The organism is Arthrobacter cavernae (assembly GCF_017368795.1).
In the GTDB taxonomy this organism is placed as follows: Bacteria; Actinomycetota; Actinomycetes; order Actinomycetales; family Micrococcaceae; genus Arthrobacter; species Arthrobacter cavernae.
The window spans coordinates 56,425-108,547 of record NZ_JAFNLL010000028.1 but is presented as its reverse complement, the minus strand read 5'-3'; the positions used below and the strand labels follow the sequence as shown (position 1 = coordinate 108,547).

The 52,123-nt window shown below is 66.2% G+C and carries 46 protein-coding genes, 5 tRNA genes, 1 pseudogene and 1 riboswitch; of the genes and pseudogenes, 38 read left to right on the top strand and 14 right to left on the bottom strand.

Features of this window, described 5'->3' with window-relative positions; translation table 11 throughout:
- From J1902_RS12415 to J1902_RS12405, 3 genes and pseudogenes are all read left to right on the top strand, one after another.
- Positions 1-444, top strand: a pseudogene (locus J1902_RS12415) (glyceraldehyde-3-phosphate dehydrogenase); the annotation flags it as partial.
- A 77-nt stretch (positions 445-521) separates the two neighbouring features.
- Positions 522-731: a hypothetical protein gene (locus J1902_RS12410; protein ID WP_207616557.1), complete on the top strand. Its 210-nt coding sequence runs from the start codon at positions 522-524 to the stop codon at positions 729-731.
- Positions 732-870: 139 nt separating this feature from the next.
- Positions 871-1,668, top strand: a complete 798-nt coding sequence (locus tag J1902_RS12405; RefSeq protein WP_207616556.1) for an HNH endonuclease family protein — start codon at positions 871-873, stop codon at positions 1,666-1,668.
- Between the two features lie 19 nt (positions 1,669-1,687).
- Here J1902_RS12405 and J1902_RS12400 read toward each other — a convergent pair whose 3' ends face one another.
- The 4 genes from J1902_RS12400 to orn all read right to left on the bottom strand — a co-directional run bounded on the left by J1902_RS12400 (position 1,688) and on the right by orn (position 4,064).
- Positions 1,688-2,521, bottom strand: a complete 834-nt coding sequence (locus J1902_RS12400; RefSeq protein ID WP_207616555.1) for an acyltransferase domain-containing protein — start codon at positions 2,519-2,521, stop codon at positions 1,688-1,690.
- Position 2,522: 1 nt separating this feature from the next.
- Entirely contained in the window at positions 2,523-3,101 is a 579-nt protein-coding gene (gene def / locus J1902_RS12395; protein WP_207616554.1) for a peptide deformylase, read from the bottom strand.
- A gap of 122 nt (positions 3,102-3,223) precedes the next feature.
- Positions 3,224-3,296, bottom strand: a tRNA-His gene (locus tag J1902_RS12390).
- A 132-nt stretch (positions 3,297-3,428) separates the two neighbouring features.
- Positions 3,429-4,064, bottom strand: a complete 636-nt coding sequence (orn, locus tag J1902_RS12385) for an oligoribonuclease (protein ID WP_207616553.1) — start codon at positions 4,062-4,064, stop codon at positions 3,429-3,431.
- 152 nt (positions 4,065-4,216) lie between these two features.
- Here orn and mptB point away from each other — a divergent pair, with 152 nt between their 5' ends.
- Positions 4,217-5,773, top strand: a complete 1,557-nt coding sequence (gene mptB / locus J1902_RS12380) for a polyprenol phosphomannose-dependent alpha 1,6 mannosyltransferase MptB (protein WP_207616552.1) — start codon at positions 4,217-4,219, stop codon at positions 5,771-5,773.
- A gap of 126 nt (positions 5,774-5,899) precedes the next feature.
- On the opposite strand, the gene J1902_RS12375 is transcribed toward mptB, so the two are convergent.
- Positions 5,900-5,972 (bottom strand) — tRNA-Arg (locus J1902_RS12375).
- 220 nt (positions 5,973-6,192) lie between these two features.
- Between J1902_RS12375 and J1902_RS12370 the strand changes: the two genes are divergently transcribed.
- The 3 genes from J1902_RS12370 to ettA all read left to right on the top strand — a co-directional run bounded on the left by J1902_RS12370 (position 6,193) and on the right by ettA (position 9,227).
- Positions 6,193-6,753 carry a single-stranded DNA-binding protein gene (locus J1902_RS12370; protein WP_207616551.1) on the top strand — a complete coding sequence of 187 codons (561 nt, stop codon included), beginning with the start codon at positions 6,193-6,195 and terminating at the stop codon, positions 6,751-6,753.
- Between the two features lie 175 nt (positions 6,754-6,928).
- Positions 6,929-7,486, top strand: coding sequence for a DUF6993 domain-containing protein (locus J1902_RS19365; RefSeq protein WP_242701939.1), 558 nt, complete (start codon positions 6,929-6,931; stop codon positions 7,484-7,486).
- A 58-nt stretch (positions 7,487-7,544) separates the two neighbouring features.
- Positions 7,545-9,227, top strand: a complete 1,683-nt coding sequence (gene ettA / locus J1902_RS12360; RefSeq protein WP_207616550.1) for an energy-dependent translational throttle protein EttA — start codon at positions 7,545-7,547, stop codon at positions 9,225-9,227.
- Positions 9,228-9,364: 137 nt separating this feature from the next.
- Here ettA and J1902_RS12355 read toward each other — a convergent pair whose 3' ends face one another.
- Positions 9,365-10,303, bottom strand: coding sequence for an acyl-CoA thioesterase (locus J1902_RS12355; protein WP_207616549.1), 939 nt, complete (start codon positions 10,301-10,303; stop codon positions 9,365-9,367).
- Between the two features lie 63 nt (positions 10,304-10,366).
- Between J1902_RS12355 and J1902_RS12350 the strand changes: the two genes are divergently transcribed.
- On the top strand, positions 10,367-11,038 hold the full coding sequence (locus J1902_RS12350; protein ID WP_207616548.1) for a DUF8185 domain-containing protein: 672 nt from the start codon (positions 10,367-10,369) through the stop codon (positions 11,036-11,038).
- 42 nt (positions 11,039-11,080) lie between these two features.
- Here J1902_RS12350 and J1902_RS12345 read toward each other — a convergent pair whose 3' ends face one another.
- Entirely contained in the window at positions 11,081-11,548 is a 468-nt protein-coding gene (locus J1902_RS12345; protein ID WP_278253635.1) for a globin, read from the bottom strand.
- A gap of 1 nt (position 11,549) precedes the next feature.
- On the bottom strand, positions 11,550-12,245 hold the full coding sequence (locus tag J1902_RS12340) for a mechanosensitive ion channel family protein (RefSeq protein WP_207616547.1): 696 nt from the start codon (positions 12,243-12,245) through the stop codon (positions 11,550-11,552).
- A gap of 118 nt (positions 12,246-12,363) precedes the next feature.
- On the opposite strand from J1902_RS12340, the gene J1902_RS12335 reads away from it, so the two are divergent.
- Positions 12,364-13,353, top strand: a complete 990-nt coding sequence (locus tag J1902_RS12335; protein ID WP_207616546.1) for an NAD-dependent epimerase/dehydratase family protein — start codon at positions 12,364-12,366, stop codon at positions 13,351-13,353.
- Here J1902_RS12335 and J1902_RS12330 read toward each other — a convergent pair.
- Both J1902_RS12330 and pepN read right to left on the bottom strand, forming a co-directional pair.
- Entirely contained in the window at positions 13,350-13,829 is a 480-nt protein-coding gene (locus tag J1902_RS12330) for an OsmC family protein (protein WP_207616545.1), read from the bottom strand. The two genes, J1902_RS12335 and J1902_RS12330, sit on opposite strands and share 4 nt — an antisense overlap.
- Before the next feature lie 67 nt (positions 13,830-13,896).
- Positions 13,897-16,458: an aminopeptidase N gene (gene pepN, locus J1902_RS12325; RefSeq protein ID WP_207616544.1), complete on the bottom strand. Its 2,562-nt coding sequence runs from the start codon at positions 16,456-16,458 to the stop codon at positions 13,897-13,899.
- 134 nt (positions 16,459-16,592) lie between these two features.
- Between pepN and J1902_RS12320 the strand changes: the two genes are divergently transcribed.
- From J1902_RS12320 to J1902_RS12310, 3 genes are all read left to right on the top strand, one after another.
- Positions 16,593-17,585 (top strand): hypothetical protein, encoded by a 993-nt coding sequence (locus J1902_RS12320; RefSeq protein WP_207616543.1) that lies wholly within the window; start codon positions 16,593-16,595, stop codon positions 17,583-17,585.
- 76 nt (positions 17,586-17,661) lie between these two features.
- Positions 17,662-18,144, top strand: coding sequence for a ribose-5-phosphate isomerase (locus J1902_RS12315; RefSeq protein WP_207616542.1), 483 nt, complete (start codon positions 17,662-17,664; stop codon positions 18,142-18,144).
- Positions 18,144-19,070 carry an Fpg/Nei family DNA glycosylase gene (locus J1902_RS12310; protein ID WP_207616541.1) on the top strand — a complete coding sequence of 309 codons (927 nt, stop codon included), beginning with the start codon at positions 18,144-18,146 and terminating at the stop codon, positions 19,068-19,070. The genes J1902_RS12315 and J1902_RS12310 overlap by 1 nt, the downstream gene beginning before the upstream one ends.
- Here the strand turns inward: J1902_RS12310 and J1902_RS12305 are convergent.
- Entirely contained in the window at positions 19,039-19,902 is an 864-nt protein-coding gene (locus J1902_RS12305; protein ID WP_207616540.1) for a proline iminopeptidase-family hydrolase, read from the bottom strand. The two genes, J1902_RS12310 and J1902_RS12305, sit on opposite strands and share 32 nt — an antisense overlap.
- 335 nt (positions 19,903-20,237) lie before the next feature.
- Positions 20,238-20,311: transfer RNA gene (locus J1902_RS12300), tRNA-Gly, on the bottom strand.
- A gap of 143 nt (positions 20,312-20,454) precedes the next feature.
- On the opposite strand from J1902_RS12300, the gene J1902_RS12295 reads away from it, so the two are divergent.
- The 6 genes from J1902_RS12295 (at position 20,455) to J1902_RS12270 (ending at position 25,687) form a co-directional block, all read left to right on the top strand.
- A tRNA-Pro gene (locus tag J1902_RS12295) sits at positions 20,455-20,529 on the top strand.
- A gap of 69 nt (positions 20,530-20,598) precedes the next feature.
- Positions 20,599-21,978, top strand: a complete 1,380-nt coding sequence (tig, locus tag J1902_RS12290) for a trigger factor (protein ID WP_207616539.1) — start codon at positions 20,599-20,601, stop codon at positions 21,976-21,978.
- Between the two features lie 229 nt (positions 21,979-22,207).
- Positions 22,208-22,819 carry an ATP-dependent Clp protease proteolytic subunit gene (locus J1902_RS12285; protein ID WP_207616562.1) on the top strand — a complete coding sequence of 204 codons (612 nt, stop codon included), beginning with the start codon at positions 22,208-22,210 and terminating at the stop codon, positions 22,817-22,819.
- Between the two features lie 37 nt (positions 22,820-22,856).
- Entirely contained in the window at positions 22,857-23,516 is a 660-nt protein-coding gene (locus J1902_RS12280) for an ATP-dependent Clp protease proteolytic subunit (RefSeq protein WP_207616538.1), read from the top strand.
- 182 nt (positions 23,517-23,698) lie between these two features.
- Positions 23,699-24,988 (top strand): ATP-dependent Clp protease ATP-binding subunit ClpX, encoded by a 1,290-nt coding sequence (clpX, locus tag J1902_RS12275; protein WP_207616537.1) that lies wholly within the window; start codon positions 23,699-23,701, stop codon positions 24,986-24,988.
- Positions 24,989-25,072: 84 nt separating this feature from the next.
- Positions 25,073-25,687, top strand: a complete 615-nt coding sequence (locus J1902_RS12270) for a mycothiol-dependent nitroreductase Rv2466c family protein (protein WP_207616536.1) — start codon at positions 25,073-25,075, stop codon at positions 25,685-25,687.
- A gap of 334 nt (positions 25,688-26,021) precedes the next feature.
- Here J1902_RS12270 and valS read toward each other — a convergent pair whose 3' ends face one another.
- The gene (valS, locus tag J1902_RS12265; RefSeq protein WP_207616535.1) at positions 26,022-28,643 is read right to left on the bottom strand and encodes a valine--tRNA ligase; all 2,622 of its coding nucleotides are present in this window, start codon (positions 28,641-28,643) and stop codon (positions 26,022-26,024) included.
- Between the two features lie 62 nt (positions 28,644-28,705).
- Between valS and J1902_RS12260 the strand changes: the two genes are divergently transcribed.
- The 8 genes from J1902_RS12260 (at position 28,706) to ndk (ending at position 37,611) form a co-directional block, all read left to right on the top strand.
- On the top strand, positions 28,706-29,095 hold the full coding sequence (locus J1902_RS12260) for a DUF488 domain-containing protein (RefSeq protein WP_207616534.1): 390 nt from the start codon (positions 28,706-28,708) through the stop codon (positions 29,093-29,095).
- The gene (locus J1902_RS12255; RefSeq protein ID WP_207616533.1) at positions 29,092-29,796 is read left to right on the top strand and encodes a hypothetical protein; all 705 of its coding nucleotides are present in this window, start codon (positions 29,092-29,094) and stop codon (positions 29,794-29,796) included. Before J1902_RS12260 ends, J1902_RS12255 begins: the two co-directional genes overlap by 4 nt.
- A 75-nt stretch (positions 29,797-29,871) precedes the next feature.
- Entirely contained in the window at positions 29,872-30,816 is a 945-nt protein-coding gene (locus J1902_RS12250) for a 2-hydroxyacid dehydrogenase (protein ID WP_207616532.1), read from the top strand.
- 112 nt (positions 30,817-30,928) lie between these two features.
- Positions 30,929-31,693: an SDR family oxidoreductase gene (locus J1902_RS12245; protein ID WP_207616531.1), complete on the top strand. Its 765-nt coding sequence runs from the start codon at positions 30,929-30,931 to the stop codon at positions 31,691-31,693.
- Positions 31,694-32,023: 330 nt separating this feature from the next.
- Positions 32,024-35,338 carry an isoleucine--tRNA ligase gene (ileS, locus tag J1902_RS12240; protein WP_207616530.1) on the top strand — a complete coding sequence of 1,105 codons (3,315 nt, stop codon included), beginning with the start codon at positions 32,024-32,026 and terminating at the stop codon, positions 35,336-35,338.
- Between the two features lie 3 nt (positions 35,339-35,341).
- On the top strand, positions 35,342-36,703 hold the full coding sequence (locus tag J1902_RS12235) for a bifunctional folylpolyglutamate synthase/dihydrofolate synthase (RefSeq protein ID WP_207616529.1): 1,362 nt from the start codon (positions 35,342-35,344) through the stop codon (positions 36,701-36,703).
- 1 nt (position 36,704) lies between these two features.
- A complete protein-coding gene (locus tag J1902_RS12230) occupies positions 36,705-37,157 on the top strand; it encodes a DUF4233 domain-containing protein (RefSeq protein WP_207616528.1) in 453 nt (150 codons plus the stop codon).
- Positions 37,158-37,194: 37 nt separating this feature from the next.
- Entirely contained in the window at positions 37,195-37,611 is a 417-nt protein-coding gene (gene ndk, locus J1902_RS12225; protein WP_207616527.1) for a nucleoside-diphosphate kinase, read from the top strand.
- 136 nt (positions 37,612-37,747) lie between these two features.
- On the opposite strand, the gene J1902_RS12220 is transcribed toward ndk, so the two are convergent.
- The gene (locus tag J1902_RS12220) at positions 37,748-38,419 is read right to left on the bottom strand and encodes a vitamin K epoxide reductase family protein (RefSeq protein WP_207616526.1); all 672 of its coding nucleotides are present in this window, start codon (positions 38,417-38,419) and stop codon (positions 37,748-37,750) included.
- A 480-nt stretch (positions 38,420-38,899) separates the two neighbouring features.
- Here J1902_RS12220 and J1902_RS12215 point away from each other — a divergent pair, with 480 nt between their 5' ends.
- The 12 genes from J1902_RS12215 to J1902_RS12160 all read left to right on the top strand — a co-directional run bounded on the left by J1902_RS12215 (position 38,900) and on the right by J1902_RS12160 (position 52,031).
- The gene (locus J1902_RS12215; RefSeq protein WP_207616525.1) at positions 38,900-42,016 is read left to right on the top strand and encodes an Rne/Rng family ribonuclease; all 3,117 of its coding nucleotides are present in this window, start codon (positions 38,900-38,902) and stop codon (positions 42,014-42,016) included.
- 226 nt (positions 42,017-42,242) lie between these two features.
- Positions 42,243-42,341: riboswitch (TPP riboswitch) on the top strand.
- Positions 42,333-43,853: a bifunctional hydroxymethylpyrimidine kinase/phosphomethylpyrimidine kinase gene (gene thiD / locus J1902_RS12210; RefSeq protein WP_207616524.1), complete on the top strand. Its 1,521-nt coding sequence runs from the start codon at positions 42,333-42,335 to the stop codon at positions 43,851-43,853. (Overlaps the previous riboswitch by 9 nt.)
- 388 nt (positions 43,854-44,241) lie before the next feature.
- On the top strand, positions 44,242-44,550 hold the full coding sequence (rplU, locus tag J1902_RS12205; RefSeq protein WP_207616561.1) for a 50S ribosomal protein L21: 309 nt from the start codon (positions 44,242-44,244) through the stop codon (positions 44,548-44,550).
- A 59-nt stretch (positions 44,551-44,609) separates the two neighbouring features.
- On the top strand, positions 44,610-44,873 hold the full coding sequence (gene rpmA, locus J1902_RS12200; RefSeq protein WP_003803426.1) for a 50S ribosomal protein L27: 264 nt from the start codon (positions 44,610-44,612) through the stop codon (positions 44,871-44,873).
- A gap of 117 nt (positions 44,874-44,990) precedes the next feature.
- On the top strand, positions 44,991-46,586 hold the full coding sequence (gene obgE / locus J1902_RS12195; RefSeq protein WP_207616523.1) for a GTPase ObgE: 1,596 nt from the start codon (positions 44,991-44,993) through the stop codon (positions 46,584-46,586).
- Entirely contained in the window at positions 46,576-47,727 is a 1,152-nt protein-coding gene (proB, locus tag J1902_RS12190; RefSeq protein ID WP_207616522.1) for a glutamate 5-kinase, read from the top strand. The genes obgE and proB overlap by 11 nt, the downstream gene beginning before the upstream one ends.
- A gap of 26 nt (positions 47,728-47,753) precedes the next feature.
- Positions 47,754-49,124 (top strand): glutamate-5-semialdehyde dehydrogenase, encoded by a 1,371-nt coding sequence (locus J1902_RS12185; protein WP_207616521.1) that lies wholly within the window; start codon positions 47,754-47,756, stop codon positions 49,122-49,124.
- An 83-nt stretch (positions 49,125-49,207) separates the two neighbouring features.
- On the top strand, positions 49,208-49,444 hold the full coding sequence (locus tag J1902_RS12180) for a hypothetical protein (RefSeq protein ID WP_207616520.1): 237 nt from the start codon (positions 49,208-49,210) through the stop codon (positions 49,442-49,444).
- A gap of 4 nt (positions 49,445-49,448) precedes the next feature.
- Positions 49,449-50,120 carry a nicotinate-nucleotide adenylyltransferase gene (gene nadD / locus J1902_RS12175; protein ID WP_307794440.1) on the top strand — a complete coding sequence of 224 codons (672 nt, stop codon included), beginning with the start codon at positions 49,449-49,451 and terminating at the stop codon, positions 50,118-50,120.
- A gap of 7 nt (positions 50,121-50,127) precedes the next feature.
- Positions 50,128-51,363: a hypothetical protein gene (locus tag J1902_RS12170; RefSeq protein WP_207616518.1), complete on the top strand. Its 1,236-nt coding sequence runs from the start codon at positions 50,128-50,130 to the stop codon at positions 51,361-51,363.
- Between the two features lie 50 nt (positions 51,364-51,413).
- Positions 51,414-51,815 carry a ribosome silencing factor gene (gene rsfS / locus J1902_RS12165; RefSeq protein WP_207616517.1) on the top strand — a complete coding sequence of 134 codons (402 nt, stop codon included), beginning with the start codon at positions 51,414-51,416 and terminating at the stop codon, positions 51,813-51,815.
- Between the two features lie 140 nt (positions 51,816-51,955).
- Positions 51,956-52,031, top strand: a tRNA-Ala gene (locus J1902_RS12160).
- Positions 52,032-52,123 lie beyond the last annotated feature (92 nt).

Sequence of the window (52,123 nt, the reverse complement as noted above, 5' to 3'; positions counted from 1 at the left end):
GCGGCCAAGGCAGTAGCGAAGGCACTGCCGGAACTGCTGGGCAAGCTCACCGGCAACGCCATCCGCGTCCCCACCCCGGATGTCTCCATGGCCATCCTGAACCTCAGCCTGGAGAACGGCACCACGCGGGACGAAGTCAACGACTACCTGCGTGAAATGTCGCTGCACTCCGATCTCCGCAAGCAGATCGACTACATCGATTCGCCCGACGTCGTCTCCACCGACTTTGTGGGCTCCCGCCGTGCGGGCATCGTGGACGGCCTGGCCACGATCTCCAACGACAAGAACCTCGTGCTGTACGTCTGGTACGACAACGAGTTCGGCTATTCCTGCCAGGTGGTCCGCGTCATGGAAGAGATGGCCGGTGTCAACCCGCCGTCGTTCCCGGCACGCGACGCCGTCGCCGCGCCCGCCGCTGCGACGCGCGAGACGGTCTCCGTCTAACGGACCGTCCGAAAGGACACCGGGGTTTCCCGGCTGAATTGCTGGAATCAGCCGGGAAACCTGACCAGAATGGAGTCATGGAAAGCGAAACGACTCTGGAACACGAAACCACGCTCGAACGCGCCCTCGACCTGGCCCGCGCCAATCACAAGGAAGCGAAGCGTCTGTATGATGAAGCGGTGGCCGGGCTCGGGTCGGGTTACGTGGGCGAGGACCGCGTGGCCCAGTTGAAAGGGCTCCTTGAGGTTGCCGCGGAAGACGTCCAGCGGGTCATGAAGGAGCAATAACCCACGGGGAACAGCCACAGCGGAGCGCGGTGGCTCAACCGCAGTGTGACTTCTCCTACACACTGTGGATATCGGCTTTGACTGTCGGGGCCCTCACCTAGGCTCAGGGGGAACGTTTTTCCCGATTGGACGGAGCCTCTTGAGTACAACCTGGACCGCATACCGGCGCGCACGGCGCCAATCCCGCCAGGCCTGGGCGCTCCTCCTCTTATTGGCCGTCGGGGCGGCCGCAGGCCTTGCCTGGTTCTTCACCAGCGGTCAGTTCGCGACGGCCGGGCCAACAGGCACCGGACCGAGTGAAGTCCGGGTCTACGATCCGGCCTGGATGAAACCGGTCCGCCCGGTCCTGCCCGTGCCGGCAGGGACGGCGGCCGAGGCCCTGGAAAATCTCCCCGTCAAGGGCCGTGCCGCCAAGGACAACTACGAGCGCACTGAATTCGGGCAGGCCTGGCTGGACGTGGACCGCAACGGCTGCGATACGCGCAACGACGTTCTCCGGCGCGACCTCTCCGACGTTAGCTTCACCGAAGGCTCAAAATGCCGGGTGGCGGCCGGCCAGTTCCAGGAACCCTACACCGGGCAGCACGTCGCGTTCCGCCGCGGCCCCGAGACCAGCGCCGCCGTCCAGATCGACCATGTTGTTGCCCTGGCCGATTCCTGGCAGAAGGGGGCGCAGCAGCTGACGGCGGCACAGCGGCAGAGCCTGGCCAACGATCCCCTGAACCTTGTGGCCGCCGATGGGCCTGAGAACGGCAAGAAGGGCGCTGGCGACGCCGCCACCTGGCTGCCGGCCAACAAGAACATCCGCTGCCACTATGTGGCGCGCCAGATCTCCGTCAAGGCGGCCTACCGGCTTTGGGTCACCCAGGCCGAGAAGGACGCCATGAAGCGGGTGCTGTCAGCATGCCCCGGGCAGGAGACCATCCGCACCGACTGAACGGCGGGTTTGCTTGCCGTCACAGGCTGAGGCGGCCGTGGCCGACTTGCCACGAACCGCCGTCGTCGATCCGCTCCAGCACCACCCGCTGCAGGGACGTCTCACGCGGAAGTTTGTCCAGATCGGCCAGGCCGCGCTGGCGGAAGGTGAAGTACACGGCGTCCGTGGGCTCATCCGTGCAGCGCTCCACGGTGAAGCGCCGTGCGAAGGAGGCGATGTTGCTCTCCGGCAGCTTCGCGGCGAGGTAGGGGTCAAGCATCCACGAATCGCAGGTCGCGGCGGCAACGGGCTTGTCCGGGAAGAAGCGGGCGAAGAACTCCTTCGCCATCGCGAGGCTCTCGTCCACCAGGGCAGGGGACAGTCCGCCGTCCTCGGGGATGTGCACGCCCAGGGTCCAGCGCCCGCCGGCGCCCTGGTCCCAGGTCTTTGCGCCGGCCTCGCGGATCAGATGGTACTGGAGCCGGCCGAGTCGGAACATGTTTCCCGCCATGTGCAGGGTGAGCCAGCCCCAGGTGTCCAGTCCGAAGGCTCCGTGCACGCGGCGGTTGATGCGCAGCTGCAGGCCCATGTCGGCCAGGATCGCCGCGGTCAGGTCCGGCGCGATGCCATGGGCGGAGTGGAACTCGCGGACCTCGGGCGCGAAGCGCAGCAGGGTTTCGATCCAGTCCAGCTCCGTGGTGTCCTCGGCCTTGGCGTTCCCGGACGGGAAAGTGCCAAGGCGCTTCCGGAGCGCCGCCATGGCGCGGACCACGCCCGGGCCGGCCGGGGAGTCCAGGAGCGCAGCGCACTGCGCGGTGTCCTCGCCTGTGATGTCGAGGAGCGCGAACAGTTCGGAATGCCGGGGTGCAGTCATGTCAGTGATCGTGTCCGAAGGGATCGGGGTCGACGCCGGGCATCCAGGTCAGCCCCGGAACGCCCCAGCCCTGCTTCTTGGCCTGCTTCATGGCCTTCTTCGCATAGCGGTCCACCAGGCGGTTGATGTAGAGCTTGCCGTCGAGGTGGTCGTATTCGTGCTGCATGACACGGGCGAACCAGCCGGTGGCCTCGAAGTCAATGGGGTTGCCGTGGCCGTCGAAGCCCTGCACCCGGGCCCATTCGGCGCGCTGCAGGGGGTAGTGCTCGCCCGGGAAGGACAGGCAGCCTTCAACGTCTTCGTCGGGGTCGGGCAAGGCGCCGGAGATCTTGGAGAGAGTCAGCACGGGGTTGACCAGGACTCCCTGCTCGGGGACGCCGTCGTCGTTCGGGTACTTGTACACGAAGATGCGCTTGCCGACGCCGATCTGGGGGGCCGCGAGGCCCACGGCGTTGGCGGCGTCGTTGGTTTCAAACATGTCCGCGATGAGGGTACGGAGTTCGTCGTCGAAGACCTCGACTTCGCTGGCCCGGCGGTGCAGAACAGGTTCGCCCCAGATGGTGACTGGCAGGACGGTCATGTCAGGTTCTTCCTCAGTAGTTGTGCCAAACGGCAGTGACAGGGCCAAACAAAACAAAGGCCGCACCGGATAACCGGTGCGGCCTTTGAGTGGAAACCGGCTCAAGAGCCAATCTCGGTGAGGGTGAGCTACGGGGGTTGAACCCGCGACCTCCTGGACCACAACCAGGCGCTCTGCCAACTGAGCTAAGCCCACCATGTGCCTTTGGCGTTCAGGCCGTTTGACCGGCTTTCCGTGAAGGCAACGACAAATAGCTTACCTGCTGATTGGGGGTGCTTTTGCCAATTTCGTGCTTTTCGGCAAAAAAACCTCTAAACATGGCGCAGATCACACCTCGCCGTTGGTTTCCAGGGTCTCGGCGGTGGCCATGATCTCCTTGGAAATCCGCTGCGCGGTAGCCGTATCGGGTCCGGGGGCGGGCACGAAGACGGCCTCGCGGTAGTAGCGGAGTTCGTCGATGGAATCTTTGATATCGCCCAGGGCCCGGTGTCCGCCGTGCTTGGCCGGCGACTGGAAGTAGGCGCGCGGGAACCAGCGGCGCGAGAGTTCCTTGATGGTGCTGACGTCGATCACGCGGTAATGCAGGTGCTCCACGATGTTGGGCATGTCGCGGGCCAGGAACATCCGGTCGGTGCCCACCGAGTTGCCGCCCAGCGGCGCCTTGCGGGGGTCCGGCACCCACTTCTCGATGTATTCCAGGACGGCGGCCTCGGCTTCGGCCATGGTCTTGCCGTGGGGGAGTTCATCGAGCAGCTTGGACCGGGTGTGCATGTCCCGGACGAAGTCGTTCATCTGCGCCAGGGCGGCATCGTCCGGCTTGATGACGACGTCCACGCCGTCGCCGAGGATGTTCAGTTCAGAGTCGGTAACCAAAGCGGCGACCTCGATGAGGGCATCGTTCTTGAGGTCCAGGCCGGTCATTTCGCAGTCGATCCAGACGATGCGTTCATTTGTAATAGGCACCCGCCAAGCCTATCGTTCAGCCGCTTCCACGTGCCCCGATGATAAGATTCTGGAGCGTGGCAGTGTCTTGATTCCTGCCGCAGACTTCCCCGCACCGGTGCATTTAGCCCCGCGTGGGGTCTATGCCCGGCAACAGATTGGACGACTCTGAGATGACGGTGCCTGTTTCCGCGACCCTCAAGGCCGAAGACGGATCGTCGGGCGCGGCAGCAGCAATCGGCGAAGTGGACAATGCCCGCTCACCGCTGATCGCAGGCTTCATCGGCTCGGTGTTCATGGTCGTCGGTTCACTCGGCGTGGGCTGGCTGGCACCCGTCTCGGAATTGCGCCGCCTGCCGTTGTTCATCTGGATGCGCACGGAAGGTGTCGGCGTCGGGCTGTCCATCGTCCTGCTCGCCATCGGCGGCATGCTGCTCGTCAGGGCCTGGCTCCGGCTCGGCCAGCGGGTCCGTGTCTGGGGGCTGCAGGCCCGCAAGGCCACGCTGCAGGCCGTGCTCGCGTGGGGTCTGCCGATGATGTTCACCGTCCCGCTCTTCAGCCGCGACGTTTACGCCTACATCGGCCAGGGCCGGCTCATGGTGGAGGGGATCAACCCCTACGAGCAGGGGATCTCGGCACTGCCCAACTACTTCCAGTTGGGCGCCGACAAGATGTGGACCGAGGCCCCCGTGCCCTACGGCCAGTTCTTCCTGTGGATCGAGCAGTTCGTCGTCTGGGTCACCAACGTCCAGCCCGAGGCGAGCATCATGCTCTTCCGCCTGGTGGCCGCCGTCGGGATCCTGCTGTGCATCATCTACGTGCCCAAGCTGGCCGAACTCCACGGCGTCAACCCGCACCGGGCGCTGTGGCTGACCGCAGCAAATCCGCTGTTCCTCACCAACTTCATCGCGAGCGTCCACAACGACGCCCTCATGATCGGCCTGGCCCTCGCCGGACTCTACTACTGCGCCACCAGGCGCGTGGTGCTGGGCATCGTGTTGGTCACGCTCTCCATCTCCGTCAAACCGATCACCATCGTGTTCCTGCCGTTCATCGGACTCCTCTGGGCAGGCAAGAACGCGAGCTGGCCCCGCAAGATTCTCTTCTGGTGCCTGACGGCGGCGCTGACGCTGGGGCTGCTGTATGCCATGAGCCTGGTCAACGGCTACGGATTTGGATGGGTCAAGGGCCTGTCCGCCCCCGGAAGCATCTGGATCTGGTACGCGCCGATCGGGCTGATCGGCCTGGTAGTCGCCTCGATCTTCAACGCCTTCGGGCTGGACGGCTGGGGCATGGCGAAATGGGCGTACGACGCCGGGAAGGTGCTGATGCTCGTGGCCATCGCCTGGCAGGTCTTCCGCGGCGAGCACGACCGCCTCATGCGCCGGCTCACCCTGGCATTCGCCGCGATCGTGTTCCTGGCGCCCATGATCCAGTCCTGGTACGTGGTGTGGCTGATCCCGCTCTTCGCCGTCACAGGCATCCGCAACGACTGGCAGGTCAAGGCCCTGTACTTCATGGTGTCCTTCTTTATGGTGTACGCCATCTCGGACCAGTTGGACGTGTTCCCGTACCTGCAGAGCGAAGACCTCGGGCTCGCGCTGACGCTGGCCCGCAACGCGGCCGCGGTCATCGCGCTCCTGTTTGCCGTCTACCTGATCTTCGTAGACCCCAAGACAAAAAGCCTGTTCCGCAAGCGTGACGAGCCGGGTCTCCGCCCGATCATCTGAGGCTCAGCGGGATCTGGGGCTTGGCCGGTGGGAAGGCGCCTGGTGCTCAGCATTGCCCGGCAACCGCGCCCAGCAAATGGAAGAGGCTCTGAGCTGCGTTTCCGCAGTTCAGAGCCTCTTCATGCGTGCCCCAGGAGGGAATCGAACCCCCGACCGGCGGATTAGAAGGCCGCTGCTCTATCCCCTGAGCTACTGGGGCGCACGGGCGCTGCACCCAGTCTGTGCTGGGGCGCCACAAAGAGTTTACATTGCAGCAGGCGCCGGTGTGAGCAGGCCCGGCCAGATGGTCCACTCCTCCTCCACAGAGGCGATCCGGACCGGGATGTCCACATACGGGAAGAGGGGTCTGCCGCGCTCCTCTGCGCCGCGTGAAGCTGAAGACGCCGGGTAGGCATTTCATCTGACGTAAGGACAGCACGATGAACGACATCATTACGGTCCGCGGCTTTGTAGCCTCGGAGATCAGGAGTTCCACCACGCCGGGCGGCATTGCCACCGCTTCGTTCCGCATTGGCTCCACCGACCGGCGGTTCGACCGCGCAAACAACATATGGGTGGACGGCAACACGAACTGGTTCACGGTGCAGTCCTTCCGGCACCTGGCTGGCCACATCGGCTGCAGCGTGAAGAAGGGGCAGCGCATCATCGTGGTGGGAAAGCTCAAACTGCGCCAGTGGGAGCGCGAAGGGAAGATCTACCACGTTGCCGAGATCGACGCCGAAACCGTGGGCCATGACCTGATGTGGGGGTCGGCAAACTTCACCCGGATGGCAAGCACTGCCACACCGGCGGCCGCTGCGGCAGGGTCCCCGGAAAACAATGCCTGGACGCCGGGGGAGAACGGAGAACAGGCGCCCCCCGAGAACGACGATGACACAGAGCCGGCCACGGGCTCGCTTGAGCTTCTGTCCGACGACGAGGACGGGGAATCGCTGCTGGTCGACACCGGAACGGGTGAGCTGGTGGAGACCGACGCTTGAATCCGCCGCGCCCAGGGCGGGCACGGCGGACAGAGCGTCTGTGGTGCGGCACGTTCCCCCGTGGCGGTGCCGCACCACACGACGGACCGCACCACACCGCGGGCTGCACTGTGCAACAGGCCGTCAGACCCCGCAGCGCCGTCTGGCACGCCTCCAATGGCACAATGGCAAGGTGATGAGCCGGGCACCCCACCAAGCAAAGACGAAGCCGTCGGTCAAAGGCCGTTCCGCCGGATACCTCGCGCTCGCGGCCGCGGCGGTAGCCCTGGCATTGTCGGCCTGCACGGCTCCGGCACCCCAGCCTGCCGTTGCGACGCCCGCCACGCAGGGTTCCGCGTCCAGCAATGCGGGGAGCGCCACCGCCCAGCCAGCCACCGCGTCAGGCGCCACAGCGCCCGGCACCGGGACTCCGGCACCATCCCAGGCTGGTCTGGATCCGGCAACTGCCCAACTGAGGGCAACGCTGGAATCAACGCTGGTGTCTGTGGCTGCAGCCAGCCCCAAGCCAGGCCAGGAGCAGCTGCGGGCCGACCTGGTCGCCGCCGGCATTCCGGCCGGGACCCTTGAAGTGTCCGTCAGCCGGACGCCCACGGGGCTGGACGTGGACGCGATCGAGGCCGCTGCGCCTTCCGGCCGGAATTGCGTGGTGGGGCAGGTGCGCGACGGCGCCGTGGCTGTGACCGTTCTTCCGGTCCTGGCGAGCGGCAAATGCTTCGTCGGGGATTCGCGCTAAGGTCCCGGACAGGGGCCCGAATGTGAGTTATGCACGCCTACCCATTAGATTTAACGGCATGGCGGAATTCATTTACACGATGACCAAGGCTCGCAAGGCCGTTGGCGACAAACTTATTTTGGACGATGTCAGCATGTCGTTCTTCCCCGGCGCGAAGATCGGCGTTGTTGGCCCCAATGGTGCCGGCAAGTCCACGATCCTGAAGATCATGGCCGGGCTCGACACCCCGTCCAACGGTGAGGCCCGCCTCAGCGCCGGCTACACCGTGGGCATCCTGTTGCAGGAGCCCCCGCTGAACGAGGAAAAGACCGTCCTGGGCAACGTCCAGGAAGGCGTCGGCGAGATCTACGGCAAGATCCAGCGCTTCAACGAAATCTCCGAGGAAATGGCCAGCCCGGATGCCGACTACGACGTCCTCCTCGAGGAAATGGGCAAGCTGCAGGAAGCCATCGACGCTGCCGATGCCTGGGATCTCGATTCCCAGCTCGAACAGGCCATGGACGCCCTCCGCTGCCCGCCGGCCGACTCCGAAGTCACCATGCTTTCCGGTGGTGAGCGCCGCCGCGTCGCGCTCTGCAAGCTCCTGCTCCAGAAGCCGGACCTGCTGCTCCTCGACGAACCCACCAACCACCTCGACGCCGAAAGCGTCCTGTGGCTGGAACAGCACCTCTCCAGCTACCCGGGCGCCGTCCTGGCCGTCACCCACGACCGCTACTTCCTCGACCACGTTGCCGAGTGGATCGCCGAAGTGGACCGCGGACACCTGTACCCCTACGAAGGCAACTACTCCACGTACCTGGAGAAGAAGCGTGCCCGTCTCGAGGTCCAGGGTAAGAAGGACGCCAAGCAGGCCAAGCGCCTCACCGAGGAACTCGAGTGGGTGCGCTCCAACGCCAAGGGCCGCCAGACCAAGTCCAAGGCCCGTCTGGCCCGCTACGAGGAAATGGCTGCCGAGGCGGACCGTACCCGGAAGCTTGACTTCGAGGAAATCCAGATCCCGCCGGGACCGCGCCTGGGCGGGCTCGTCCTGGAAGCGAAGAACCTGCAGAAGGGCTTCGACGACCGCGTCCTGATCGACGGACTCTCCTTCTCCCTGCCCCGCAACGGCATCGTCGGCGTCATCGGCCCCAACGGCGTCGGCAAGTCCACGCTCTTCAAGACCATTGTTGGCCTTGAACCCCTCGACGGCGGCGAACTGAAGATCGGTGACTCCGTCAAGATCTCCTACGCGGACCAGAGCCGCGGCGGCATCGATCCGGAGAAGACCCTGTGGGAGGTCGTCTCGGACGGCCTCGACTACATCCAGGTCGGCCACGTCGAAATGCCTTCCCGTGCCTACGTTGCGGCCTTCGGCTTCAAGGGCCCGGACCAGCAGAAGAAAGCCGGTGTACTCTCCGGTGGTGAGCGCAACCGCCTGAACCTGGCACTGACCCTCAAGCAGGGCGGCAACTTGCTGCTCCTTGACGAACCGACCAACGACCTCGACGTCGAAACCCTGAGCAGCCTCGAAAACGCGCTGCTCGAATTCCCCGGCTGCGCCGTGGTGGTTTCGCACGACCGCTGGTTCCTGGACCGGGTGGCCACGCACATCCTGGCCTACGAAGGCGACGACGAGAACCCGTCCAAGTGGTACTGGTTCGAGGGCAACTTCGATTCCTACGAAGAGAACAAGGTAGCGCGCCTCGGCCCGGATGCGGCCAAGCCGCACCGCGTCACGCACCGCCGCCTCACCCGCGACTAATCGCCACTCGCGGACGGCCCGCCAGGCATTCGCCAGCCCCGTCAGCAACAGAGAAACCCCGCCCGGATCATTTCCGGGCGGGGTTCTCTGCACCCAAGGATGCTTTTGCATAGTGCCGTGGGGTGCGCCGGATGTGTTCAGACCTGCGCCGCAAACCTGCTCTGCAGTTCCTCCGGCACCCGCAGCATGCCCTCCTGCGCCACCGTGGCAACATGCACGCCGCTGCGGTCGAAGATCTTGCCGGTGGCCAGGCCGCGTGCGCCCTGGGCGCTCGGGGATTCCTGCACGTACAGCAGCCAGTCATCCACGCGGACGGGGCGATGCCACCACATCGCGTGGTCCAGGCTGGCGACGCTCATGCCCGGGGTCATCCAGGCCAGGCCGTGCTTGCGCAGGATGGGCTCCAGCAAGGTGTAGTCGCTGGCGTAGGCCAGGGCCGCCCGGTGCAGATTGGGATCATCGGGCAGCGGGCCGAGTGTCTTCATCCAGACGGCGTTGGTGGCCACCTTCTCCGTGGGGGCGGAGACGTACAGGGCGGGGTCGATGTGCCGCACGTCGAAGGGCCGTTCGGAGGACATGTGGCGGGCCACGGGGTGGTCATACCGGGCCAGCAGATCGGCCGTGCTCGGCAGCGACTCGGGATCAGGGATGCTTGCGGGCATGGTGGACTGGTGGTCCAGCCCGTCATCCTCGTGCTGGAAGGACGCGATCATGGACAGGATCGGGACCCCGTCCTGGTACGCGTGCACGCGGCGGGCCGAGAACGAGCGGCCGTCGCGCAGCCGCTGCACGCCGAAGGTGATGGGCTTGTTGGCGTCGCCGGGCCGGAGGAAGTAGCCGTGCATCGAGTGGGCCACGCGGTCGGGTTCCACGGTCCGCATTCCGGCCATCATTGACTGGGCCAGCACCTGGCCGCCGAAGACCCGGTGCCGCGGCTGCCTCTGGGAGGGCCCAAGGAAAATGTCTTCATCTGTCCGGGCGCCGTCGAGGCTGCCCAGATCGAGCAGTCCGATCAGCGTATCCATGGGGTCATCGATGGCGGCCTCTTCGTCAAGGCCGATGTACGCGTCAGTCATGGTTCGACTCTAGACGGCGCCCCAACACCGCTCAACCGCCGACATGCCGGTAGAGTCGGTGACGTGTCCGATCTCCTGACCCAGCCCCTTCGTTTCGCCGATCCCCGCGATCTTGCAGACCTCCGCACCTTCGTCACGCGTGCCAAGAGCATCGATGACGGCGCCATCCGCCTGCAGGCCGCAGGCCCGGTTCTTGCCGCGTATGTGTGCGTCCTGAGGCCGCGGATTCTCGGGGAGTCCACCCCCACGGTCCTGGGACTGCGTACCATTGGCCTGGCCGAGCCGGCACAGCTTGATGTCACCGTGACGCTCGCGTCCATCACCGACCGCCTGGCGCGTGCGGAGGCGGACGACGTCGAGCTGCCGATTCCGCCGTCGACCGTCACCGAATCCTGGGCGGGTGTGGGGGCGCCGCGCGGCGGCTGGGAGCCGATTGGAGCTGTGCCCGACGCCGAACTCAAGGCGGCGGCGGAGGCCGGGATCGCGGAGGTGGCCGGGATCGTTCCGGAACAGCCGGGTGCCGCGATCGTCAACAATGCGCGGGCGGCGGTTTGGGGCCGGGACCTCCCGGGACTGGCCGGCGTGCCTGCGGGCGCCGCCTTTGCTGCCTTTGCGCTGGGGTTCCTCGGCGACGGCGAGCACCGTCTATTCCGCAATGGCCGTTGGTTCCGCCTCAGCGGCAGCCGCGGCCACATCCTGGTCCGGACCGGTGCCGGGCTGGGACTGGTCCGCTAACCACAGCCAAAGAACCGGCCCAGGAGTCAGCCGGAACGCGGATCAGACGGCCGAGGGGCTGTTGACCATGGTCAGGGCCGCCCGTTCCATGTAGTCCCACAGCGTGCCCTCGTGCAGCGGGGACAGCTCCAGGGCATCAACGGCTGTGCGCATGTGGAAAAGCCAGCGGTCCTTGGCTTCAGGCGTGACCCGGAAGGGCATGTGGCGCATGCGCAGGCGCGGGTGGCCGCGTTCCTCGCCGTACGTGGTGGGGCCGCCCCAATACTGTTCCAGGAACATCAGGAAGCGCCGCTTGGCCGGTTCCAGATCCTCCTCCGGATACATCGGCCGCAGCAGCGGATCCCCGGCCACGCCGTCGTAGAACACGTCGATGAGCTTCACGAAAGTGTCGTGCCCGCCGATCGCCGCATAGAAGCTGTCCGTGTACGCGGGCTGGCTGAAGGGATCGTTCTGCATCAGCTGGCGGCGCTGCTCCGGCCGGGGTGCTGCGGATTCCTGCTGGCTGGTCATGTCATTCACTTGCTTTCTCGTCTTGATCCGTGGCGGGGCGCTTCGGTGCCGCAACAGCGGTCCCCGAGCCGCCGTCGTCGTCCGCTGCGGGCGGCTCCTCCGGCACATAGTCACCCTGCGAGCGGTTGCCTACCCGCAGGATCTCGCCGTTGCGCAGGTACCAGATGGCACCGTCTTCCGCGCGGACCCGCGTGATCCGCAAGCCCACCGATTCAACGGTACCAACCACCTCGCCGGTCACGATCACGTCGCCGATCCCGTACTGGTCCTCGATGGTGATGAAGATGCCGGCCAGGAAATCCCTGATCAGCTGCTGGGCGCCGAAACCGATGGCCACGCCGAGGATGCCTACACTGGTCAGCAACGGTGCGATGTCCACGTTGAGGAACTTGAGCACGTAGATGATCACGATGACCACCACGGCCACGCTGATCACACTCGTCAGCAGCGAACCAATCGTGTGCGCGCGCTGGACCCGCCGCTCGTGGTCCAGGGCGCGGATGGCCGGCTGGACCCACTTGAAATGCGGTTTCTTGAAGAAGGTGCTGCCCTCGGCCACGCGCCGCGTGATCCGCAGGATGGTGAACCGGGCCAGAAGCCACACAACCAGCCCGATGCCGAGGGTGATCAGGATTGCCCAGACGTCGATCCCGCGTGCAGCCGTTTCCGTGCCCAGGGTCAATGGCGTGCCGCTCATCTACGGGGCCGCTCCTCACTGTTTCCGTTGCTTAAGTGCAGTTTGCTTGGGCAGGCCCGTGTTCGCCGGGCGCTGAACCCTCTGTCCCCAGCCAACACTATCGCCGTAGCGTGGCCCCATGCGCATCCTGGTTCTCGGCGGCACGGCTTTCCTCTCAGCAGAAATCGCCCGGCAGGCGGTCGCGTCCGGGCATGAGGTCACCTGCCTGGCGCGCGGCAGCTCCGGCGGACCGCCCGACGGCGTGGCCTGGGTCCGTGCCGATCGTTCCGTGGGTGCCGCAGCCTATGCCGGGCTGGCCGGTGGCTGGGACGCCGTGGTGGAGGTAGCGCGTGATCCGCGCCAGGCCCGTCAAGCCCTGGAGGCTCTGGCCTCGCGGGCCGCCCACTGGACGTTTGTGTCCAGCTGCTCCGTGTATGCCGGGCATTCCGTCCCGGGGGCAAACGAGGACGCAGAGCTGCTGCCGCCCCTGCCCGTGGATGAGGATTCAAGCCCTGAAAGGTACGGGGAGTCCAAGTCCGCCATCGAACAGCTGACCGTGGAGCTGGCGGGGGAGAAGGCGCACATTGTCCGGGCCGGGCTGATCGGCGGACCGGGGGACAGCTCCGACCGCTACGGCTACTGGCCGGCCCGCTTCGCCGACAGCCGGGATCCCGTCCTGGTGCCCGATATCCCGGACCACGCCACGCAGGTCATCGACGTCCGTGACCTGGCGTCCTGGATTCTGTACGCCGCGGAACACCACGTCACGGGCACGTTCAACGCCCTGGGCGATGTGGTGCCGTTCGGCGAATACATCGACGAGTCGCGCCGCATGGCCGGCCCCCTCGGGGAAACGGTGGTGGCCGGCGAGGACTGGCTGGTGGAGCACAACGTCCAATACTGGGCGGGAGCGGAATCGCTCCCGCTCTGGCTGCCGCCGGGCCACGAGGGCTTCTCGGCACGGTCCAATGCGGCCGCCCGGGCGCTGGGCCTGGCGTTGCGGCCCTGGCGGGAAACCCTGCAGGACACGCTGGAGGACGAGCGGGCGCGCGGCCTGCACCGGGACCGGAAGGCAGGGCTGGGTGCCGCCACGGAGCAGCGGCTTATCGCGGAATTTCTGGCGGGCTAGGCCGCGGCCGCCGTCGTACGTGGCTCGTGCAGGACCGGGAAGTTCACACTCCGGGCGATGAAACATATAGCGTTGGCCTCGTGATGGAGCCCGGCCATGAGGGAAACGTGGGCGGGATCGGCCACCGTGACCTGCGGCTTCAGCGTGACGCTCTCGAACTGGCCGCTGCCGTCGCGGTTCAGGCGCATCAGGCCCTCGGCGTTGTCCACATAGTCCGTCACCACCACGCCGTGCTTCACGGCGACGTGCAGGAAGGACAGCATGTGGCACTGCGACAGGGCCGCGAGCAGGAGCTGTTCGGGGTTGTAGCGGCTGCGGTCGCCGTGGAACGTCGGATCAGAGGAGCCCTTGAGGACGGGCAAGCCTGGGATCTCGACGTCGTGGTCGCGCGTGTAGCCCCGGTACGACGATGTGCCCTCGCCGAGGTTTCCGGTCCAGCGCACGGTCAGCGAATAGTGGTGTTCGGCCAGGCTCATGCAGACAGTCTAATGGGGGCACACAGCTGGCCCCGGTCCCTTGGCGGAACCGGGGCCAGGGCGTGGTTTAGACGTCCGCAGCGCGGGCCTTCAGAGCGCGGTCCACGCCGTCGCGGTTTTCCAGCATCATGCGGCGCAGGGCGGCGCTTTCCTCCGGAAGACCGGCAAGGAATTCGTCCGTGCGGTCCACGGTGGCCTGCGTGGTCAGCTGGGCAGGGTAGAGCCCGACGACGATCTGCTGGGCCAGCGCGTGGGTGCGGTCCTTCACGATCCCGGGCACGGCGTCGAAGTACTTCTCCGCGTAGGGTTCCAGGAGGGCCGTGTCTGCGACGCGCATGAAGCCGGTGACGGCGGAACCCTGCAGGGCGTTGGACAGCTCGCCCTTGACCACGACCGACTCCCAGGCCGCGGCCTTGGCCTCCGGCGTGGGGATGGCAGCCTTGGCCAGCGCGGCGGCGTTCTGCCCATTGGCGGTGTTGTCCCGCTCCAGTTCGGCGTCGATCCGCTCCTGCCCTTCACGTCCGCCGGCAACCAGGGCTGCGAGCAGCTCCCAGCGCATGTCCTGGTCCACGGTGAGGCCTTCGAGCGTGGCAGTGCCGTCCAACAGGGACTGGATGGTGTCCAGCTGCTGGCTGCTGCGGGCGAGCAGCGCGAAGGACTTGGCGAACTGCAGCTGTGCGTCGGAGCCGGCTTCCACCGTGGACGCGAGTTCCCAGAGCTTGTCCGCCGCGGCAACGGTGGCGGCGTCCTTGTGCTCCGCGGCCACGTAGTACGTCAGCGCAGTGGCGAGCTGGCGAAGCTGGACCAGGATCACTGAAGAATCGCTCTCGTGGGCAATGTTGGCCAGGATCAGCTCCGCGTAGCCGCGGGCCGGGGTTTCGCCGTCGCGGGCCGCATCCCAGGCCGAACCCCACACGAGGGTGCGGGGCAGGCTGGCGGCGAAGTCCTTCAGGTGCTCCTTGGCCGTGGTCAGGGATGCGGGGTCGAGCCGGACCTTGGCGTAGGCGAGGTCGTCGTCGTTGAGCAGGATCAGCTCCGGGCGCTTCATCCCCGCCAGCGCAGGCACCTCGGTGCGGGCGCCGTCGACGTCGAGCTCTTCGCGGTGCACGCGCTCGAGCTTGCCGTTCGCGGAGACGTTGTAGAAGCCCACCGCCAGGCGGTGCGGGCGCAGGGTGGGCTGGTCCTCGATGGCGGACTGCAGGATCGTGAACGAGGCGATGGTGCCGTCGTCGTCCACTGAGATCTCCGGGGTCAGAGTGTTGACGCCGGCCGTTTCGAGCCAGAGCTTGCCCCAGACACCCAGGTCGCGGCCGCTGGCAGCTTCGAGCTCCACCATCAGGTCGGTGAGCTCGGTGTTCCGCCAAGCATGCTTCTGGAAGTAGGCACGCACGCCGGACATGAACTCTTCGGGGCCCACCCAGGCCACCAGCTGCCGCAGCACGGAGGCGCCCTTGGCGTAGGTGATGCCGTCGAAGTTGACCTCGACGTCTTCGAGGTTATTGATTTCGGCGAAGATCGGGTGGGTGGTGGGCAGCTGGTCCTGGCGGTAGGCCCAGGACTTCTCCACGGAGGCGAAGGTGGTCCAGGCGCGGTCGAAGGCGGTGTTCTCCACGGCGGCCAGATGGGACATGTATTCGGCAAAAGACTCGTTGAGCCACAGATCGTTCCACCAGCGCATGGTCACCAGGTCCCCGAACCACATGTGGGCGAGTTCGTGCAGCACGGTGATGGCTCGGCGTTCCACCTGGGCTCCGGTGACCTTGCCGCGGAAGACGTAGCCTTCCAGGATGGTCACGGCGCCCGCGTTTTCCATGGCGCCCGCGTTGAATTCGGGCACGAAGAGCTGGTCGTACTTTTCGAACGGGTAAGGGCAGTCGAATTGCGCCTCGAAGAACGCAAAGCCCTGCCGCGTGAGCTCGAAGATGTTCTCGGCGTCGAGGTACTGCATGAGGGACTTGCGCGCGAACACGCCAAGGGGGACCACCCGGCCGTCGGCGCTGGTGACCTCGCTGCGGACGGCCTGGTACGGGCCCGCGATCAGCGCGGTGACATAGGAGGACAACCGCGGCGTGGGCGTGAATTCCCAGACAGAACGGGCACCACCGTCGTCCCCGGGAGTGGTTTCCACCGGGGCCGGGGTGGGGGAGTTGGAGATGACATCCCAGTGCGAGGGCGCGGTGACCCGGAACGTGAATGCCGCCTTGAGGTCGGGCTGTTCGAACACGGCGAACATGCGCCGCGCATCCGGCACTTCGAACTGCGTGTAGAGATAGACCTCGCCGTCCACGGGGTCCACGAAGCGGTGCAGGCCCTCGCCGGTGTTCATGTACGGGGCGTCGGCGACGACCGTCAGCTCGTTCACGGCGGCAAGCTCCGGGAGGTGGATGCGGATGCCGTCAGACACCTCGGCAGGGTCCAGTTCGGTGCCGTTCAGCGTGACGCTGTGGACAGTATCGGTGACGGCGTCGATGAAGCTGGACGATCCGGGCACAGCGGAGAACTTGACGACGGTGGTGGAGCCGAAGACCGTCGCGCCCTTCGTGAGATCAAGGGTGACATCGTAGGACTCGACGTTGAGCAGTTCCGCACGCTGGGCGGCTTCGGCGCGCGTCAGATTAAGGCCTGGCAAGTGGTGCCTCCAGTGGGTTCGGTGTGCCGGCAGGCGGTGGCCCTCGCCGGTGGTGTGAAGTCATTCTTTCACTAGTACGGCCGTTGGCAAGGTGGGTGGATCACAGTGTCGCAACTCGGGGGTAGCGTTGAATCATGGGAACATTCCGAGACTCGTTGGACCTCCGGGCGCTGCGTTTCGCCGTGGGGTTTCCACTGCTGCTGGCGCTGGGCTTCGTGGTGTCTGCCCTGATGATCCGCCGTGACCTTCCGGATCCGGTGGCCGTCATGTGGAACGCCGACGGCGGCAGTTCCTTCGCCCCCTTCGGTGCCTATGTGGCCGGAGCGGGAAGCCTGATCGCCGTGGTGGGCTGGCTCGTCTTCCTCCAGGCCGTCCCGCTCGCTCGGCCCGTGGCAATGCGCCGCATCATGATGGGGTTGGGCCTGATGATGAGCCTGTTTGTCACCTCGGTGGCGGCCGCCGGCCTCGTGGGACAGTCGGGCTTGCCGGATGCGCGCCTGTCCCATGTGGACGCCACGGTGCTGGCACTGGGCAGTGGCGCGGCACTCTCCCTGGGCGTGGTCATGGCCTTCGCCTTCAAGCCGGATGAGCACTGGACCGCGGAAGACGACCTCGCCCTGGAAGCCGAGCGGATCCTCCGCGAGGACCCCGCCCTGGCCGGGGATTCCCTGCGGCTGTGGGTGCATGCCCGCAGTTCGGTGTTCGTGATGATTGTGGTGGCCGGGCTGTTCCCGGCCGTGCTGATCGCTGTCGCGGTGCCGTGGCTGGGCGGGCTGGTGGCCCTGGCTGCACTTCTCGGCGCCGGTTTTCTCTTCGCCAGGGTGCGCGCGGACCGGGGCGGGCTGGAGGTTTTCGCCGGTGGCGTGCTGAAGGTGCTGACGGTTCCCGCGGTGGACATCGCCGGCGCGGCGGCGGCGGATGTCAAGGCTGCCGACTTCGGTGGCTGGGGCTGGCGGCACCACGACGACGCCACGGCCATGCTCGTCAGCAGCGGCCCCGCCGTCGTCGTCCGCAAACTCAACGGACGCCGCGTCGCCCTGAGTGCCGGAGACCCTGCCACGGCCGATGAACTTGCCGGCATCCTGAACAGGGCCGCCGCGCGGGCGCACGGCCCCGGGCTAGCCTAGTAACCTAGGAAACGCATCCCACACCGCCGCGCCCGGCCAGGGGCCGCATCGGCGCGCCAGAACGAATGGACTTCCCGTGACCACACCCCGCGTCCACATTGCCACGGACCACGCAGGCATGGAGCTCAGCGCCCACCTGGTAAGCCACCTCGCCGCCAAGGGCTACGACGTGGTGGACCACGGACCCAAGGAATACGACGCCCTGGACGACTACCCGTCGTTCTGCATCAACGCAGCACTCGCCGTCGTCGCCGACCAGGAAGCCGGCGTCCACGCGCTCGGCATCGTCCTGGGCGGCTCCGGCAACGGCGAGCAGATCGCCGCCAACAAGGTCAAGGGCGTCCGCGCTGCGCTGGCCTGGAACCTGTCCACCGCAAAGCTGGCCCGCGAGCACAACGACGCCAACGTCATCGCCGTCGGCGGCCGCCAGCACAGCGTGGAGGAAGCCACCGAACTCATCGAGGCCTTCCTGCAGGAGCCGTTCAGCAACGACGAACGCCACGTTCGCCGCATCGGCAAGATCGCCGTCTACGAAACCACCGGCGAAGTCGTCGCATAGTGCCTGAAGGGCATTCCGTACACCGCCTGGCACGCCAGTTCCAGGACGTATTCGGCGGCCGGCGGCTGGACGTTTCCAGCCCGCAGGGGCGGTTCAGCGCCGGCGCCGGCCTGCTCAGCGGGCACACCATGGTGGAGGCCATGGCCCATGGCAAGCAGATGTTCCTGCGTTTCGACCATGGCCTCATCCTCCACGTCCACCTGGGCCTCTACGGTGCCTGGAACTTCGGCGGGGACGAGTCCTTCCGCGGTGCCTCGAGCATCGGCGCACCGCGGCGGATCGGCGAGCGCGAATCGGCTTCTGACGCCGCCGCGGGCTCCTACCAGGGGCCGCCCGAACCCGTCGGAGCGGTCCGGGTCCGGCTCGTCTCGGACCATGGCTGGGCCGATCTGCGCGGGGCTACCACCTGTGCTGCGGTCACCGAAGCCGAGGCTCAGGCCGTGCTGGACCGGCTCGGGCCGGATCCGCTGCGCAATGCCCCGGGCGACCGGGAGGAATTCCTGCGGCGCCTCCGCCGCCGCAGGACCGCCGTCGGGCTGCTGCTGATGGACCAGGCCATCCTGGCTGGCGTCGGGAACATCTACCGGGCCGAGGTCCTCTTCCGGCAGCGGGTGGACCCGTGGACCCCGGGGGCCGCGATCGATGCCGGAACGGCGGAACGCATCTGGGAGGACACCGTCCTGGCCATGTCCGACGGCGTCCGTGACGGACGGATTGTTACGACGCCCCCGGACGTGTGGAGTGCCGGTACCGAAGTACCGCACGACGACGAAGCCCATTATGTCTACAAGCGGCAGGGCCAGCCCTGCCGCAGTTGCGGGACGGCTGTGGGCCTGGCCGAGATCGGGGCGCGCAAGCTGTACTGGTGCCCCGGCTGCCAGACGGATCCCGGCACTACACCTCACACCGGTGCAGGAATTCCCTAAGCGCATGCGCGTAGCGCTCGGGCTCTTCAAGATGGGGTAGGTGGCTGCTCTCCTCGAAGATCACCAATTCGGATCCGGGTACGAGGCTTTGGTAGAACTTCGTATCCTCCGGCCGCGTCTCGTCATAGCGCCCGCATATGAACAGGGTAGGGATGGTCAGTCCACCGAGACGATCCGTGATGTCGTAGTCCTTGTGGATGCCTGTAATAACAAATTCGTTCGGCCCTTGCATTCGGTCATAAATGGTTTGGTTCAGCTGACCGAATGTACGCATCAGCGAATCCGGCCAGGGATCCAGTCGGCAGAGATGTCGCCGATAGAACTCCATCGTTGCGTCCTCGTACTCCTCGGAGTCAGTGGTGCCGGCGGCCTCGTGGCGGTCCAGGACGGCCTGCACATCGGCGGGAAGGGCTGCGCGGAGTGCCGCGGCGCCGGCCGCATAGCGCGGAATGCTTAGGCAGGGATCGGACAGGACCAGGCTCGCTAGCCGCTCCGGCGATCGCAGGGCATATTCGGCCGCGACGATTGTCCCCCAGGATTGGCCCAGCAAGTGCACTCCAGATAGTCCCAGAGCGTCGAGGACCGTAGCCAGCTCGTCGACTAATCTGTCATTTGTCCAAAGACTCAGATCATCCGGGGCATCCGACTTTCCGGCACCAAGCTGGTCATAGAACACGACCTTCCGTTCGTCCGCGAGAGCCTCCAGCGGTTCCAGATAGTCGTGCGTGGCTCCCGGGCCGCCGTGGATGGTAACAAGCGGATTTTGCATTCCGTCGCCTACCACTTGATACCAGACCCGGCCACCGCGGACCTCAACGTAGCCGTCGCTCACGTGCAAATCAGCATTCACTGTGCCTCCAACGAGAGTGGCTAAAGGGAACGGCAGTTTCGTCCCCAAGTAGACTCCGCAGCATAGGTGGTGTCAATCCTTAACTTGGCGTGCAGAGAGGCCCGCCATTTCCGGATGCCGCATCGGGGGCCAACCCCGTAGGCGGCGTGTGAAGGTCGCATGTCTCTACGAGGATGGGCCAAGACTCGTCTCCGAGGTGCCTCCACTTAGTGCAGACGACTTTGGGCATTCCGTGCAGACGACTTCGGAAAATGACAGCCAACGCCAGAACTGAACGCCAACGCAAGAAGGGCCCCTTGCTGAGGGGCCCTTCTTTGTGGAGGGGACGACGGGAATCGAACCCGCGTAATCAGTTTGGAAGACTGAGGCTTTACCATTAAGCTACGTCCCCGGGGTCAACCGCATGGCACCCTGGAGGCGTTCCTGCGATCTTTCCGGCGGCTGTTGAAGCCGGGTATAACTAAACCGAATTCGGCTGCGGCTGTCAAATGTGCATTCACGGCTCGCTTGCCCGTAGACTGTCCTGTGCATTCACGGGGTGTAGCTCAGCTTGGCTAGAGCGCCTGCTTTGGGAGCAGGAAGTCGCAGGTTCAAATCCTGTCACCCCGACTCTGTGCATGTGTTCCGATTCGGAAAACAGCAGAACCCCATACCCACAAAACCAGGAGTACTTAGACTGTGAAGAGCGCTGTCGAGAACCTCACCGCCACGCGGGTCAAGCTCAACGTTGAGGTTCCCTTTGAGGAACTGAAGCCGAGCATCGATGCCGCTTACAAGACCGTTGCTTCGCAGATCCAGGTCCCCGGATTCCGCAAGGGCAAGGTTCCCACCAAGCTGATCGACCAGCGCGTCGGCCGCGGCTACGTTCTGGAAACGGCCATCAACGATGGCCTCAACGGCTGGTACCAGGCCGCTGTCCAGGAAACCGGCGTTCGCCCGCTGAGCCGTCCCGAAGTTGAGATCACCGAGGTTCCGGACCCGTCCGCAACCGACGGCGAGCTCAAGTTCCAGGTCGAGATCGACGTCCGTCCGGAAATCGAACTCCCGGACTACGCCGGCATCAAGGTCGAGGTTGCTGCAGCCGAATCCTCCGACGCCGACGTCGACACGGCCCTTGACGAACTGCGCGGCCGTTTCGGGACGCTCAAGACCGTCGAGCGTCCCGCCAAGAACGACGACTTCCTGACGATCGACATCACCGCCACGATCGACGGCGCTGACATCGACTCCGCAACCGGCCTGTCCTACCAGGTTGGCGCCGGCACCATGCTGGAAGGCCTCGACGAGGCCGTTTCCGGCCTGTCTGCCGAAGAAGAAGCAATCTTCGACACCACGCTGGTCGGCGGCGACCACGCCGGCGAAGCAGCGCAGGTCAAGGTTGTCGTCAAGGCTGTCAAGGAGCGCGAGCTTCCCGAGGCCAACGACGACTTCGCCCAGCTGGCTTCCGAGTTCGACACCCTTGCCGAGCTGCGCGAAGACCTCGCCAAGCAGGCCGCTGAGTCCAAGGTTGTCGGCCAGGGCGTCGAAGCCCGCGACAAGGTCCTGGACAAGCTCGTCGAGCTCGTTGAGGTTCCCGTGCCGGACTCGGTCGTTGCCGAGCAGATCGAAGCGCACTTCAGCCCGGAAAACTCCCACGGCGAAGGTGACCACGACACCGAGGAGCACCGCGCCGAGGTCAAGGCCAACACCGAGCGCGCCTTCCAGAACGAAGTCATCCTGGACGCCATCGCGGACAAGGAAGAAGTCGGTGTCAGCCAGAACGAGCTGATCGACTACATCGTCACCACCGCCAGCCAGTACGGCATGGACCCGAACCAGTTCGCCCAGATCGTCGATCAGGGCGGCCAGGTTCCCATGATGGTTTCCGAGGTCCGCCGCCGCAAGGCTCTGGCAGTGGTTCTGGGCCAGGCTGAGGTTGTTGACTCCGAGGGCAACAAGGTCGACCTGAGCGACTTCGTCCGCCCCGCAGGTGAAGTAGCCGAAGAGGCTCCCGCTGTCGAAGAAGCAGAAGAAGCAGAGACCGTCGCCAGCGACGATCCCGCAGCTGTGAAGTTCTAGCAGTACGGCCTGCCGCCCCCGGATCCCTGGATCCGGGGGCGGCTTGCTTTAACGCCGTAATGGCGGCGCTCCGGAGTGCTTCGGCAATCGTGCGCCGTCAGCGAACAGCGCGTTTCCGGAGAACAAATCGCCTCCGGAAACGGTTAGTGTCCAAGTAGTGAAGTTCAGTGATGTCACTGGCACCAGCGAGAGGTAAGTACTTATGTCACAGCACGCAGCGGCTCCCCGGATGGCAACTGTCGATCCGGCAGCCCAGGACAACTACATCTACAACCGCCTGCTGAAGGAGCGCATCATCTGGCTCGGCTCCGAAGTCCGTGACGAGAACGCCAACGCCATTTGCTCCCAGCTCCTCCTGCTCTCGGCCGAAGACCCGGACAAGGACATCTACCTGTACATCAACTCTCCCGGCGGCTCCGTCACAGCAGGCATGGCCATCTACGACACCATGCAGTTCATCCCGAACGATGTCGTCACCGTGGCCACCGGCCTGGCAGCCTCCATGGGCCAGTTCCTGCTGTCCTCCGGCACCAAGGGCAAGCGCTACGCCACGCCCAACGCCCGCATCCTGATGCACCAGCCCTCCGGCGGCATTGGCGGCACCGCCTCGGACATCAAGATCCAGGCAGAGCTCATCCTGCACATGAAGAAGGTCATGGCCGAGCTGACGGCCGAACAGACCGGCCAGACCGTGGAGACCATCCTCAAGGACAACGACCGCGACAAGTGGTTCACGGCCACCGAGGCGCTCGAGTACGGCTTCTTCGACAAGATCTCGGCCCACGCAGGCTCCGTGGCCGGCGGCGGAGGAACCCAGAACGCATCGAACTCCGCGAAGTAACCGGCACCAAGAACCACTGAAAACCAGGAGCAATGAAATGAACTACAACTTCGGATGGTCTGCCGGCAACCTCCCGTCCAGCCGCTACGTCCTGCCCCAGTTCGAAGAGCGCACCCCGTACGGCTTCAAGCGCCAGGACCCGTACACCAAGCTGTTCGAGGACCGCATCATCTTCCTGGGTGTCCAGGTCGACGACGCCTCGGCTGACGACGTCATGGCCCAGCTGCTGGTGCTCGAGTCCACCGACCCGGACCGTGACATCACGCTGTACATCAACTCGCCGGGCGGCTCCTTCACCGCCATGACGGCGATCTACGACACCATGCAGTACATCCGCCCCGAGATCCAGACCGTGTGCCTCGGCCAGGCGGCAAGCGCCGCTGCCGTGCTGCTCGCGGCCGGAACCCCCGGCAAGCGCCTCGCACTGCCGAACGCCCGCGTCCTGATCCACCAGCCGGCCCTCTCCGGCGGCCAGGGTGGCCAGGCCTCGGACCTTGAGATCCAGGCTGCGGAAGTCATGCGCATGCGCTCCTGGCTTGAGGACACGCTGGCGCACCACTCGGGCCGCACGTCCGAGCAGGTCAGCAACGACATCGAGCGGGACAAGATCCTCACGGCCGCCGAGGCCATGGACTACGGCCTGATCGACCAGGTGCTGGATTCGCGCAAGATCAAGCCCCAGGCGATCGCCAGGTAGCAAGCAGAAACGACGCCGGTGCGGTTCACGAAATATGGACCGCATCGGCGTTCTGTTTCAACCCAAGCCGCCCATTGTGACCTAGAGTGGAACTTGTCACGGTGGTGCCACCCCGCGGCAGCGCCGCGCACCTGGGCGCAGGCACTAGGCGCACCACCAGCTTGAAACGAAGGGATTCACACATGGCTCGGATTGGCGAGAGCACGGATCTGCTGAAGTGTTCTTTCTGCGGAAAGAGCCAAAAGCAGGTACGGAAGCTGATTGCCGGGCCCGGCGTCTACATCTGCGACGAATGCATTGAGCTCTGCAACGAGATCATTGAGGAAGAGCTCGCGGAAGTATCGGATCTGGGCAGCTTTGAGTTGCCGAAGCCGCGTGAAATCTTCGACTTCCTCCAGGAATACGTCATCGGCCAGGAACCCGCCAAGCGCTCCCTCGCCGTCGCGGTCTACAACCACTACAAGCGCATCCAGGCCGGGCACGCCCCCAAGACCGGCAGCCTCGGCGAGGGCGCCCACCACGAGGACGTGGAGATCGCCAAGTCCAACATCCTGCTCATCGGCCCCACCGGCTGCGGCAAGACCTACCTCGCGCAGACCCTGGCCCGCCGGCTCAACGTGCCGTTCGCCGTCGCCGATGCCACCGCCCTGACGGAAGCCGGCTATGTGGGCGAGGACGTGGAGAACATCCTCCTCAAACTGATCCAGGCTGCCGACTACGACGTCAAGAAGGCCGAACAGGGCATCATCTACATCGACGAGATCGACAAGATCTCGCGCAAGAGCGAAAACCCCTCCATCACCCGCGATGTATCGGGCGAGGGCGTGCAGCAGGCGCTGCTGAAGATCCTCGAAGGCACGGTCGCCTCGGTGCCGCCGCAGGGCGGCCGCAAACACCCCCATCAGGAATTCATCCAGATCGACACCACCAATGTGCTCTTCATCGTCGCCGGTGCCTTCGCCGGACTGGAAGACATCATCGGTTCGCGTTCGGGACGCAAGGGAATCGGCTTCGGTGCCCCGCTCAACGAGGTCCGGGACAACGTGGACACCTACGGCGAGGTCATGCCCGAGGACCTGCTGAAGTTCGGCCTCATCCCGGAATTCATCGGCCGCCTCCCGGTCATCACCACGGTCTCCAACCTTGACCGCCCTGCCCTGATCCAGATCCTCTCCAAGCCCAAGAACGCCCTGGTCAAGCAGTACCAGAAGATGTTCCAACTGGATGGGGTGGAGCTGTTGTTCGACGACGACGCCCTGGACGCCATTGCCGACCAGGCCCTGGAACGCGGAACCGGCGCCCGTGGCCTGCGCGCCATCATGGAAGAAGTGCTGCTTCCGGTTATGTTCGATCTGCCCAGCCGCGACGACATCGCCAGCGTAGTCATCACGGCGGACGTGGTTTCCAAGAAGGCGCAGCCCACCATGGTCGCGCACGAAGTCGCAGCCAAGCGCCGGAATAAGTCCGCCTGAGCTCCGGTTGGCATAGTCGGGGCTGGACACCTGTCCGTCCGGCCGCCTGCGCCGCCCCCTGACGTCCTATCCGAGGAGTTCCCTGTGCCCGAGCAGACTGCAAACAAAGCCGATTTCTGGTTCGACCCCCTGTGCCCGTTCGCGTGGGTGACGTCCCGCTGGATCGGCGAGGTTGAGGAGGTTCGGGGCATTGAGACCGACTGGCACGTCATGAGCCTGTCCGTCCTCAACGAAGGCCGCGAACTGCCGGCGGAGTACCGCGAGAAGATGGACCTCGGCTGGGGTCCCGTCCGCGTCATCATCGCCGCCCAGGAGCTGCACGGCAGCCAGTACATCAAGCCCTTGTACGACTCCATGGGCACCCAGATCCACCACGAAGGCACCAAGGACTTTGCCGCCGTCATCTCCAAGGCGCTGGCCGAGACCGGTCTTCCGGCCGAACTGGCCAGCTACGCCGACTCCGAGGAATTCGACGCCCAGCTGCGTTCCAGCCACGAGGCCGGCATCTCCCTGGTTGGCCAGGACGTCGGAACCCCCGTGGTTGCCGTCAACGGCACGGCGTTCTTCGGTCCGGTTCTCACGCGCATCCCGCGCGGTGAAGAGGCCGGCCGGATCTGGGACGCCGCCGTCACCCTGGCCGGCTACCCGCACTTCTTCGAGCTCAAGCGCAGCCGCACCGAAAGCCCTGAATTCAACTAGCCGCGCCGACTCCGGAACGCGGCAAGGGCCCTTGGAGAACTACAGGACTGTAGTTCTCCAAGGGCCCTTGCGCATGTGTGTGGCCCGTACCACAATGGAACTTACCCACTTCGAAAGAAGCGGGACGCGGAAACCAAAGATTCAGTGATATGCATTCAACGCAGCCTTCGGCAAAGTTAGATGCAAGCTATCTGTGACGAGGTAGGAAGACCTGAAATTCCGAGGATTCCGCCAGACTGTCAAGCCGTCACCGGACAGCCGAAAAGTCGAAGCCCCACCAACGGCGAAACGCTGATGGGGCTTCCCCTTTGCCCGAAAACTTCCGGGCCCCGCTCTAGGCCTGGCCGGGCTCCTCGGCCTGAGCCAGCACCACATCGCTGACCATCAGCTCGCCCTCGCCGGACTGCAGGGTGATTTCCTGCGCGTTGGCCGCTGCCTTGAGGTCGCCGAGGCCCGCCTTGAGCTGGGCCACCAAGGACTCGTTGGCCGTGATGGTCGCGGAGAGCACTCCGGTGCGCTGCTTGACCTTGGCCTCGGACTTGGCCTTGCGGATGCCGCTCAGCGCAATGCCAACAGTGCCCAGCATGGTGGTGTCGCCGTCGGCGATTTCCAGCGCTGCCGGCCAGGCGGCGCGGTGCACCGAACCCGTGCGCCACCAGCCCCATACCTCTTCGGTGGCGAAGGGCAGGAATGGTGCGAACAGGCGCAGCAGGGTGTCCAGTGCGGTGGCCAGGGCAGCCAACACCGAGGCCTGCTCGGTCTCGCCGGCAGCACCGTAGGCGCGGTCCTTGATGAGCTCGACGTAGTCGTCCGTGAACTGCCAGAAGAACGATTCGCTGATCTGCAGGGCGCGGGCGTAGTCGTAGTTCTCGAACGCCTTGGTGGACTGGGCCACCACATCGGCCAGTTGGGCCAGGAGCGCCCGGTCCAGCGGGTTGGTCAGCACCGAGAGGTCCGCGGAGACCACCGAGTTCTCGGTGGCGCCCAGGTTCAGCACAAACTTGGAGGCGTTGAGCAGCTTGATGGCCAGGCGGCGGCCGATCTTCATCTGTGCGATCTCGTAGGCGGTGTCGGCGCCGAGCTTGGCCGAAGCAGCCCAGTAGCGCACGGCGTCCGAGCCGAATTCGTCCAGCACGTCCGTGGGTACAACCGCATTGCCCTTGGACTTGGACATCTTCTTGCGGTCAGGGTCCAGGATCCAGCCGGAGATCGCGGCATGCTTCCACGGCGCGTTCTTCTGCAGGGCGTCGGCGCGGACGGCGGAGGAGAACAGCCAGGTGCGGATGATGTCGTGGCCCTGCGGGCGGAGGTCGAACGGGTAGACCTTGGCGAACAGCTCCTCGTCACGGCTCCAGCCACCCACGATCTGCGGGGTCAGGGAAGACGTGGCCCAGGTGTCCAGCACATCGGCGTCGCCGGTGAAGCCGTTGGGCTGCTCGCGCTGGGACTCGTCGAAGCCGGGCGCGGCGTCCGCAGCGGGGTCCACAGGGAGCATCTCGTCCGAGGGCAGCACAGGGTTCTCGTAGTCCGGGTTGCCCTGGGCATCCAGCGGGTACCAGACCGGGATCGGCACGCCGAAGAAGCGCTGGCGGGAGACGAGCCAGTCACCGTTCAGGCCGGCGATCCAGTTCTCGTAGCGGGAGCGCATGAAGGACGGGTGGAAGTTGATTTCCTGTCCACGGCCGATCAGGCGGTCGCGGCGTTCCTCATCGCGGCCGCCGTTGCGGATGTACCACTGGCGGGAGGTGACAACTTCGAGGGGCTTGTCGCCCTTTTCGAAGAAATTCACCGGGTGGGTCATCTTCTTGGGCTCGCCATCCAGCAGTCCGGCGCCGTTCAGCAGCTCCACCACGGCTTCCTTGGCGGAGAACGCGGTCTTGCCGGCGATCGCGGCGTAGGCTTCCCGGCCGGCGTCGGTGGTGATCCACTCGGGGGTGTCGGCAATGATGCGGCCGTCGCGGCCCATGATGGCCCGGGTGGGAAGCTGCAGTTCGCGCCACCAGGTGACGTCGGTCAGGTCGCCGAAGGTGCAGACCATCGCGATTCCGGAGCCCTTGTCTGCCTTGGCGAGCGGGTGTGCCTTGACCTCAAGCTCGACGTCGAACAGGGGGGACGTCACGGTCTTGCCGAACAGCGGCTGGAAACGCTCGTCGTCGGGGTTTGCCACCAGCGCGGCACACGCGGCGAGCAGTTCCGGGCGCGTGGTTTCGACGTAGATCTTCTCGCCCTCGGCGGTGAAGAACGGGTAGCGGTAGTACGCGCCGGCCACCTCGCGGTCCTCGAGCTCGGCCTGCGCGACGGCGGTGCGGAACGTCACGTCCCACAGCGTGGGGGCTTCTGCCATGTAGGCGTCACCAGCGGCCAGGTTGGCGAGGAAGGCGCGCTGGGACACGGCACGGGAGGTGTCGTCGATGGTGCGGTACGTCAGGTCCCAGTCGACGGACAGGCCGAGGGTCTGGAAGAGATTCTCGAAGACCTTCTCGTCCTCCACGGCCAGTTCCTCGCAGAGCTCAATGAAGTTCTGCCGGGAGACGACGTCGAAGTCGTGCTGGTTCTTCGCTGGCTGTGCGGGCGGACGGTAGTCGGCGTTGTAGGGGATGGCCGGATCGCAGCGGACGCCGTAGTAGTTCTGCACACGGCGCTCGGTGGGCAGGCCGTTGTCGTCCCAGCCCATCGGGTAAAAGACGTTCTTGCCGGTCATGCGCATGTAGCGGGCTTGGACATCGGTGTGCGTGAAGGAGAACATGTGGCCCACGTGGAGCGAGCCCGATGCCGTCGGCGGGGGAGTGTCGATCGAGTAGACCTGTTCCCGGGTGGTGTCCGGGTTGAACTTGTAGGTTCCTTCGTCAAGCCAGCGCTGCGTCAGAGCAGCCTCGAGGCCCTCGAGGGCCGGCTTGTCGGGAACGTTGATGGGGGCGGTGGCGGGCGTGTCTGTACCCTGCGTTGATTCAGCCATGGGCCAATTGTTTCATGGCCCCCTATATTCCGCGGCACGCGGGTCTGCAGTAGCATGCGCCCATGACCGGGGTGAGGGATGTTTTGGTGATCAAACGCATCTATGACGAGGTGGCCGACGACGACGGCTACCGGGTTCTGGTCGACCGGCTCTGGCCGCGCGGGGTGTCCAAGGAACGCGCCCGCCTGGACCTGTGGCTGAAGGACATCGCCCCCTCGCCGCCGCTGCGGACGGAGTTCGCGCACATGCAGGAACGGTTCGGGGACTTCCGGGTGCAATACGAGGCCGAACTGGAGGACAACCCTGCTGTCGAAACCCTCCTGGACCTGGCCGCGAACAATCCGCGGGTCACGCTGCTCTACGGGGCCCGCGACCCCGAGACCAACCACGCCAGGGTGCTGCTGGAGTTCCTGCTGGGCCAGACTCATCCAGGGCGGCGTGTGGAAAAGTGAAAGATCCGCCGAACAAGAGGTCCTTGCCGCGATGGGCGAGGATCGCCGTCGTCGTTTATCTGTCGGTGACGGTTGCCGCTGTTGGGGCTGTGCTCGTCACTGGTTCCTTCGAAACGGGTCTGGATGCCGTGTTCCGTGAGCGGCTGATGCTGGCCGTGGTGGTTCTGACGCTGCCCGTTTCGGCGGCGTATTTCGCCGTGGCCTTCCTCGCTGATTCCTCGCGTCCGCCGTCGCCCGGTGTGTTGAGCCCGACGGCGGTTCTCCGTTACCTGGGATTCCTCGCCCTTGCGGTGGTCAACGCGGCATTGTTCCGGTGGATGATCCTGTCCATCCGGAAGCCGGTGCCGGCCGCCGCCGTGGCTGTCACTTTGCATCAGAACCCGGGTTTGGCGCTGCATGGGGTCACGCGGTACGTCCGGCACCTCCGGTGGACGGTACCCCTGGCAGTCTTGCTGAGCCTTCCGCAGTGGTTCGTGGCGGGTTTTGCCTGGTGCGGGATCAGCGGTTGCAGCGGCGGAGGGTTCGGGGTGTCCACCGGGACCGAATGGCTGGCGGTAACATTGAGCGCCGTGAACGGGTTCATGCTCGCCGTGGCTGTGTTCGCAGTGCCTTGGCTGTATCCCACGGGGAAGCGCGCCCTCATTGCCGTGGCGGCCGGAACGCTGTTCGGGCTCGTGGGAGCTGCAGTCACACACGGGTAGCACGGCATAGGAGGATGCGCTCCTTCTCCGGCAGTGCTGGTTAACTGTCACGTGAGTCGAAGAGAAGGAGTGCGCATGTCCGGGTTGCCCGCGTCACCGAAACTACGGGTAAGTCTGCCCGATCAGAACCTGATGGAAGCACTCGAGCCGTCCGCCGGCGTCGAACTTTTGCTGTGGGATCTGACCGGACCGGCTCCGGCGGAGCGGATCGACATTGTGGTGCCGCCCTATATGGGCGGGCCGGGGGCGCTGTCGGCGCTGGACTCCGTGGACGTGGGGCTGGTGCAGAGCCAGTCGATCGGGTACGACGGCGTCGCGGCAGTTCTGCCCGCGGGGTGCCGTTTTGCGAACGCGGCCGGAGTGCATGAGACGTCGACGGCGGAACTTGCGGTGGGCATGATGATCGCCAGCCAGCGGGGGATCCCCGATTTTGTGCGGAACGCAGCCACGGGAACCTGGGGCAACTCCCAGCGCCCCAGCCTGGCCGACCGGCGCGTGCTGCTGGTGGGCTATGGCGGAGTGGGCAAGGCCATTGAGGCCAGGCTGCTGCCGTTCGAGACCGAGGTGACGCGGCTGGCCAGCCGCGGCCGCGACGATGAGCGCGGCCGGATTTACGGGATTGATTCCCTGTACGAGCAGTTGCCGCTGCACGACATCGTGGTGGTCAGTGTTCCCCTGAGCGAACAGACCCGGCACCTGGTGGATGCCCGGTTCCTGGCGGCGATGGCCGACGGCGCGCTGCTGGTCAACGTGGCGCGAGGGCCTGTGGCTGATACCGAGGCGCTGCTGCGCGAGACGTCCTCCGGCAGGCTCCGGGCGGCCCTGGACGTGACGGACCCGGAACCGTTGCCGCGCGACCATCCCCTGTGGAGCGTGCCGGGCGTCCTGATCACGCCGCACGTGGGCGGGGCGAGTACGGCCATGCTGCCGCGGATGGCGCGGCTCATCCGCAAGCAGATCGGGTTGCTTCAGGCGGGACAGGAACCGGTGAACGTGGTGCTGGGGGAGGCCAAGCCGTAGTCGGCGTCGTACGTACCCATTCGCCGTCGCGGAAGTACTGGAGGATGTCCGCGGGGCCATGCTGGCAGACAGGGCGGCTTCCGGCCCGCCGGGGCGGCGATAAAGTGGTGCCATGACTTTGGCAGCACAGAACAAGACGGCAGTAGTAACCGGGGCGAGCACGGGAATCGGCGAGGCCACCGTGCGCGCGCTCGCAGGCGCGGGCTGGCGGGTCTTCGCCGTCGCACGACGTGCGGAGCGGCTCGAGGAGCTCGCGGCCCAGACCGGCGCGGTGCCGTTCGCCGCGGACATCTGCAACGATGACGACGTCGCGGCCTTGCTCGCGGCGGTCACCGAGGCCGGGGGAGCCGATACCCTGGTCAACATCGCGGGCGGCGCCCGCGGTGCGGACACCATCGCCAATGCGAAGACCGAGGACTGGGACTGGATGCTGCAGGTCAACGTGCTGGGCACCATGAAGATCACGCGCGCGTTCCTGCCGATGCTGCGCGCCCACGGCGAGGGCACCGTGCTCAACCTGACCTCCACCGCCGGGCTCACTGCCTACGAGGGTGGCGGCGGCTATAACGCGGCGAAATATGCGCAGCACGCCATGACCGGCGCCCTGCGCCTGGAGGAAGCGGAAAACAACATCCGCGTGATCGAGGTGCTGCCCGGACTGGTCCGCACCGAGGAGTTCGCCCTCAACAGGCTTGGTGACGGGGCCGCCGCGGCCAAGGTCTACGCCGGCGTCGAGAAGCCCCTGATCGCGGACGACGTCGCCGACGTCGTCAAGTACGCGGTGTCCCTGCCGCACCACATCAACCTGGACGAAATCGTTGTCAGGCCAGTGGCGCAGGCGGCCACCCACAAACTGATCCGCAAGGCCGAGGCCTAACCGGCCGCCGGGACGTCGAGCCTCATCCCAGGGCGGAATGCCGAGTGGAGCGAGCGGCGCCGCTGCCGTTAGACTTGAGGCACAAGCTTTGACCCGGCCATCACCGGCGAGCTTCCGGAAGAACGCCCCCGCACTCTGAGGGTCAGTAGAACCGGACGGGTAAGCCCGTCACAGCAGCAATGAGCGGCCGACGCCGGACCCTCCACGGGAGGGCAGGCATCGGTAAGTGAGGTGGTACCGCGGTACCGGTGTTGTCGGAAGGCAACGCAGGCGCCGTCCTCGCATCCTGATAGACACGAACAGTCCACCAGCTCAGACCAGGATGACGAGATGACCCATTACCCCAAGGCCTCAGCGGCCTCTTCCGGCACGCACGGCGTGTCAGCTTCCGTGAAGTTCCCGGCGGTCGAAGAGCGCATCCTTAAGTACTGGGACGAAGACGGCACCTTCCAGGCAAGCATCGACCAGCGCGAGGCCGATCTTCCCGGTGGGACACACGGCAGCAACGAGTTCGTCTTCTACGACGGCCCTCCCTTCGCCAACGGACTGCCGCACTACGGCCACCTCCTCACCGGCTACGCCAAGGACCTCGTGGGCCGCTACCAGACCCAGCGCGGTAAGCGCGTGGAACGGCGCTTCGGCTGGGATACCCACGGCCTGCCCGCCGAGCTGGAAGCCATGAAGCAGCTGGGCATGACGGACAAGACCCAGATCGAAGCCATGGGCATCGACAAGTTCAATGACGCCTGCCGCGCCTCGGTCATGAAGTACGCCAACGAGTGGAAGGCCTACGTCACCCGCCAGGCCCGCTGGGTGGACTTCGACAACGACTACAAGACGCTCAACGTCGAGTACATGGAGTCGGTGCTGTGGGCGTTCAAGCAGCTGCACGAGAAGGGCCTGACGTACAACGGCTACCGCGTTCTGCCGTACTGCTGGAAGGACGAGACCCCGCTGTCCAACCATGAACTGCGCATGGACGACGACGTCTACAAGAACCGCCAGGACCCGTCCGTCACGGTGACCTTCCCCATCAAGGCGGGGGAGTCGGACGTCTCCAAGGCCCTGGAAGGCGTTCAGGCGCTCGCCTGGACCACCACCCCCTGGACGCTGCCCACCAACCTGGCGCTCGCCGTCGGGCCTGAGATTTCCTATGCCGTGCTCCCCGCCGGACCGAAGGGCGTGAAGGCCGCCTCCGCCGAGGCGCCGGTGAGCGGCAGCTTCCTGCTGGCCGCTGACCTGCTGGGCGCCTACGCCAAGGACCTGGGGTACGACGACGCCGCTGCCGCGGCCGCCGCCGTCACCGCCAGCTACACCGGCGCCGAGCTCGAAGACCTCGAGTACACCCCGCTCTGGAACGACTTCGCCGACGCCGAAAAGTACGGCACGCAGAACGCCTGGCGCATCCTGGTGGCCGACTACGTCACCACCTCCGACGGCACGGGCATCGTCCACCAGGCTCCTGCCTTCGGTGAGGACGACCAGAAGGTCTGTGAAGACGCCGGCATCCCCGTGGTGCTGTCCGTGGATGAGGGAGCCAAGTTCCTGCCGCTCTTCGTGCATGGAGAATTGGCGGAGATCGTGGGCCTGCAGGTCTTCGACGCCAACAAGCCCATCACCCAGGTCCTGCGCGCCGACGGCCGCCTGGTCCGCCAGGCCAGCTACGAGCACAGCTACCCGCACTGCTGGCGCTGCCGCAACCCCCTGATCTACCGTGCGGTGTCCTCCTGGTATGTGGAGGTCACCAAGTTCAAGGACCGGATGTCCGAACTGAACCAGGAGATCAACTGGATCCCGGGCAACGTCAAGGATGGCCAGTTCGGCAAGTGGCTCGCCAACGCCCGTGACTGGTCCATCAGCCGCAACCGCTACTGGGGCTCGCCCATCCCCGTATGGCAGTCAGACGACCCCGAATACCCGCGCACCGACGTCTACGGCTCGCTCGCGGACATCGAAGCGGACTTCGGCCGCCTGCCGCTGAACAACGACGGCCAGGTTGACCTGCACCGGCCGTTCATCGACGAGCTGACCCGGCCCAACCCGGACGACCCCCGGACCCCGGAAGAGGGCCAGTCCGTGATGCGGCGCGTGGAAGACGTCCTGGACGTCTGGTTCGACTCCGGCTCCATGCCCTACGGCCAGGTCCACTACCCGTTCCAGAACCAGGACTGGTTCGACACGCACAACCCCGCGGACTTCATCGTGGAGTACATCGGCCAGACCCGCGGCTGGTTCTACATGCTCCACATCCTGTCCACCGCACTGTTTGACCGCCCCGCGTTCCGCAACGTCATTAGCCACGGCATCGTCCTCGGCTCGGACGGCCAGAAAATGTCCAAGAGCCTGCGCAACTACCCGGACGTCTCCGAGGTCCTGGACCGCGACGGTTCCGACGCCATGCGCTGGTTCCTCATGGCCAGCCCCATCCTGCGCGGCGGCAACCTGGTGGTCACCGAACAGGGCATCCGCGACGGCGTCCGCCAGGTCATCCTGCCGCTGTGGAACGTGTACAGCTTCTTCACGCTGTACACCAACGCTGCGAACGGCGGCTCGGGCTACGACGCGAAGCTGCGCTACGACGGCTACACGGACACCATGGACCAGTACCTCCTGGCCAACACGGGGGACCTCGTCCGCGACCTCACGGACAAGCTGGACAGCTATGACATCTCCGGCGCCTGCGATGACCTGCGCGGCTACCTGGACATGCTGACCAACTGGTACGTGCGCCGCAGCCGCCAGCGCTTCTTCGACGAGGGCGCCGACGCCTTCGACGCCCTGTTCACTGCCCTCGAAGCCGTGTGCCGTGTCTCCGCCCCGCTGCTGCCGCTGATCTCGGAAGAGATCTGGCGCGGACTCACCGGCGGACGCTCGGTGCACCTGGCCGACTGGCCGGACGCCGCGCTGTTCCCGGCCAACGCCTCGCTTGTGGAAGCCATGGACCGCGTCCAGCAGATCTGCTCCACCGGATCCTCGCTGCGTAAGGCGGCCAACCTCCGTGTCCGCCTGCCCCTGCAGGAACTCACTGTGGTGGCACTCGGTGCGGATGCGCTGGAAAGCTTCGGCGCCGTCGTCGCCGATGAACTGAACCTGCGCTCCGTGCGCCTGCTCGACGCCGCCACGGCCTCCCCGGAGGAGTTCGGCATCGAGCAGAAGCTCGTGGTCAACGCCCGCGCGGCCGGCCCGCGCCTGGGCAAGAACGTGCAGCAGGCCATCAAGGGCTCCAAGTCCGGCGACTGGTCCGTCAGCGACGCCGGCGTGGTGACTGCGGGCGGGCTCGAGCTCGAACCGCAGGAGTACACGCTGGAAACGGTCGTGGCCGAATCCGCCACCGGGGCCTCCGCCTCCGTGGCCGTCCTGCCGGGCGGCGGCTTCGTGGTCCTCAACACCGAGGTTACCCCGGAGCTTGCAGCCGAGGGCCTGGCCCGCGACATGGTCCGCGCCATCCAGCAGGCACGCAAGGACGCCGGCTTCAACGTCAGCGACCGCATTCACACCACGGTGCTGGCCACGCACGAGACCATCGACGCCCTCCGCGCCAACGCGGAACTGGTCAAGAACGAGACCCTGTCCCTGGTGCTCGAACCCGTGGTGTCCGGCGACGCCACCGAGCCGCAGATCACCGTCAACAAAGTAGAGGCCTAATACATGAGCGACGAATTCTCCGTAGAGAGCGTCTACGCCGAGCTGCTGGGACGCGCTCCCGAGAACAAGATGGAGCCGCGTCTGGCCCCGCTGTTCCGGGCCATGGATGTGTTGGGGGAGCCGAACAGGGCGTACCCGATCATCCACATCACCGGCACCAACGGCAAGACCTCCACGGCACGGATGATCGAGGCCGGGCTGCGTGCCCACGGCCTCAGCACAGGCCGCTACACCAGCCCGCACCTGTCCAAGGTCACCGAGCGCATCAGCATCGACGGCGCCCCTGTCAGTGACGAGACCTTCGTGCGGATCTGGGATGAGATCCGGCCGTACCTGGAGATCGTGGACAAGGAACTCGAAGCGGACGGCCAGCCGCGGCTGACGTACTTTGAATGCCTCACCATCCTGGGCTTCGCGATCTTCGCGGACCAGCCCGTCAACGTGGCCGTCATTGAGGTGGGCCTTGGCGGCATCACCGACGCCACCAACGTCGGCGACGGCCAGGTCTCCGTGGTCACGCCCATCTCGCTGGACCACACGGACCTCCTGGGCGACACCACCGAGGACATTGCCCACGAGAAGGCCGGCATTATCAAGCCCGGCGGCTTCCTGATCAGTGCCGCCCAGCCGGTGGATGCCGCCCAGGTGCTACTGGACAAGGCCCGCGAGGTGGACGTGCCGTTCCGCTTCGAAGGCGTCGAATTCGGCGTCGAATCCCGCAGCGTTGCCGTCGGCGGCCAGGTCCTCACCGTCCAGGGCCTCGCTGGGCGCTACGAGGAGCTGCTGCTGCCCCTGCACGGCGCCCACCAGGCAGAGAACGCGGCCGTGGCCGTGGCTGCCCTGGAGGCTTTCCTCGGCGGCGGCGAAAGGGAACTCGACGTCGAAATCCTCCGCGAGGCGTTCGGCAATGTCACCTCGCCCGGCCGCCTGGAGGTGGTGCGCACCGCGCCCACCATCATCGTGGACGCCGCCCATAACCCGGACGGCATCAGGGTCTCCGCCGAGGCCATCCAGGAGGCATTCAGCTTCAGCAAGCTGGTGGTGGTCATCGGAATCCTGAAGGAGAAGGACGCCGAAGAAATCCTCCGGCAGCTCAAGGACTCCCTGGGCGGACTGGCCGGGGAATTCTGCTTCACGCAGTCCAAGTCGCCGCGCGCCATCCCGGCCGCCCAACTGGCTGATCTCGCCGTCGACCTCGGCTTCGGCGCGGACAATGTCCACATCGCCGAGAAGCTGGACGACGCCATCGAGTGGGCCGTGGAACGCGCCGAAGCCAACGACGACCTGGCTGGCGGCGTCCTGGTGACCGGCTCCATCACCGTGGTGGCCGAAGCCCGCATGCTGCTCGGGAAGGCGGACGCCTGACATGGCCAAACTCACCAAGGCACAGCGGGAATGGCGCCCGGGCATGCCCAAGAAGCGCCGTTCCACCAAGGTCATGTTCGCCTCCACGGTCCTGCTGCTGGAAGCCTTCGTGGCGTTCTTCGCCACCCTGGCTGTCTTCGGACTCAAACGCGGCGAAGTGGCACCGGGCCTGATCCTCGGCTTCGGCATTGCCCTCAGCGTGGTGCTGGTCCTCGCTTGCGCCGTGGTGCGCAAGCCCTGGGGCCTGGCCGTCGGCTGGGGCCTGCAGATCGTCCTGATCCTGACCGGAATCGCGGAGCCGATGATGTTCATCGTGGGCATCCTGTTCGCCATCTGCTGGTGGTACGGGATCCGCACCGGCATGAGGATCGACCGCGAGGTGGCCGAACGCGACCGCCGGCAGGCCGAATGGGACGCAGCCCACGGCGACGAAGCCGCCCCCGAAACCCCGTAAACTGGCTGGGAAACCCACCAACCACATTGGAGCAACTGTGAGCATTGAGCGGACCCTCGTCCTGATCAAGCCCGACGGCGTCGCCCGCAACCTCAGCGGCAACATCATCGCCCGGATCGAAGCCAAGGGCTACACCCTGGCTGAGCTGAAGAAGGTCAACGCCAGCCGCGGGCTGCTGGAGCAGCACTACGAAGAGCACGTCGGCAAGCCGTTCTACGAGCCTCTGGTTGAGTTCATGCTCAGCGGGCCGGTCATCGTGGCCATCTTCGAAGGCCACCGCGTCATCGAAGGCTTCCGCTCCTTGGCCGGCACCACGGACCCGTCGACGGCGGCGCCCGGCACCATCCGCGGCGACTTTGGCCGTGACTGGGGCCTGAAGGTCCAGCAGAACCTGGTCCACGGCTCGGACTCCGTCGAATCCGCCGAGCGCGAGATCGGCATCTGGTTCGCGTAGCCGCTGACCTTCCGCTCCTCTGGGAGCGCGAACGAACAGTTGAGGCCCCGTTTTCTTCAGAAAACGGGGCCTCAACTGTTCGTTCGCGCGGGTTGCCCGGGGTGTCCGGGGTGTCCGGGGTGTCCTGGAGGGCCGCTCAGTACCCGGAGGTGCCGGCGAAGACCTGGATGAAGGCGAAGAAGATGCTCGCGGCCACGGCCACGTAGAGCAGGGCTGTGATGATCCAGCCCGAATCGCCCAGCAGCTTTGCCAGCCCGGCGGGGGCCTTGATGACGCCGTGCGTGATGTTGCGGATGGTGACCCACACGAACAGCGGAATCATCATCGTCCACACCACCATGCAGAACGGGCATAGGACGTGGATGACATACAGGGCCTGGAACCACAGCCAGGCGACAAAGGCGAAGCCCAGGGTCACGCCGGCCTGCAGCCCCAGCCAGTAGCCGCGCGAGAACCGGGCGCCGGCCAGCAGGCCCATCGCCGTGGTGATGATGACGGCGAACGCCACAATCCCGATGAACATGTTGGGGAAACCGAAGACCGAACTTTGCCAGGTCTGCATCACAGCGCCACAGGAAACCCACGGATTCACATCGCACAGGGTGATGTGGCCGGGGTCCTTGAGCGTCTCAAGCTTCTCCAGGACCAGTGTGCCGGAGGCAAGCCAGCCGATGACGCCGGTGATCAGGAGGAGCCAGGCAAACGGTTTGTCGCGCACAGTCCTGGGCAGGACCTGGATGGCGGCGTCGTTCTGCCGTGCTGGCGGGGAGTCGTTGTGGGCCGGGGTTTCCCTGGCGGTGCTCGACATGGCGGATGCAGTCCTTTTCGGCAAGTCCCGGCGCGGCCGGGGATGGCTCTTGGGAGGATTCTAACGCTGCGTGCTGGGAGGCGCTCCCAGCCAGGACTTCCCGTGACGGCGGCCGCCCCGGAGGGGAGCCTACCTTCCCATTGCATGGGGGTGTGAGAGAATAGACATGGCCGGAAGCCGATCCACATGCGGACTCCGGTCCGGTGAGTTGTTCCCAAGACCGCCAACCATGAGCAGGGCATCCCCGGATCACATGATCCTCGGTCGGCCCGCCATGTGAATGGACGGCACCTGGTTGTGGCAACAGAACAACGGGTTTCAGGACAACGCCACCGGCCTTCCAGGCCTGCCGCACCCCTCTGCTGGTGCGAGCCGGGAGGCAAACTACCGACTTCTGTCGAAGCCCGAGGGTTTTGACAATATTTGCCCCTCTGGGCGCCGGATGTGGCGGCACCGCAAGGGGCAGGAGCGTTGCCACATATGGATAATGACCAGGTAGTAGCCGTTAACGAAGAAGCGGCATCCGCAGAAACCGCGGAAGCACCGAAGAAGACCACCAGGACCCGGCGCAAGCCCGTGCCCAAGGCGGCAGCGGCCGAAGCGCCAGCCGCCGAGGTGCCAGCCTCCGAACCGGCTGCAGAAGAAGCAGCAGTCAAGGCGCCTGTCCGCCGCAGCCGCGCCCGCAAGAGCGTCGAGCCGGCAGAGCCGCTCCCCGTTTTTGCCGCGGACGCAGCGGAAGCTGCTCCGGAAACCGAAGCCGCGCAGGAAGCCGAGCCGGCCGCCGTGCCCGCCGCAGCCGAAACCGCGGCCGAAAAGCCGGCCCGCCGCCGTCGTGCCACCACCGCGAAAGCCAAGGCTGCCGAAGCGGCTCCCGTCGAGGAACCCGCTGTTGAAGCCCCCGCTGAAGAGGCACCGGAAGCGGCAGTTCCTGTGGCTGCTGCCGCCGAAGAAGCTCCGCTTGACGAAACCCCGGAAGAGAAGGAAGCAGCCAGCGCCGCAGCGTCCCTGTTCCTCGAACCGGTCACCATCACCTCCATGATCTTCCAGGCGCCCGATCTGAGCACCGTCGCCCGCCCCGTCGTCGTCGAAGACGAGGACAGAGAAGCCGAAGAAGCGGAGGAAGGCGAGCTCGAGGATGCCAGCAGCCGCCGTCGCCGCCGCAGCCGTGGCCGCCGTGGCCGCCGTGGCACCGAGCGTGAGGAAGGCGAGGCCGAGGACGCCGGCGAGTCCGACGACGACGCCCCCGCCGCGGAAACGCTCGAGGACGGCGTGACCTCCCGCCGTCGCCGTCGCCGCCGCCGTGGCGACCAGGACCTGGAACTGACGGGCGGCTCGGACGACGATCCGCCCAACACGGTGACCCGTGTGCGCGCTCCCCGCGTGATCTCGGAGCCCACCAGCTCCAGCCGCGTGACCAGCGTCAAGGGCTCCACACGCCTTGAGGCCAAGAAGCAGCGCCGCCGCGAATCCCGCGAGACCGGACGCCGCCGCCAGGTCATCACCGAGGCCGAGTTCCTGGCCCGCCGCGAGTCCGTGGACCGCCAGATGATCGTCCGCCAGCGCGACGACAGAATCCAGATCGGCGTCCTGGAGGACGGCGTGCTCGCGGAGCACTTCGTGTCCAAGACGCAGCAGGACTCCCTGATCGGCAACGTCTACCTGGGCAAGGTCCAGAACGTGCTGCCGTCCATGGAAGCGGCCTTCGTGGACATCGGACGCGGCCGCAACGCCGTGCTGTACGCCGGCGAGGTCAACTGGGATGCCGTCAACCTGGAAGGCCAGCCGCGCCGGATCGAGAACGCGCTCAAGTCCGGCGACTCCGTCCTGGTGCAGGTCACCAAGGACCCGGTGGGCCACAAGGGTGCCCGCCTGACCAGCCAGATCTCCCTCCCGGGCCGTTACCTGGTGTACGTGCCGGGCGGTTCCATGACCGGCATCTCCCGCAAGCTGCCCGACGTCGAGCGCAACCGCCTCAAGCGCATCCTCAAGGACCGCCTGCCGGAGAACGCCGGCGTCATCGTCCGCACGGCCGCCGAGGGCGCGTCGGAGGAAGAGCTGACGCACGACATCAACCGCCTCCGCGCACAGTGGGAAGGCATCGAGGGCCAGGCCACCTCCACCAAGATCCTGGCTCCCGAGCTGCTCTACGGTGAACCTGACCTCACCATCAAGGTGGTCCGTGACGTCTTCAACGAGGACTTCTCCAAGCTGATCGTCTCCGGTGACGAGGCCTGGGACACCATCGAGGCCTACGTGACCTATGTGGCGCCGGACCTGGTGGGCCGCCTCGAAAAGTGGACCAAGGACCAGGACATCTTTTCCGCATGGCGGATCGACGAGCAGATCCACAAGGCCCTGGACCGCAAGGTCTTCCTGCCCTCCGGCGGCTCCCTGGTGATCGACCGCACCGAGGCCATGACCGTGGTGGATGTCAACACCGGCAAGTTCACCGGCAGCGGCGGCAACCTCGAAGAGACCGTCACCAAGAACAACCTGGAAGCGGCCGAGGAAGTCGTCCGCCAGCTGCGCCTGCGCGACATCGGCGGCATCATTGTGATCGACTTCATCGACATGGTGCTCGAGTCCAACCGCGACCTCGTGCTGCGCCGCATGGTGGAGTGCCTGGGCCGCGACCGGACCAAGCACCAGGTGGCCGAAGTGACCTCGCTGGGCCTGGTCCAGATGACCCGCAAGCGCATGGGCACCGGCCTCCTGGAGGTCTTTGGCGAGCAGTGCGAGCACTGCGCAGGCCGCGGTGTGGTGACCCACGACGAACCCGTGGAACACCGCCGCGCCAACGTGGTTGCCGCCGAGCACCACCGCCCGCACACCGAGTCCCAGCCCGGAGCCCGCACGGACCGCAAGCGCCGCCGCGGCAAGGGCGGGCTGGCAATCGACACCTCCGCGGCACCGCAGGCTCCGGCTCCGGCTCCGGCCCAGGCTGCTCCTGCGGCACCGGCCGCAGCGCACGAAGCTGTTGATCCCGTACGGCAGGCGAAGGCCGAGGCAACCCGTGCCGCACTCGCGAACATCGCGGCCGCCGCACACGCCGCGCACCTGCACGACGACGAGCTGCACCAGGCTGCCGCTGCCGCCGCGGCTCCGGCTGCGGGACGGCCTGCGGAAGCCGGCGACGCCGGTGCCCACGATGCGCGCACGGCACCTGTGCTGCGTTTCGGCGGCGAGGAAGTCGCGCTGCCGTTCGTGGACCACTCCGAGGAAGCTGCGCCCAGTGCGCCGGCCATGAGCCTGGACCTCCTTGCCGAGGCCTTCCAGCACTTGGGCGAAGCCCCGGCTGCCGAAGCCCCGGTTCCGGCCACCGCGGCGCCAGCCGCTCCGGCTCCGGCCACGGAGGCTGAGGAAGCCCAGGTCTCGTCCCGCTCCCGTGGCCGGCGTGGCCGCCGCAACCGCAGCGCCAGCCGCGCCCAAGGTGCAGCCAACGAGACCATCGTGGAGCACCACGACGTGGCCCCGACCGCCTCGGGCGGCACCACGCACGAGGCCAAGGCCCCGGCAGCCGTGCAGGCGCCGGTCAAGACGCCGCAGTCCAGCGAACCGATCATCCTCGGCGTCGGCGTCCCTGCCTCCGAACTCTAGGCAGGCCGTTCCGAAGCAATACCGGGCCCCGGCAGGCTCCGCCCAGCGCGGACCTGGCCGGGGCCTTGCCGTGTCCGGGGTCGTGTGTGCAGGCTCCTGCACCACGGTTCTGCACCATGGTTCTGCACTATGGGTTTTGCACCACGGTTCTGCCCGCTCCCGTTCAGGGCCCCGGGGTCACAATGTCCGGGCAATCCTGGGGCGCCGGAAGTGTCGGCTACGCTAGGGATCTGACACGGGGTGCCGGGCACAAAGCCTGGCTGAGATCCAGACCCGTTGAACCTGTCCGGTTAGCACCGGCGAAGGGATGTCTTCCATGACTTCAACGTCCTATTCGACTGTCTACCCGCTTGCCTCCAGGGGCCGCCGGATCCCCAGGGTGCTCAGCATCGCCGGTTCCGATCCCTCCGGCGGGGCTGGCATCCAGGCGGACCTGAAAAGCATCGCGGCCAACGGCGGCTACGGCATGGCCGCCGTCACTGCCCTGACCGCCCAGAACACCCGGGGTGTCACCGGTGTCCACGTGCCGCCGGTGGAATTCCTGCGCCAGCAGCTTGAGGCCATCAGCGACGACATCGCGGTGGATGCCGTCAAGATCGGCATGCTCGGAGACACGGCCGTCATTGACGAGGTCCGCCGCTGGCTCGAAAAGGTGCGGCCCGCCGTCGTGGTCCTTGATCCAGTCATGGTGGCCACCAGCGGCGACCGGCTGCTGCGCGAATCGGCCGAGACGGCCCTGCGGACCCTGCTTCCGCTGGCAGACCTGATCACCCCCAACCTGCCGGAGCTGGCCATGCTGCTGGGCGAGCCGGAGGCCTCCGACTGGGCTACGGCCCTGGACCAGGGCAAGCGGCTCGCCGCGGAATGCGGCAACACCGTCCTCGTCAAGGGCGGGCACCTGCCCGGCACGGAATGCCCGGATGCACTGGTCAACACCACCGGGCTGCTCCGGCAGGACGTGGTGGAAGTCACCGGTGCCAGGGTCCACACCCGGAACAGCCACGGGACGGGGTGCTCCCTGTCCGCGGCCATGGCCACGGCCCAGGTCCGCCACGGCGACTGGGAAGCGTCCCTGCAGGAGGTCAAGCCCTGGCTACAGCAGGCACTGGCCACGTCCGGAAGCCTCGAGGTGGGCGCCGGCAACGGCCCCGTCAACCACTTCCATCACCAGGAACACGTATTGACGCCGGGGGAGTATGCGGCCCAGCTATGGCGGGACGCCTCGCCCGAACTCCAGGCCATCTACGGACTGGACTTCATCCGCGGGCTGCAGTCCGGGGATTTGCCTGAGCGTGAATTTGCCTACTACCTTGCGCAGGACGCCCTGTACCTCAACGGCTACTCACGGGTCCTGGCCAGGGCCGGCGCGCTGGCCCCCACGGAGGCCGAGCAGCTCTTCTGGGCCCGGGGATCCCAGCAGTGCCTGGAGGTGGAGTCGGAGCTGCACCGGAACTGGCTGGCCGGCAGGAACGCGGAGGCGGCCACCGGCCCCGTCACCAAGTCCTATGTTGACCACCTTCTGGCCGCGTCGGCGTCGGGCAGCTATGCCGTGCTCCTCGCGGCGATCCTGCCCTGTTACTGGCTGTACGCGGAGGTGGGGCAGCAGCTCCACGGCGCCTACGTTGAGGCCGGAGCCTCTCTGGAGCACCCCTACGCCGACTGGCTGCGGGCCTATGCGGACGAGGACTTCGCTGCCGCCACCCGGCAGGCCATTGACTTCACGGATGCTGCCGCCCGGGCCGCTTCCCCGGCGGAGCGGGCAGCCATGGGCGAGGCCTTCGCCTGGTCCTGCCGCTACGAGACTGCGTTTTTCGACGCCCCGCGGCTGCACGCCTGAGCGGTGAACCCCAGCCGCGGGCGGCGCACGCGGCAGGCTGCAAGACAGGCCGCTCCGCGCGTCGCAGGCGCCGATCCAAACTTAATGGGCGGAAGGATGTAGGCTGTATGGGCACGGTACCGGACGCAGTGATGCCAGCTTGTGGTGATCATCACCTGGCGGCCTCCGGACCTGGCCTCAGTTGCAGCCGAAGGCCAAACTAGCGTAATCTAGATCTTCGGTGCTTACGCCAACACTTGGGTTATGCCCCTTGGAATTGTTCATGGGATGACTCACGGGCTTCGATCTGAAGTCCACGGCGTTGAGGCACAGCGGGAACCAGGCCGGTTTCGGTTCAAGGTTCCGCACGCAAATTTAGTAAGAAACGTCGAGAGAAGTGAGTGCCCAAGTGGTGTACGCGATTGTCCGCGCAGGCGGCCGCCAAGAAAAAGTTTCCGTTGGAGACTACGTAACGCTGAACCGCGTCCCCGGTGGAGCCGGCAGCACGCTTGAGCTGCCCGCCTTGCTCCTGGTTGACGGTGACAAGGTCACCTCCGCCGCTGCGGACCTGGCCAAGGTCAAGGTTACGGCCGAGATCCTCGAAGACCTCCGTGGTCCGAAGATCGTCATCCAGAAGTTCAAGAACAAGACCGGCTACAAGAAGCGCCAGGGTCACCGTCAGGAACTGACCAAGATCAAGATCACGAGCATCAAGTAACTTCTGTTACTTCGTTCCGGTTTTCAGTTTCCCCAGAAATTTAAAGGCAGGCATTTCAAATGGCACATAAAAAAGGCGCGAGCTCCACTCGCAACGGTCGTGATTCCAACGCTCAGTACCTGGGCGTAAAGCGCTTCGGTGGCCAGGTTGTTTCCGCAGGCGAGATCATCGTCCGCCAGCGTGGCACCCACTTCCACCCGGGCGCCGGCGTTGGCCGCGGTGGCGACGACACCCTGTTCGCCCTGCAGGCAGGTGCGGTTGAGTTCGGTACTCGCCGCGGCCGTCGCGTAGTGAACATCGTTGCTGCTGCAGCTGCAGAGTAACAACAAGTTCTGAACCGGTGGAGCGGGCCAACAGGCCCGCTCCACCGTTCTTTTAACCGCATTACAATCGACTAGGAAGCCTCCGGGCGTCTGGTTACAGCAATAGAGGAGATCCACGTGGCGAGCTTTGTAGACCGGGTAGTCCTGCACGTATCCGGCGGTACCGGCGGCCACGGCTGTGTCTCTGTCAAGCGGGAGAAGTTCAAGCCGCTTGGCGGTCCCGACGGCGGCAACGGCGGCGACGGCGGCGACGTTATCCTGCGCGTGGACCACCAGACCACCACGCTGCTTGACTACCACCACGCCCCGCACCGCCACGCCACCAACGGCGGCCCGGGCATGGGCGACTGGCGCGGCGGCAAGAACGGCGAAACCCTCATCCTGCCCGTGCCGGACGGCACAGTCGTCAAGACCAAGGACGGCAAGGTCCTGGCCGACCTCGTGGGCGAAGGAACCGAATACATCGCCGCAGCAGGCGGCCAGGGTGGCCTCGGCAACTCCTCGCTGTCCTCGCAGAAGCGCAGGGCCCCCGGCTTCGCGCTCCTCGGCATCGAAGGCGAATCCAGCGACATCGTCCTGGAACTGAAGTCGATTGCAGACATCGCGCTGGTGGGCTTCCCGTCCGCCGGCAAGTCCAGCCTCATCGCTGCCATGTCCGCCGCACGGCCCAAGATCGCCGATTACCCCTTCACCACCCTGATTCCCAACCTGGGCGTTGTGGAATCCGGCGATGTCCGCTTCACCATTGCCGACGTCCCCGGCCTCATCGAAGGCGCCAGCGAAGGCAAGGGCCTGGGGCACAACTTCCTGCGCCACGTTGAGCGTTGCGCCGCGCTGGTCCATGTCCTGGACTGCGGCACCCTCGAATCCGATCGGGACCCTCTCTCGGACCTCGCCATCATCGAGGCCGAGCTGGACAAGTACGCCGTGGACATGAGCTACGCCGGTGTTGACGGCGAAGTGGTTCCCTTGAACGCACGCCCCCGCCTGGTAGTCCTGAACAAGGTGGACCTCCCGGACGGCAAGGACATGGCCGAGTTCGTGCGTCCTGACCTGGAAGCCCGCGGCTACCGCGTCTTCGAAGTCTCCGCGACCAGCCACGAAGGCCTGCGCACGCTCGGCTTCGCCATGGCCGAGATCGTCAAAGCTGCCCGCGACGCCGTCGCCACGGCCCCGCCGAAGGTTGCCCCGCCGGTGCTGCGTCCCCGCGCCGTCAACGAGTCCGGTTTCCGGATCCGCCGTGAAGAGAAGAACCTCGAGCCGCTGTTCCGCGTCCTGGGCGAGAAGCCGGTCCGCTGGGTCAAGCAGACCGACTTCACCAACGAGGAAGCCATCGGCTACCTCGCGGACCGCCTGGCCAAGCTCGGCGTCGAAAACGAACTATTCAAGGTCGGCGCCAAGCCGGGCGACACCGTGGTGATCGGCGAGGACGACGGCGTCGTCTTCGACTGGGAGCCCACCATGATGGCGGGCGCCGAACTGCTGGCCACCCCGCGCGGCACCGACATCCGCATCGCCGATATCGGCGACCGCCCCACCCGTTCGCAGAAGCGTGAGGAGCAGATCGAGCGCCGCGAGGCCAAGGCTGCCGCACGTGCGGAACTGGAAGCCGAACGCAAGGCCGGCATCTGGACCGAATCCGTCAGCCGCCGTCGGGCCGCCGCAGCCCAGCCCCTGAAAGAAAGCAGCCTGGACACCGGTGATGACGCCTAGGACCACTGAGTCCCCGAAGCCCACTGAAGAAGCCGAACGCGCGGCCCTGGCCGGTGCCAGGCGGATTGTGGTCAAGGTCGGCTCCTCGTCGCTGACCAGCATCAAGGGCGGCATTTCGGAGAAGGCGCTGACCGCCCTGGTCAACGCCCTCGCCGAGAAGCGCAACGCCGGCACGGAAATCATCCTGGTTTCCTCCGGCGCCATCGCCGCGGGCCTTGCCCCGCTGGGCCTGGCCAAGCGGCCCAGGGATCTCGCCACGCAGCAGGCTGCCGCGAGCGTGGGCCAGGGGCTTCTCATGGCCCGGTACACCCAGGCCTTCGGCGCGCACGGCGTGACCGTCAGCCAGGTGCTCCTGACCGCCGATGACCTCATGCGCCGCACCCAGCACACCAACGCCTTCCGGGCACTGGACCGCCTGCTGAACCTCGGGGTGGTGCCGGTTGTCAACGAAAACGACACAGTGGCCACGCACGAAATCCGCTTCGGCGACAACGACCGCCTTGCGGCACTCGTGGCGCACCTTGTCCGGGCCGACGCACTCGTGCTGCTCTCCGACGTCGACGCCCTCTACGACGGCCCGCCGTCGCAGGGTGCCAAGCGCATCCCCCTGGTCCGGGGTCCCCAGGACCTTGAGAACGTCACCATCGGCAAGGCCGGCAAGGCCGGGGTGGGCACCGGCGGCATGATGACCAAGGTCGAGGCCGCGTCCATCGCCGCCGGATCCGGCATCCATGCCCTCGTGACCTCGACGGCGAATGCCGCCGCCGCGCTGGCGGGGGAGGACGTGGGAACCTGGTTCGCTGTCAACGGCAACCGCAAGCCCGTCCGCCTGCTGTGGCTCGCGCACCTGGCGTCCGTACAGGGACGCCTGCTGCTCGACGACGGCGCCGTCAAGGCCGTGCGCGACCGCCACACCTCGCTGCTTCCCGCCGGCGTTTCCGGCGTGGACGGCGAATTCGAGGCGGGCGATCCCGTGGAGATGGTTGCCCCCGACGGCACGGTGGTGGCCAGGGGCCTGGTGAACTATTCCTCGGCGGAGCTTCCGCGCATGCTGGGACGTTCCACCAAGGAACTCGGCAAGGCCATGGGCCGCGGATATGACCGCGAAGTGGTCCATGTTGACGACCTCGTGCTCGTTTAGCGGCGGGGCTCCACTAAACTTGGAACATGACTGAAGCGCTCACGCCCGATAGCCCTGTGATTTCCGACGCTGTTGTGTCCGGCCTTGCCGGCATTGCGCCGGAAAGCCCTGCTGCCGCAAGCGAGCCGCTGACGCCGGAATCCATCGAGTCTGCGGTCCATGCCATTGCCGACCGTTCGCGCAAGGCGGCCCGCCGCATGGCCCAGGCCAACCGTGCCTGGAAAGACCGCGCCCTGCGTGCCATCGGCGCCAAGCTGCTGGAAAACCAGGCAGGCATCCTGGCCGCCAACGCGAAGGACGTCGCCGCGGGCCGCGAGAACGGTACCTCCGCCGCGCTCCTGGACCGGCTCACCCTGACCCCTGCCCGCATCGACGGTTTGGTGGCCGCCCTGGAAAACCTGGCAGGCCTCCCTGACCCCGTGGGCAACGTGGTCCGGGGCCAGACCCTCCCGAACGGACTGCGCCTTCGCCAGGTCAACGTCCCCATGGGTGTGGTGGCCGCCATCTACGAGGCCCGCCCCAATGTCACGGTGGACATCGCCGGGCTCGCCCTCAAGAGCGGCAACGCCGTCATCCTGCGCGGCGGTTCCGCCGCCGCCCACACGAACTCCGCCCTGGTGCTCATCCTGCGCGATGCGCTGGAGTCCGTGGGCCTGCCCGCCGACGCCGTCCAGACGGTGGACCAGTACGGCCGCGACGGCGCCAACGTGCTGATGCGCGCCCGTGGCCGGGTGGACGTGCTGATCCCGCGCGGCGGACGCGAGCTCATCCAGACAGTCGTGATGAACTCCGCTGTTCCGGTCATCGAGACCGGCGAGGGCAACGTGCACATCTTCATCGACGAGTCCGCCGGCGAGGAAATGGCCGTGGACATCCTGCTCAACGCCAAGACCCAGCGCCCCAGCGTCTGCAACACGGTGGAGACCCTGCTGGTGCACTCGCGCTCCACGGTGCTTCCCGCCGTCGCGTCCGCCCTGCGGGCCGCGGGCGTCACCCTCCATGTGGACGGCCGCGTTGCCGCCGCCCTGGGCAGCGAGGTCGAGACCGTGCCGGCCGACGACCAGGACTGGGCCACGGAGTACATGGATCTTGACCTGGCGGTGGCCATGGTGGACAACCTGGATGAAGCCGTCCAGCACATCCGCAGGTGGACCACCGGCCACACCGAGGCCATCCTGACCAACGACCTCGCCAATGCCGAGCGGTTCATCGCGGAGGTCGATTCCGCGGCGGTCATCGTGAACGCGTCCACCCGTTTCACCGACGGCGGCGAGCTCGGGCTCGGTGCCGAGGTCGGAATCTCCACGCAGAAGCTGCACGCCCGCGGTCCCATGGGCCTTACGGAACTGACCACCACCAAGTGGATCGTCCAGGGTGAAGGCCAAGTCCGCGCCTGACAACGCGGTAACATAGAACAGAAGTCCGCGAACGGCAGGAAACTCCGCCGTCGAAAATTTTTGAGAACTCACTAGGGGAGAAAATGCTGTTCCAGCAGATCGCCACGTCAATCGCCGCGCAGACCGAAGGTGGTCATGAACGCGCCCCGCTGTGGGCCGAGCCGTGGGTCTTCTTTGTCGCGATGTTCACCATTCTGCTGGTCCTGATGTTCGTCACGCTGTCCTACTCCAACCTCGGCAAGCGCAACGAGATTGCCGAAGAGCACTCGGATCCGCACCGCCAGCACCCCAACAAGCACACCCACCGGCAGGGCCACTAACATTATTGCCGCATCACGGCGCGGGGAGTCGGAGCGCAGGCTCCGGCTGGGCGTGATGGGTGGAACCTTTGATCCCATCCATCACGGCCACCTCGTGGCTGCCAGTGAAGTTGCCGCCAAGTTCGATCTCGACGAAGTCGTATTCGTGCCCACGGGCCAGCCTTGGCAGAAGACCAGCAAGCACGTCAGCGAACCGGAACACCGGTACCTGATGACGGTCATCGCCACGGCTTCAAACCCCAACTTCACGGTGAGCCGCGTGGATGTGGACCGCCCCGGTCCCACGTACACCATTGACACCCTCCGGGACCTCAAGACCCTGCGCCCGGATGCCGATCTGTTCTTCATCACCGGAGCAGACGCCCTCGCGCAGATCCTGTCCTGGAAAGACGTGGACGAGCTCTGGTCCCTGGCGCACTTCGTCGGCGTCACCCGGCCGGGACATGTCCTTGACGACATGGGCCGTGAGGACGTCAGCCTCCTCGAAGTCCCCGCCATGGCCATCTCCTCCACGGATTGCCGCGCCCGCGTGGGTTCCGGCAACCCGGTCTGGTACCTGGTGCCGGACGGCGTGGTGCAGTACATCGCCAAGTATGGGCTGTACGCAGCACAGCCCGGGGCGGGAGAGCCGACGCTCGTCCTGTCCGGATCAGACGACCAAGCACGTACTGAATGAGTTTTGAATGAGCCAGCAACAGCCACCCATCCGTAGCAGACGCGAGCTCCGCCGCGCCCGGGATGAGCGCCTCGAGCAGGAGCCGGGCGCCGGTGGCCCCGAAGCCCCCGACGCCGAAGCCCCCGACGCCGGTGCTGCCGGTGCTACTGTCTCGGGCGGCGTGTCGGAGGCCTCCTCGCAGCCTGTTACAGGCAGGGTTCGCCGCGTGGCTGGGGCCCCTGTTGACGCTGTCACGTCGTCGCCTGCAACTGAACGATCCTCGCAGATCCGCGCGCGCGACCGTGCTGCGCTGCGCACCATCAAGGAACTCGCGGACAAGGAAGAGCAGCTGTCCGGCGGGGGGCCGCCCACGCGGCGCCAGCTCCGCCTGCAGCAGCTCCAGGCGGAGATTGCCCCGGCAACCTCCGCAGTACCCACGGTGCCGGGCGCGGCTGTGCATGGTTCGGTTGCGCCCGCTGCGGTTGCCGGCGGCAGCGACGCGGGCAAGGACGGCGACGGCAGTTCGAGCCCTGCAGCGGCCGCAGCCAAGCCGGCTGCGCCCGTAACGGGACCGACGCCCGCGGACATGTCCGTTGAGCAGGCCTTGGCCGTCCGTCAGCTCATCGCCGCCCAGGTGGAGAACCAGGCGGCGAAGCTTGAACACATCGCCGAGGAAGACCCGCTGGCTGTGGATCCTGAGATCCTGGCCCAGCAGATCGCCCTGGCGGAGCGCGCCGCTGTCCTGAACCGGCGGGCCGCGGCCAAACAGAAACTTGCCGAGCAAAACCAGCTTCCGGCGCCCGTAGCGGCGGATCCTTCGGCGGCCAGCAACCTGGCCATGGTCACGCCCCTCGAATTCGTCAAGGTTCCCGGCGTGGACCGGCCGGTCATGAAGCCGCCCAGCACCACCTTCGTGCCGGTCATTACTTCGCAGGGACCGGCTCTTGAGTCCGTCAAGCCATCGTCGGTCAAGCCGGCCAAGCCGGGCCCGGCACGGGGCCGCGCAGGCGTCCTGGCGCGTGCCGAAGCTGCGGCGAAGTCGGCGCAGAACCGCCCTGCGTCGGCGGCTCAGGCCGGCGAAGACGAGCCCCTGCATTCCCCGATTGCGGCCAGTTCGGCATACGGTCTGGAGCCGTTGGACGCCAACACTGCAGGCCTGGGCCGCGCCCAGCGTAACCGGATGATCCAGTTGCTCGTGCTTGCCCTCGGAATCGTCGCCCTGGTTGCAGGCGTCGTCATGATCACCAGCGGCATTTCCCGCTGACACAACGGCTTAGGCCACCCAACAGGCTATTCGCCACAACAAGGAGTCCCGTGACTGCACATGAAACATCCATAGCCCTGGCCCGCGACGCCGCCCACGCGGCGGCCGGCAAGCTTGCCGAGGACATCGTGGCCCTGGACGTCAGTGAACGTCTCGCCCTGACTGATGTCTTCCTGATCGCTTCCGCTCCCACGGAGCGGCAGGTCAACGCCATCGTTGATGGCATCGAGGAAGAGCTGCTTAAGCAGGACCTTCGCCCGGTCCGCCGTGAAGGCCGTTCGGAGGGCCGCTGGGTGCTCCTGGACTACGCCGACATCGTCATTCACGTCCAGCACGCAGAGGACCGTGTTTTCTACGCCCTGGACCGCCTCTGGAAGGACTGCCCCGTGGTGGACCTGGAGCTCGGCGACGACCCTTCCGTGAAGGCTCCCGCAGCCGAGGACGCCGGGTAACAACGGTGGCCAGGCACCCGAATATGCCCGATTTGGAATTTTCGGAAATGCTGTTCTAAGATATTTGAGTTGCTTCGGAGAGATCCGAAACCGTGAAAGGCTGAAAGGCCGGACGCATGTCTGTGAAGCAGCAAGAATATGGGGCTGTGGCGCAGCTGGTAGCGCACCTGCATGGCATGCAGGGGGTCAGGGGTTCGAGTCCCCTCAGCTCCACCATAGAGACTCTGCCCGGTTCGTGAATTGACGAGCCGGGCAGAGTCGTTTTTGTTTAACAACCCGTTTCCGGAATCAGGCCAGGGCGGTGCCCA

Bases quoted from the DNA above. Each gene is read 5' to 3' on its own strand.
- J1902_RS12410 (WP_207616557.1), top strand. From the start codon at position 522: ATGGAAAGCGAAACGACTCTGGAACACGAAACCACGCTCGAACGCGCC.
- J1902_RS12400 (WP_207616555.1), bottom strand. From the start codon at position 2,521: ATGACTGCACCCCGGCATTCCGAACTGTTCGCGCTCCTCGACATCACA.
- def (WP_207616554.1), bottom strand. From the start codon at position 3,101: ATGACCGTCCTGCCAGTCACCATCTGGGGCGAACCTGTTCTGCACCGC.
- mptB (WP_207616552.1), top strand. From the start codon at position 4,217: ATGACGGTGCCTGTTTCCGCGACCCTCAAGGCCGAAGACGGATCGTCG.
- J1902_RS12370 (WP_207616551.1), top strand. From the start codon at position 6,193: ATGAACGACATCATTACGGTCCGCGGCTTTGTAGCCTCGGAGATCAGG.
- J1902_RS19365 (WP_242701939.1), top strand. From the start codon at position 6,929: ATGAGCCGGGCACCCCACCAAGCAAAGACGAAGCCGTCGGTCAAAGGC.
- ettA (WP_207616550.1), top strand. From the start codon at position 7,545: ATGGCGGAATTCATTTACACGATGACCAAGGCTCGCAAGGCCGTTGGC.
- J1902_RS12355 (WP_207616549.1), bottom strand. From the start codon at position 10,303: ATGACTGACGCGTACATCGGCCTTGACGAAGAGGCCGCCATCGATGAC.
- J1902_RS12345 (WP_278253635.1), bottom strand. From the start codon at position 11,548: ATGACCAGCCAGCAGGAATCCGCAGCACCCCGGCCGGAGCAGCGCCGC.
- J1902_RS12340 (WP_207616547.1), bottom strand. From the start codon at position 12,245: ATGAGCGGCACGCCATTGACCCTGGGCACGGAAACGGCTGCACGCGGG.
- J1902_RS12335 (WP_207616546.1), top strand. From the start codon at position 12,364: ATGCGCATCCTGGTTCTCGGCGGCACGGCTTTCCTCTCAGCAGAAATC.
- J1902_RS12330 (WP_207616545.1), bottom strand. From the start codon at position 13,829: ATGAGCCTGGCCGAACACCACTATTCGCTGACCGTGCGCTGGACCGGA.
- J1902_RS12320 (WP_207616543.1), top strand. From the start codon at position 16,593: ATGGGAACATTCCGAGACTCGTTGGACCTCCGGGCGCTGCGTTTCGCC.
- J1902_RS12285 (WP_207616562.1), top strand. From the start codon at position 22,208: ATGGCAACTGTCGATCCGGCAGCCCAGGACAACTACATCTACAACCGC.
- J1902_RS12280 (WP_207616538.1), top strand. From the start codon at position 22,857: ATGAACTACAACTTCGGATGGTCTGCCGGCAACCTCCCGTCCAGCCGC.
- clpX (WP_207616537.1), top strand. From the start codon at position 23,699: ATGGCTCGGATTGGCGAGAGCACGGATCTGCTGAAGTGTTCTTTCTGC.
- valS (WP_207616535.1), bottom strand. From the start codon at position 28,643: ATGGCTGAATCAACGCAGGGTACAGACACGCCCGCCACCGCCCCCATC.
- J1902_RS12260 (WP_207616534.1), top strand. From the start codon at position 28,706: ATGACCGGGGTGAGGGATGTTTTGGTGATCAAACGCATCTATGACGAG.
- J1902_RS12250 (WP_207616532.1), top strand. From the start codon at position 29,872: ATGTCCGGGTTGCCCGCGTCACCGAAACTACGGGTAAGTCTGCCCGAT.
- J1902_RS12245 (WP_207616531.1), top strand. From the start codon at position 30,929: ATGACTTTGGCAGCACAGAACAAGACGGCAGTAGTAACCGGGGCGAGC.
- ileS (WP_207616530.1), top strand. From the start codon at position 32,024: ATGACCCATTACCCCAAGGCCTCAGCGGCCTCTTCCGGCACGCACGGC.
- J1902_RS12235 (WP_207616529.1), top strand. From the start codon at position 35,342: ATGAGCGACGAATTCTCCGTAGAGAGCGTCTACGCCGAGCTGCTGGGA.
- J1902_RS12230 (WP_207616528.1), top strand. From the start codon at position 36,705: ATGGCCAAACTCACCAAGGCACAGCGGGAATGGCGCCCGGGCATGCCC.
- J1902_RS12220 (WP_207616526.1), bottom strand. From the start codon at position 38,419: ATGTCGAGCACCGCCAGGGAAACCCCGGCCCACAACGACTCCCCGCCA.
- J1902_RS12215 (WP_207616525.1), top strand. From the start codon at position 38,900: ATGGATAATGACCAGGTAGTAGCCGTTAACGAAGAAGCGGCATCCGCA.
- thiD (WP_207616524.1), top strand. From the start codon at position 42,333: ATGACTTCAACGTCCTATTCGACTGTCTACCCGCTTGCCTCCAGGGGC.
- rpmA (WP_003803426.1), top strand. From the start codon at position 44,610: ATGGCACATAAAAAAGGCGCGAGCTCCACTCGCAACGGTCGTGATTCC.
- proB (WP_207616522.1), top strand. From the start codon at position 46,576: ATGACGCCTAGGACCACTGAGTCCCCGAAGCCCACTGAAGAAGCCGAA.
- J1902_RS12185 (WP_207616521.1), top strand. From the start codon at position 47,754: ATGACTGAAGCGCTCACGCCCGATAGCCCTGTGATTTCCGACGCTGTT.
- J1902_RS12180 (WP_207616520.1), top strand. From the start codon at position 49,208: ATGCTGTTCCAGCAGATCGCCACGTCAATCGCCGCGCAGACCGAAGGT.
- J1902_RS12170 (WP_207616518.1), top strand. From the start codon at position 50,128: ATGAGCCAGCAACAGCCACCCATCCGTAGCAGACGCGAGCTCCGCCGC.